Below are 55,243 nucleotides of genomic sequence, written 5' to 3' on the forward strand. Positions count from 1 at the left end.
ACGTGCTGCTCGTCGACGGCGGCGAGGCGACGTACCTCGCCCACTGGCTGGCCGAGTCGGGACTCGCCGACCTGCTGCCCGGGCTCACCGACACCGTGTGGGTCGGCGTGAGCGCCGGCAGCATGGTGCTGACCCCGCGCATCGGCGACCTGTTCGTCGAGTGGCGGCCCGAGGAGGGCGACCGGACGCTCGGCCTCGTGGACTTCTCGATCTTCCCGCACGTCGGCCTGTTCCCGGGCAACACCCTGGCGGTGGCGGAGCAGTGGGCGGCCGGCCTCGGCAACCCGGCGTACGCCCTCGACGAGCAGTCCGCGGTCCTGGTCGACGGCGACCGGGTCGAGGTCGTCTCGGAGGGTGAGTGGAGGCACTACGCCTAGGCGCCGCCGCACGGCAGACTGCTCACATGCCTGTCACGCGAGGGTTCCACCGCCGCCGTCCCGAGCCGGAGCGCGGCCGGCTCCCACCGGGCCAGTACGACACCGGGGCGTCGTGGCCGGTGCTGAGCGCCGAGGCCACCCCGCAGCAGCCCGCGGAGTCGTGGACGTTCAGCGTCGACGGCCTCGTCGAGTCGCCGCACACGTGGTCCTGGCAGCAGCTGCACGCCTTCCCGGGCTCGACCTTCTTCGGTGACATCCACTGCGTCACGACGTGGTCGAAGTTCGACATGACCTTCAGCGGCGTCAGCGTCGACGACCTGCTCGAGGTCGCCCGGCCGACGTCCGAGGCCGCCTTCGTCCTCGCCCACTCGGTCACCGGCTACACGACCAACCTGCCGCTGGCCGACGTCACCGGGGGCAAGGCGTGGGTGGTGTGGAGCGTCGACGGCAAGCCGCTCCCCCGCCAGCACGGCGGGCCGCTGCGCCTGCTGGTGCCGCACCTCTACTTCTGGAAGTCTGCGAAGTGGGTCTCGCGCCTCGAGCTGATGACCGAGGACCGGCCGGGCTTCTGGGAGCAGAACGGCTACCACGACCGCGGCGACCCGTGGCGCGAGCAGCGCTACCAGGGCGACGACTGACGTGGCGCCGGCACCCATGGCGGCCTGGAGCGACGGCCGCATCATCGAGAAGGACCAGCCGACCGCCTCGACCGTGCGGCTGCGGCTGCACGTCGACGACCGGCCCCACCACCTGCCCGGGCAGCACTACATCCTCAGGCTGCGTGCTCCCGACGGCTACACCGCGCAGCGCTCCTACTCCCTGGCCTCCGACAGCGACGACCCGCTCCTCGAGCTGCTCATCGAGCGCCAGCCCGACGGCGAGGTGTCGGAGTTCCTCGCCGACGTCGCCGAGGTGGGCGACGTCCTCGAGCTGCGCGGACCGATCGGCCGCTGGTTCGTCTGGGACACCAGGAGCCGGGTGCTGTGCCTCGTCGGCGGCACCGGGGTCGTGCCCGCGGTGGCCATGGCCCGCACCGCTCGCCGGCTCGGTCGCACCGACCTGTTGCGCGTCGCCGCGATGGGCCGCACCCGCGACGAGCTCGCCTACGCCGCCGAGCTCGAGCGCTACGGCGCGACGTTCGCCTTCACCCGCGACGACGTCGACGGCCGGCCGGCCGGGCCCTTCACCGCCGAGGAGCTCACGCCGCTGCTCGAGGGCGTCGACCTCGGCTACGTCTGCGGCTCGGCCCGCTTCGCGTCGTACGCCGAGGAGCTGCTGCTCGCGTGCGGCCTCGACGCCGGGGCGATCCGGGTCGAGCGCTTCGGGCCCACGGGCGACTGACGCAGAACCGCCCGCCACCAGGTCTCCCCGGTGGCGGGCGGTTCGTGTGCTGGTGGAGCTGAGGGGATTCGAACCCCTGACCTTCTCATTGCGAAGGACCTCAACCGCGCCTGCCTGGTTGATGATGGCGGCGCTGGCGTCCGCCCGGAAACTGCCGTAATTGTTGAGGGTGAACGTGCCAGAAGTCAGTTCCGGGGGCGTGCTCCGTCCTTCTCAATACAGAGTAGGTTGCATCTTCCGCTTCCGAGCGGGCCCCGGCACAGGAACCGGCCGCCCCGACCGGGGCGGCCGGCCCAAGGGCCTCAGTCGTTCGCGATGGTGGCGAAGACGCCGTCCGCCCCGCCGCGCAACGAGTCGGCTGCGACCTGCGGGTTCCAGAAGTCCACGTAGCGGGTGATCTTCCCGTCGATCGTCTCCACAACCGAGATATAGGTCTGGTTGTAGGGCCGGCCAGTGGTCAGGGCGGTGCCGACGCTCGAGAATTCGGCGATGACCAGCGACGGGTCAACGGTCTCGTGGAAGACGAGGTCGGTGAACTGCACCTTGAAGTGCTTCGGGAAGTTCTGCATGTAGTCGAACAGCTCGGCCTTCCCGGCCACCGCCTTCGGGAACCCCTCGGGGCCGTAGGGGAACTCGAGCACGCCGTCGTCGGCGAACAGCTCCACCCACTCGGGGATCCTGCCCGACGACAGGTACTCGAGGTGGTTGCGGAAGGTCTGGCGCGCTGCGTCCCGCACCGGGTCGGTGGTCGTGTCTGTCATGACTGTGTCCTCTCGTTCGCCCGCTTAATGCGAGTCTCTTCGCCTTACGCTGGAACACTAACACGACATCGGCTCCAAACGCGAAACTGTTCGCGATAGCACTAAAAGTGCGGCCGCGCAATCGAGATCTCCTTCGCGTTAGAGTGGGCAGATGACGGATCCGGGGCTGCCTCGAGCCCGGCGCCCGGGCGGCCGTTCCGCCCGCGTTCGCGCCGACGTCCACGCAGCCGTGGAGGCGCTCCAGTCCGAGCACCCGCTGGGCGAGATCACCATGGCGCGGATCGCCGAGCGGTCGGGCGTCCACCTCGGCACCCTCTACCGCAGGTGGGGCAGCCTGGACGGCGTCCTGCTCGACGTCGTGAGTGAACGGCTGACCGCGCGCTCGCCGGTGCCGGACACGGGCGACTACGCGAACGACCTGCGGGAGTACGCGCGCCAGGCCGCTGAGGACCTCGCGGGCCCGGAGGGGGTGCTGCTCCTGCGTACGCTCGTCTCGGTGCAGCTCGACGACGGGCGCTCTCTACCGCCAGCCCTGTCGCGCCGGTTCGACGATCTCCAGGACATGCTCGACCGCGCGGCGCACCGGGGTGAGACGGTGCCCACGTCCGAGGAGGTCTTCGAGCTCGTCATCGCTCCGTTGTGCGCAAGCCTGCTGTTCGGCACCGAGCCACCCGACGTGCACCGACTGGTCGAGAGGGTCGACCTGGTCGCGGCGCACGAGGCCGACACTCGAGGCGAGTGAGCGGGCGCCCACCAGTCCCAGGCCGGACGTCGACGCTCAGCGTTCTGCTCGGACGTCGAAGCGTGCCTGCGCCTGCTCGACCTCGCCGAGATGCTCGTCACTCCACCGGAGGATGGCGTCGATCGGGTCGCGCAGGGTCTTGCCCAGTGGGGTGATGCGGTACTCGATCGCGACCGGCCGGTCACTGATGACGACACGCTCGACGATCCCGTTCCGCTCGAGACGACGGAGCGTGGCGGTCAGCGACTTCTGCGTCACGGGGATAAGGCGCCGCAGCTGGTTGAACCTGCGCGGCCTGTCACACAGCTCCTCGAGGACGAGCACCGACCACTTGTCGAGCACCTGGCCACCGCCGAGTTCTTCGTCGTCGACGTGGCGACGGGTTCGTCCGTGCGAGCGGCGAGAGGCGCAGCCCGGTCAGTTGCGTGGTCGCCAGAGTCGCGGGAATCGACGGGGCGCGGACTGGCGCCGTCCGTCGGACCTGCTCGCCGGGCATCAGTCAGTCAAGAATGCTCGTCGCGGTGAACAGGTTGGTGGCGATCAAGCTGGCCATGCTGACCTGGACCGCCTGACCTGCAGCTGTGGCAGCCCAGGCGGACCGCTGGAGCTTCCTGGCGTTGGCGTGGACGGCACCCGACCACGGGATGTCGGCGTGCATGGACGCGAGCTGTCCGCTGGCGGAGAGCAGTGCAGCGATGGCCGCGGTGTGGGCGTCCGGCTCTGCCCCGTCGTTCAGCACTGCGCGCATCGTTGCCACGAGGTGATTGCGTCGGGTGCCGTTGTTCTCGGCGAGCGTGGGGATCCGGAGAAGACCCCGTCCGGGCTCGCGCCGGAGGTGGCCGCGGGCGACGAGGAGGTCCAGCACGGGCTCGCGCAAGCGCGGGCCCAGGACGAGGACCATCGCGTAGAGGTCCATCGGCTTCCGGTCGATCTCATCCCAGGCGGTGGCGAGCACCTCGAGGTCGGGGCGCGTGCCCCCGACGGTGCGTACCTGGCGCATGCCGTGCCGCTCCTGCTCGAGACTCAGCCGGTCCTGCAGGAGCAGGTCGATCAGCACCGCGCCCGCGAGCACGTGGAAGAACGGCAACCCGTCACCGACCACGGCGCCGTTGCGCGGGTTGAACATCAGGAGTGCCAGGTCCTCGACCACGAGGGCACCTGTGTGGTTCTGGTCAGTCACGTCGTTCCTCTCGGTCATGGCCCGGGGCGATCGGTGCGGGAGGCGCAGAGTCAATCGATGTCATCGGCGTGGTTCCCACTGGAACAGTCGCTGCGCCAGGAAGAGGGCGAGGAAGACCCAGGCAAGGGTGGGTGCGAGCAGGACGAGCGAGTCAACGACGGATGCTCCGCCGTTCCAGGCATCGGTCATGAGCTCGGTCGCGGCGCCACCGGGGAGCAGTCGCTTGACCGTGGCCAGGTTCTCGGTCCCGGTGATCCCGACCCAGACTCCCACGGCGATGGTGCCGAGACTGATCGGGAGGGTGGTCACCTGCGCGTGCTCGGGCGAGTGTGTGAGGCCAGCGGTGGCCAGGCCAAGACCCAGCATCATGGCGATGGTCGCGAGGGTTCCTGCGGCGAAGAGAAGGCTGTTGTCCGGTGACCCGGCAACGGCGGCGAGCACGGCGAGGATGCCGAGAAGCTGGACGCCGGCGATCGCTGTCGCGGGTAGCACCAGGCCCCACAGGATCTCGTGGTCGCGTGCGGCGGTGGATCGAAGTCGCTTGAGGAAGAGGTTCTGGCGTCGCGAGGCCAAGGTGGTGACGACGGTGGAATAGAGACTGAAGGCGGCGATCGTGAGGACGATGGTCGAGGCGAGGTAACCGAGGCTGCCGATGTTCTCGAAGGTCTCGTGTCGCCACACGAGGCTGGCGCTGACGGCGAAGGGGATGACGAGACCGGAGACGAGCACGGCCCGGTTGCGCAGGATCTGGGTCAGTTCATGGCGAGCGATGGTGAGCATGGCGGTCCTTCGTTGGGGTGCGAGGGGCGGCGTGGCTCGGTCGAGCGCAGGGTCTACGCCGACCGCGGGCAGAGCCAGCAGGCCTAGTCGTCGGTGTCGAGGGCTCGGAACACGTCGTCGAGGCGCGTCGGGCCGGCCGACAGTCCCTGGAGATCGATGTGGTGGCCCTCGGCCCACTGCAGCAGCTCCTTGAGGTCGCGAGCGAGGGTGAAGGTCTCGATCACGTAGGTGCCGTCGTCGCGCCGCGATCCCTTCACCGGCGGGTGCGGTGCGGTCGGCGGCAGCGTGAACCGGATGACGCCCGGCAGTTGGCGTGTGAGCTCGGCGACGGTGCCCTCACGGTGCATCGTTCCCCGGTGCATCAGTCCGACGCGATCGGCTCGCTGCTGGGCCTCCTCCAGGTAGTGGGTGGTCAGCACCACCGTCGATCCGTCCTCGCGGAGCTTGTCCACGGCCGTCCAGAGGTCGTCTCGTGAGGAGATGTCCAGTCCGGTGGTGGGCTCGTCCAGGAACACCAGCTCGGGCGATCCCCACGCGGCGGTGGCGAAGTCCAGACGGCGCTTCTCGCCACCGGAGAGCTGCGAGACCAGAGTGGCGGCCTTGCGGTTGAGGTCGACGATGCCGAGCACCCGCTCGACTCGGTCTTCGCGGAGGGTGAGGGCTCCGATCAGCGCCACCGACTCCTTGACGGTGAGGTCGGGGGAGAACCCGCTCTCCTGGAGCATGATGCCGACCTTGGGGCGCACGGCCGAGCGCTTCCGGGGGTCGTGCCCGAAGACACGAGCTGCACCGGAGGAGGGCCGGCGGTGTCCTTCGATGATCTCGAGGGTCGAGGTCTTGCCGGCTCCGTTGGTGCCGAGCAGCGCGTAGAGCTCGCCGCGCTGGACCTGGAACGAGACGTCCTTCACGGCATGGAACCCGCCGTAGGTGAGGTTGAGATCGGCGACGTCGATCACGGGTGAGGTTGACATGACTCCATGTCATCGTCGATCAGGTGGCTGGCCCAGTGAACCCTTGTCACCACTCGTCATGCGGTCGTCATGCCGGACCCATGACACGTGTCACGCCGCTACGTTGTCGTGCGTGCAGCCGAACACCTCGCCCCCGGTCACGGGCTGGTCGTCGCCGCGGAACGGGCTGTCGACCCGCGGCCGGGGCGTTGCTCTGACCTGGCTGGCCACGGCGGCGGTGATCGTGTGCATCGAAGTGGTCGTCCTGGGAATCTGGGCTCCTGTCGCGGTGCCTGCTTCACCGGGGGTGTCCTGGCGTCAGGTGGCCTTCGTCCTGGCCGGGTTGACCTGGCTGTCCTCGTCCGCCTTGTTGCTGTGGAGCTACCGCCGCGCTTCTCGAGGTGAGGAGGAAGTCGAGGAACGGCGCGGTGTTCCGGCCAGGGTGCTGGGGAGGCGTGCCATCCCGGTCCTGGCGTGCATCGCTGCGAGCACGGTGTTCGTGGCGGTGTCGGGAATGCTCCTCATGGGCGGTGCTGTCCTGGCGCAGACGGCTGCCCTCCTCAAAGAGTCGTCCGGCGCGCGGCGGCGCCTGTCTCTCGCCGTCGCGGCCATACTCGGCGTGCTGTGGCTCATCGACTCCGCGCTGGCGACGGGCTCGACCGGAGCGGGGGCAAGCGCCGAGGCCACGACGTACGCCCTTCTCCTGCCGGTGACCTCGGCCTTCTCGCTGTGGTGGTGGGACATCGTCGAACAGCTCGACCATGCCCGGGTCGCGGAGGGCAGGCTCGCAGCGACACAGGAACGTCTGCGCCTCGCCAACGACGTGCACGACCTGCAGGGCCACCACCTGCAGGTGATTGCTCTGCAGCTCGAGCTGGCCGAACGACTCCTGACCCGTGATCCGGACGCCGCACTGCACCAGGTGCGCGCGGCCAGGTCCTCGGTGGACCACGCACGCCAGGGGACCCGCGACCTCGCCACCCGGTTCCGGGGGGTCCCGCTGGCCGACGAGCTCGCCAATGCCGCCGACCTGCTGCGCGCGGCCGGGATCCGCGTGGACCTCAGCGTGGCGCACCAGGCGGGGCAGGCGCCGGTCGACGTCCTGGGCCCGGTCATCAGGGAAACCACCACCAACATGCTCAAGCACAGTGGCGGGGCGTGGGCGACGCTGAGTCTGCGTCGCAGCGGGGACAACTGGACCTACACGGCATGCAACGACGTCGCCCAGCCTCGTCCCAGCGGGTGCCACGAGCGGACCGGGAACGGCCTTCAGGGGATCGGCGAACGCGTTCGCGCTGTGGGTGGCCACGTCGCGGTCGACCGAAGTCCTTCCCAGTTCATGGTGTCCGCCACCGTCCCGCGCACCGACGCCCGGCCGTTCGACCACCAACGCGAAGGAGACCGATGATCAGGGTGCTGCTCGCCGACGACGAAGACATGATCCGAACCGCCCTCGCCTCGCTCCTGGCGCTCGAGGACGACCTCGAGGTCGTCGCCGAGTGCCGCGACGGCGCCGAGGCAGTAGACGAGGCGAATCGCCTGGAGCCCGATGTGTGCGTGCTCGACCTCGAGATGCCGTTCCTGGACGGAGTAGAGGTCGCCGAGCGACTGCGCCACACCGTGGCGACACGCTGCGTCGTGGTCACCCGGCATGCCCGCCCCGGGGTTCTGCGGCGGGCACTGAAGTCAGGAGTACAGGGCTTCGTGCCCAAATCCCGTCCCGCCAGCGACGTGGCGCAGGTGATCCGCGAGGTTGCTGCGGGCAGGAGGTACGTCGACCCCGAGATCGCTGCGGACGCCCTCTCAGCGGAACGAAGTCCGCTCACCGACCGCGAGCTGGACGTCCTGCGGGCGGCAGCCGGTCATGCGACCAGCTCTGACATCGCCAAGGCGCTGCACCTGTCCGAAGGGACGGTCCGCAACCACTTCTCCTCCATCCTGCAGAAACTGAACCGCTCGACCCGCTACCAGGCTGTTGACCTGGCCCGAGAGCGCGGTTGGATCTGAGCCTACGACCACCATCCATGTCGGCACACCGCGCCTTCGACTTCGTCATCGCAGTCACGCTCGCAGCGGCGACCGGCGCTTGCTCGCCATCCGGATGGGAGGCGCGGCAGTCTCCGTCCGAGATGCCGCGTACTCGGTCCCACGTCACTCAACGCCCGCGCCCGGCACCGTGGCGGGGTAGACGAAGTCCTCGTCGGGCAGCAGGTCCTCGACGCCCCGCAAGGCGTCGCCCCACAAAGGTGCCGCGAGGGCGGAGGCCGACGGAACGCCGACCACGGTGCCGCCCACGACGGAACCCTGGAGCAGCGCCGGGGAGCCCTCGGGGCTGACGCCGGCGATCACCGCTGCGGTGGCGAGCGCCGGGGTGTGACCGACGAACCACACGGACAGGCCCTCGTTGTTGCCGGTCTTGCCGGCCGCTGGCTTGTCGATGGCGGCGGCAGACGCGAAGCCACCCGGCTCCACCACGCCGCGCAGCACGTCGTTGACGGCGTCGGCCGTGGTCGGTGCGACGACCTGCTTGCAGCTCGGCCGATGGGTGCTGAGCACGTCACCGTCGGCTCCCCGCACCTCGGTGACCGGGCGCGCGTCGCAGTGGAGGCCGCGGGCTCCGAAGGAGGCGTACGCCTCGGCCATCTCGAGTGGACTCACGTTCGCGACGCCGAGCGGGAAGATCGGCACCCGTCCGACGGAGCCGCGTCGTTGCCCACGGTGAACTCACCGACGTACGGCGGCGCGCCGGCGCAGTTGGCGTAGTCGGCCTGGTCGAACGACATCGTGTTGGGCGTCGCGCCAGCCTGTCGAGCTTCTTCGCATGGTGCGTGCGGGACAAGGTCATCGTGCGGAACCCGGTGACCGGGACGAAGGTCCCCCGGTCCTCGGAGGAGCCCACCGAGATGCGGCCGTGGACCGAGGCGGAGCTCGAGGCCGCCTATGAGCGGTGGCACGAGCACGACCCGCACCTGACGGACGTGCTGCTGGTGCTCGGTTGGACCGGGATGCGGTGGGGCGGGCACGGGCAGTGCTGGTCGAGGACGTGGTCGAGGTGCCGACCGCCGGGCTGCTCGTCCGACGCTCGCAGACCGAGGGTGGGGCGGTGAAGGCGACCAAGGGCCGGCGGGGTCGCCGGGTGCCGGTGGCTGACCGGGTCTTGCCGATCATCCGGCGGCTCATCGTCTCCAAGGAGCCGACCGACCTGCTGCTGACCACCTCGGGTGGTGCCCGGCTGCACCGCACCGCGGTGCTGCGGACCGTGAAGTGGGACCGCACCGGAGGCGGTCGGCGGATCCACGACCTGCGGCACACCGCGGCCTGCCTGTGGCTGGCGGGGGGCGTGGACCCGGGCACGGTGCAGGCGTGGATGGGACACGAGTCGATCGCCACCACAAACCGGTACCTGCACTTCCTGGGCACCTCGGCCGACCAGGTGGGGTTGGAGCGTCTCAACGACCCGAACCGAGGTCCCCGCCGTGGGCCCGAGCGGGCGACGGAGAGGCCGGGGGTACGCGGGGGGCAAGCCGACGGACTGTCCCGGCGAACGTCACCGGTGTCAGTCCCTGGGTGAAGGCACCGGAGAATGCGAGAACCCGCAGGTCAGGTCGACCTCCGGGTTCTTCGTCGTGCTGGTGGAGCTGAGGGGATTCGAACCCCTGACCTTCTCATTGCGAACGAGACGCGCTACCAACTGCGCCACAGCCCCATGCGCCCGAAGACGCGACGCCAAGATACACGAGCGGTTCGGCGCCCACCCAATCGCCCCGGCGGACTCGCGAGGGTCGGCTCAGGCGCCGCTGGCGCGGCGGGTCTCGCCGGCCTCGCGTGCGGCCTTCGCGTCCTTGGCGGACTGCTCGGCCGACCGGGCGAGCGCCGAGTCGCCGTCGTGGTGGCCGCTCGACCAGACGCCGGTGGAGTCGAGGTCGATCGTGGAGACCGTACGCCGATGGGCGGCGGGCTTGCTGACGTAGGTCGGCAGCGTGGTGGGCACCATGTCCCAGCCGCCGACGACCGCGACCTCCCCGGTGACCACGGCCGGCGTGTCGGCGGCGGACGACGCCGCGGGCTCGGACGGCGCGGGCTCGGACGGCGCTGCGGGCACGCGGGGCTGCGGCGGGGTCACGGTGATCTCGCCGGTGAGGTCGGACTCGTCGGCCTCCTCCTCGACGATCGGCGGCAGCCCGATCTCGATCGCCGAGCGGTCGGGGCGCTGCGAGCGAGCCGCACGCTGGCGGCGCTCGGCGCGCACCGACACCCGGCAGGCCACCAGCCACGCGACCAGGACGGCCGCCGGAGCGGCGACCCACGGCCAGGCGACGAGCGACGCCGTGGCGAGGCCGATGACGACGGCGTTGGCGAGGAGGACGAGGGCGAGGACGTTGCGGCGGCGCCTGGCGGCCCGGCGGGCGGAGGCGCGCTCGGCGCCAGGCGACAGCGGGCGCGACGGGGCGGGCTGGGCGGGTCCTGCGGAGACGGTGACCTCGCGGGTCACCTCCGTGGTGACCACGGCGCTGGTGACCGAGGGGGCGACCACCTCGGGCTCGGTGCGGGCCTTGGTCTCGACCGGCGGGCGCAGCGTCGCGCGGATGGGCGAGACGACCAGGCGCGCGTTGCGACGGTCGACGGGCTCGCGCCGGGCGAGGACGCGCATCGTGTGGGAGAACTTCTCGACCGACCGGCTGCGCACGACCTCGTCGTGGTGCTTGAGGGCCTTCGGGATCAGGTAGACGGCCCACGCCACGGCAAGGGCGACGAAGATGAGAGCGCTCAGGTCCACGCTCGAAGCGTAGGAGCGGGGAGCGTGGGTGAGGCGGATGTCAAGAGGTGTGTCGCAGAACTACTGGTGTGACTGGTGTGTCTGGAGCCGGACGAGCACCCCCTCGGGCGCCTCCTCGGCCGTGAGCGCGAAGATCCGGTGGTCGCGCCACGCGCCGTCGATGTGCAGGAAGCGTGGTGCGTAGCCGACCTGCTCGAGGCCGAGCTTCTCCACGACGCGCAGCGAGTTGGTGTTCTCGGGGCGGACGCAGATCTCGACCCGGTGCAACCCGACGGGTCCGAGGCAGTGGTCGATCACCATCCCCACCGCCCGGGGCGCCACCCCGCGGCCGGCGACCGCGACGTCGACCCAGTAGCCGATCGAGCCCCACTGCGCCGAGCCGCGGGCGACGTTGCTCACCGTGACCTGGCCGGCGAAGCGGCCGCCCACCTCGATGACGAAGGGCAGGCACTGGCCCAGCTTGGCCTGGTGGAGCAGCGAGCGCGTGACGACCTTGTACGACGACGGGCGCGGCGCGGCGCCGGGCGGCACGGTGGCGTCCCACGGCCGCAGCCAGTCATGGTTTCGGGCGCGGACGGCCTGCCACTCGTCGGCGTCGGACCTGCGCAGCGCGCGGACGACGACGCCCTCGGACTCCAAGCGCGCCGGCCAGCCTGGAGCCGTGCCCGTGAGGCCGGTCAATGGTCGCTCCCGACGACCTGCTCGACGGCGTGGCGGACGACGGGCTCGAGGACGCCGAGGCCGTCCTTCACCCCGCCGCGCGAGCCGGGGAGGTTGACCACGAGGCAGTCGCCGACGATCCCGGCGAGGCCGCGCGAGAGCATCGCGGTCGGCACCCCCTTGGCCACCCCGGCGGCGCGGATCGCCTCGGCGATGCCGGGCACCTCGCGGTCGAGCAGCGGCGCGGTGGCCTCGGGCGTGCGGTCGGTGGGGGTCAGCCCGGTGCCGCCGGTGGTCAGCACCAGCCGGGCGCCGGCCGCGACGGCCGTCGTGATGGCCTCGCGCACGGGGTCGCCGTCGGGCACGACGGCGGGGTCGCCGCAGTCGAAGCCCTGGTCGCGGAGCCAGGCCGCGATGAGGGGACCGGTCTCGTCGGCGTAGGTGCCCGCCGCGGCGCGGTTGGACGCGACGACGACCGCTGCGGGGAGGTTCATCGCGGCCACCGGGTCACCGCTCCCAGTCCCCGGACCGGCCGCCGCTCTTGCTCTCGACGCGGATGTCGGTGATGGTCGCGGCCTTGTCGACCGCCTTGACCATGTCGACGACGGTGAGCGCGGCGACCGAGACGGCCGTGAGGGCCTCCATCTCGACGCCGGTGCGGTCGGTGGTGCGGACGGTCGCGCTGATGTCGACCGAGACGTCGGTGACCTCGAGGTCGACGGTGACGCCGGAGATGGACAGCGGGTGGCACAAAGGGACGAGCGCGGGCGTCTGCTTGGCGCCCATGATCCCGGCGATCCGGGCCACCGCGAGCGCGTCGCCCTTGGGCACGCCCTCGCCACGCAGGAGCTCGACGACGGCCGGGCTGACGAGCACGCGGCCGGTGGCGGACGCCGTACGGGCCGTGACGGGCTTGTCGCCGACGTCGACCATGCGGGCGGCGCCGTGCTCGTCCACGTGGGTGAGCCGCTCGCCGTCAGGGGCGCCCATCAGAACTCCTCGTCGAGCTTGCGGATGGCGACCATCTCGCCGGCGGGGATCGCGGTCGTGCCGGCGGGCACCTCGATGAGGCAGTTGGAGGTCGCGAGGTCGCCGATGAGGTGCGAGCCGTGGCCGCCGACGGGCGAGACGAAGGTGCCGCCGCGGTCGGTCTCGTAGTGGCCGCGCACGAGCTGCACCTTGCCCTCCGGCGACGACAACCCGTGGGTGAGCCGGGCGCGTCCGGCGGGTCGTACGTAGGGCAGCTTGCCCATCATCCGGCGGATCGCGGGCAGCACGAACATCTCGAACGACACGTAGGACGACACCGGGTTGCCGGGCAGCGTGAAGACGGGGGTGTCGTCCTCGCCGACCGTGCCGAAGCCCTGCGGCTTCCCGGGCTGCATGCCGACGCCGCCGAACCACATCGAGCCGTGGTGCGACAGCGACTCCTTCACGACGTCGAAGTCGCCCTCGCTCACGCCCCCGCTGGTGACCACGAGGTCGGCGCGGACGAGCTGGTCGCTCAGCGCCTCGGTGAAGGCGTGCGTCTCGTCGGGCACGATGCCGACCCGATAGGCGATCGCGCCGGCCGCGCGGGCGGCTGCGGCGAGGAGGTAGGAGTTGCCGTCGTAGATCGAGTCGCGCCCCAGCGGCGTGCCGGGGTCGCGGAGCTCGGAGCCGGTGGAGATGACGACGACGCGCGGCCGCGGTCGGGTGCGCACGGTGGCGCGGCCCACGGCGGCGAGCAGGCCGAGGTGGCGCGGCCCGAGGACGGTGCCCTCCTCGAGCAGCATGTCGCCCTCGGAGATGTCGTCGCCGGTGGGCCGGATGTGCTGGCCCGGCGTGGCCGCGCGGCTGATCCGGACGCTGGCGACCCCGCGGTCGGTCCACTCGTAGGGCACCACCGTCGTCGCACCGGCGGGCACCGGCGCGCCGGTCATGATCTTGACGGCGCTGCCCGGCGAGATCGCGAGGATCGACGACTGGCCGGCGCCGATCTCACCCACGACGGGGAGGGTGACGGGCGAGTCCTCCGACGCCTCGGCGACGTCCTCGGCGACCACGGCGTAGCCGTCCATCGCGGAGTTGTCGAAGCTCGGCAGCGAGATCGGGGCGACGACGTCCTCGGCCAGGGCCAGCCCGAGCGCCTCCATCAGGGGCTGCGGGAAGGCCGGCAGCGGGGAGACGGTGGCGAGGATGCGGTCGACGTAGTCGGCAACGGGCAGCAGGTCAGCCATCGGTGTCCTGGGCCGGGTCCTGCTGGCCGAGCACGGCACCGGCCTCGACGCGCTGGGCGGCCGAGGCCTCCAGGGCGACGTCGCCGACCACCCGGACGCCCCGCCCGAAGGTCCAGTCGCCCTCGACGGTGAACGACTCGGCCTCGCGCAGCGACGGCGCGCCCTCGGGGAAGCGCTTGTCGAAGTCGCCGACCAGCTTGTAGAAGCTGCCGTCGAGGGACACGAACGGCACCTCGTCGCCCGCCTGGTCGAGCACGAAGTCGCGGCCCAGGTCGTAGACGTCGGACCGCAACACGAGCAGGTCGTCGGTCGTCTTGACCGGGACGAAGCGGTCGCGTCCGACCTCGATGGTCCGGGCGCCCTCGAAGACCTCGATCGCGGCGCCCATCGCGGTCTCGATCTGGATGACCTCCGGGGTCGAGCTGTCGGCCGGGTCGAGGTGCTTGACGTTCTTGATGAGCGGCAGGCCGAGGATGCCGCCGCGGGCGTCGAGCGCGTCGACCATCGCCCGCAGGTCGAACCACAGGTTGTTGGTCGAGCAGTACTTGTGGCGGCTGAGGTCGGCCAGCGCCTCCTTGTCGGCGTCGAGCGTCTGGGCCGACTCGCGCAGCACGATGCGGCCGTCGGCCTTGCGGCGCGCGAAGTGGCCGCCCTTGCGGTCCGACGGCGTACGACGCACGGCCTCGATCGCGAACGGCGCGCCGCTCTGGGCGAACCAGCCGGCCACCCGCGCGTCGGGCACCGCGCCGAGGTTGTCGGAGTTGGAGACGAAGACGTAGCGGTAGCCGGCGTCGAGCAGCTGCGTGAGCAGGCCGGTGCCGCGCAGCGCGGTGTAGATGTCGCCGTGGCCGGGCGGGCACCACTCGAGGTCGGGGTCCTTGGGGTAGGCCGCGGGCATGAGGTCGGCGGCGAGGAGCTTGGGCTCCTTGTTCTGCAGGAACTCCAGCGGCAGGCCCTCCACCGGCAGCTCGTCGTAGCGGGCGAGCGCGGCCATGGTGTCGGCCGAGGTGCGGAAGGAGTTCATGAACAGCAGCGGCAGCGTGGCGTCGTACTGCTTGCGCAGGTGGAGCACCTGCCGCGCGATGATGTCGAGGAAGCTCAGCCCGCGGCGCACGCACAGCAGCGACTTCGCGCGCTCCATGCCCATCGAGGTGCCGAGGCCGCCGTTGAGCTTGATCACCGCCGTCTTGCGGATCGCCTCCGCGGCGGTCTCGTCGGGGACGTCGATGTCGGCGAGCGACTCCATGTCGAGCGGCTCGATCGAGTCCTCGGCGATCATGCCGGTCTCCCCGTGCTCGAGGAGCCGGTAGTAGTGCGCGAACGTCTCGATCGCGACGTCGTCGACGCCTGCCCGGCGCATCTTCTCGCGCGCGAGCTCGAGGCCTTGCGGATTGCCCTTGCCTGCCATGGTTCGATCGTAGGCTGCCGATGTGGGAGCGGAACACTCGGCGGCCAAGACCGCGCTGCGCGACCAGGTGCTGGCGGCTCGCCGACGGCGCCCGCTCGGGGCGGCGGCCGACTTCTCGGCCGACGTGGTCGACGTCGCGCTGGCGTGGCGGGCGGTGCGCGCGGCGGCCACCGTGGCGGCGTACGTCTCGGTGGGCAGCGAGCCCGGCACCGGCCTCCTCCTCGACGCGCTGCTGGCAGCCGGCAAGCGGGTCGTGCTGCCGGTGCTGCGGCCCGACAACGACCTCGACTGGGCGGCGTACGCCGGACCGGGCAGCATCACGCAGGCGGCTCGGGGGCTCTACGAGCCAGTCGGGGCACGGCTCGGCGTCGACGGCATCCGTGCCGCCGACCTGGTGCTCGTGCCCGGCCTCGCGGTCTCGTCCGCCGGCGACCGGCTCGGCCGCGGCGGCGGGTCCTACGACCGCGCGCTGGCCCGGGTGCCGGCCGGGACGCCCGTCGCCGTGGTGCTGTACGACGACGAGGTCGGGCTCGACGTGCCGACCGACGCCCACGACGTGCCGGTCGGCTTCGCGCTGACCTCGCGCGGGGTGGTCGCCCTCGGCCCTCCGGAGTCACCGCATATCCGGTGACCGCCCCACTTACAGGTAGAGATCTCTACCTGTAAGTACGTGATTCGACAGATATCCGGTGACTCCAGGGACGCGTGGGACGAACTCGCGCCCGACCCGCTAAGGGGCGGGCGTCAGGACCAGCCGGTCCTCGCCGGCCGCCTCGACGGCGTCGCGCGACCAGGCCCACGGCAGGGTCTCGCCGTCGACGTAGAGCTCGGTCTGGTCGGAGTAGTTCCCCGACATCGGGTGCCCGGAGACGCCGGTGAGGTTGATCCACCGCGACTCGTCCCAGTCGCCGAGCGACACCACCATCCGCATCGACGGCGCGGCCGTGACCCCGAAGCCCTCGACGGCGTTCCACGACGTCGCGTCGACGATGGAGGAGCCGCCGCCCACCTCCCAGCCCGTGCGGTTGAAGAGGCGCTCGACCGGCGCGATGCCCGACTCGCCGAGCGTGGAGCTGCGCAGGTCCATGCGGTGCAGCCGGCCCCAGGTCCACAGCCGGGGGTCGCGGGACTGGCGGCGGGTCATCTCGTCGCGCGCGTCGATGAGCGAGGCCCGCAGGACGTCGTCGCGGGTCTCCACCACGTCGTCGGTGCGGGCGTCGTCCCACCAGGGACCGGCGGGCTCGGAGAGCATCCGCTCGACCACGCGGAACCACCGGTCACCGCCATCGGGCCAGGTGCGCTGGCGCAGGTCGTCGTGGAAGGTCTTCTCCAGGATCGTGCGCCACACGACGTTGAAGTAGGCCGCGGCTGCGCTGTCGGCGGGTGAGGAGAAGTCCCAGTCGCGCAGCAGGTTGAGGGCGTTGCGGTAGTAGGGCGACGGCAGCGCCTCGACGTCGAGGAGGTAGGGCACGAGCCTCTCCGCCATCGGGTTGGTCGAGTCGAGCTGGAGCGCGGCCATCTCCGCGACGGACAGCTCCCCCTCGTCCTCGAGCACCTCGCGGATCCGCGTCGAGCGGTAGCCGTAGTCCCAGTCCTCGGTGAGCAGGTAGGGGTAGCGCCCGTCGATGACGGCCTGGTTGGCCGTCACGATGAAGCCCTCGTCCGGGTCGAGCACGCTCGGCAGGCCGTCGAAGGGGATGTACTCGCCGGTCCAGTCGTTGGCGCTCACCCACCCCTCCACCGGCATCGTGCCGTCGTTGCCGCCCCGACGGATCGGGATCCGGCCGGGCGACTGGTAGCCGATGTGGCCCTCGCGGTCGGCGTACACCATGTTCTGCGCGGGGACGGAGAAGTCGGCCGCCGCCGCCCGGAACTCGTCCCAGTCGGAGGCGCGGTTGAGGGCGAGGATCGCGTCGGCGGTGGGCGCCGGCTCGAGGGCGGTCCACGCCAGCGCGACGGCGTAGCCGCTCCCCCGCTCGCCCGGCTCGTCGACCGGTGCGTTGGCGCCGACGGTCGCGAACTCCGACGAGACATCGCTGATCAACGGCCCGTGCACGGTCTCGCGCACGCGCAGCTCGACGTCGTCCTCGCCGCGCACCTCGATCGTCTCGGTGCGCACCTCCATCGCCTCGGTCGCGCCGTCACGCACGTAGCGGTCGTCGCCCTCGGTCTGCTCGAGGAACAGGTCGGTCACGTCGGGGCCGAGGTTGGTGAAGCCCCAGGCGATGTCGGCGTTGTGGCCGATGACCACGCCCGGCACGCCGGAGAAGGTGAAGCCCGAGGTGTCGAGCGTGCAGTCGGGCGTCTGCTCACGGCAGTGCAGCCCCATCTGCATCCAGATGCCCGGCTGGCTGGTGCCGAGGTGCGGGTCGTTGGCCAGGATCGGCGCTCCGGTCGCGCTGTGCTCGCCGTCGACGACCCATGAGTTGCTGCCGATGCCGCGTCCCTTGCCGAGCAGCGCGGGCATCGCGTCGAGCCGGTCGCGGACCTGCTCGAGTGCCGCGACGACGCCCGGTGCGTACGCCGGCCGGCGGGGGTTGCGGGTCGCGTTGCCGCTCGCGTTCTGCTCGAAGACACCGTCGACGACGCCGCCGCCGCCGACGATCGGCTCGTGCTCGTCGAAGGGGTAGTCCGGCCACAGCGACGCGATCTCGTCCTCGGTGTGGTCGAGGGAGAGCAGGACCCGGTCGACCTCGGCGTCCATGTTGCCGCGCAGGTCCCACGCCATGGCCTTGAGCCAGGCGAGCGAGTCGACGGGCCCCCACTCCTCCGGGGAGTAGTCGAGACCGGTGAGCCCGAGCACGCTGTACTCCGCGGCCAGCTGCGAGGGGCTGCGGTCGGCGATGTAGGCGTTGACGCCCGCGGCGTAGGACGTCAGCGCGTCGCGCGTCGCCGGCTCGAGGAGCGCCAGCTCGCGCTCGGCGACCCGCCGCCAGCCCATGGTCCGGATGAAGCGGTCGGTCTCGAGGGTGTCGGGTCCGAAGATCTCCGAGAGCCGGCCGGCCGTCACGTGGCGGCGTACGTCCATCTCGAAGAAGCGGTCCTGCGCGTGCACGAAGCCCTGCGCGAACATCAGGTCAGCATCGGTGTCGGCGTAGACCTGCGCGATGCCGTGCTCGTCGCGCACCACCTCGACCGAGGCGGCGAGGCCGGGGACCTCGATATCGCCGTCGGTCTGCGGGAGCGGACGGCGCAGCACGACCACGACCGTCACGGCCAGCACCAGGAGCAGCACGACGAGGCCGAGCGCGATCCACGCGGTCCACCGCACCGCCCGCGGCGCGCGCCTGAACGCGCGCCATCTCGAGCCGCGCTCCGAGCCGTGCGCCGGGTCGGTGGTCGGCCCGGTGGTCGGCCCGGTGGTCGGCGCAGCGGGCCGGGCGGGGTCAGTGGCGGTCGGGCTGGCGTCGGGTCTGGCGTCGGGCTCGGTCATCGCCCCACCATTGTGCCGTACCATTGGCAGTCGAAGGGCTCGAGTGCCAGCGCGTCGCGTCGGCCCGGCCGATCCCGTCACCACCGTCGCCGCCCCGTCGCTCCCAGAGGACCCACATGCCGACCTACCAGTACGCCTGCACCGAGTGCGGCCACTCCTTCGAGCAGTTCCAGAGCTTCAGCGAGGACGCGCTGACCGTCTGCCCGGAGTGCGACGGCCGGCTGCGCAAGCTGTTCAACGCCGTGGGCGTGGTGTTCAAGGGCTCGGGCTTCTACCGCACCGACAGCCGCAAGGACTCGTCGTCCTCGACCCCCGCCGCGGCCTCCACCTCGACCTCCTCGACCTCCTCCTCGCCCGACAGCGGCTCGTCGTCCAGCAGCTCCTCGTCGTCGAGCTCGTCGACCTCAAGCTCCTCCGACTGACCTCTCCCCCGCTGGTCGAGGAGGTCGCCCCGCGACCGTCACGGGACCCCGCCACGAGACCCCTGTGGACGAGCCGAGCACGCCCGGGCCGTCCCGGCCTAGCGTCGGTGCATGTTCCCGGGACTCCCGCCGACACGCCGCCGGCTGCGCGCCGTACGCCACCAGCTCAGGCGCCGCCGTCGGCTGATCGCCGCCACGCTCACCGCCGTCGCCGCCCTCGCCGCGCTGCGCACGCTGGCCCCGCCGCCGGCCGAGACGGCCGAGGTGCTGGTCGCCGCGCGCGACCTGCCCTCGGGTGCGCTCCTGGCCGACGACGACCTCGTGGCGCGCGAGTGGCCCACCGACCTCGTGCCGGCCGACGCCTCGGCCGTCGCAGCCGGCCGGGTCCTGGCGGCGCCACTCGGCCGCGGCGAGGTGGTGACCGACGTACGCCTCGTCGGGCCGGGGCTGGCGCTCGCCCACCCCGGCGAGACGATCGTGCCGGTCCGGCTCCCCGACGCCGGCATGGCCGCGCTGCTGCGCGCGGGCGACGTGGTCGACCTCATGGCGACCGACCCGGGCACCGGCGACGCGGCCCTGGTCGCCCGCGACGTCACGGTGCTGGCGACCCCGACGGGCGTCCCCGAGGGACCGGCCGGCGGGAAGGGAGGCGCGCTCGTCGTGGTGGGGGCAAGCGCGGACGAGGCGGTCACCCTCGCGGGCGCGGCGCTGACACAGTTCCTGACGGTGTCGTGGAACCATTAGCGTGGACAACAGTCACCCGCGGCCCTCTCGGGCCCCACCGGACGGAGAACCACCATGAGCGGCTTCAAGGCCTTCATCCTCAAGGGCAACCTGGTCGAGATCGCGACCGGACTGATCATGGCGCTCGCGTTCGCGGCGGTCGTCACGACGTTCACGGAGTGGCTGACCGGCCTGCTCCCCAACACCGACGACCTCTTCAGCGACGAGACCGGCAGCTTCGGCGCCTTCCTCAACGCCCTGATCGCGTTCCTCGTCATGGGCGCGGTCGTCTACTTCTTCATCGTGGTGCCCTACACCAAGGCCCGCGAGCGGTTCTTCCCCGCCGAGGAGGCCGGTGCGGCGCCCGACGTCGCCCTGCTCGAGGAGATCCGCGACCTGCTCAAGACGCGCGGCGGCGCCGTCTGAGCGACCCCGTCGTACGTCGCAGCCCGCACCGCCGGGCGGTGCGCGAGGAGGATTCCTGCCCGCCGGAAGCCGCTTGGGGCACCGCCGACCAGAGCGCGGCGTAGCCCGCACCCGGGAGCGGTGCGCGAGGAGGATTCCTGACCGCCGGAAGCCGCCTGGGGCACCGCTCACCTGCGCGTCGTACGCCGCCACACTGCCGAGCGGTGCGCGAGGAGGATTCCTGACCGCCGGAAGCCGCCTGGGGCACCGCTCACCTGCGCGTCGTACGCCGCCACACTGCCGGGCGGTGCGCGAGGAGGATTCCTGATCGCCGGAAGCCGCCTGGGGCACCGCCGACCAGAGCGCGGCGGCGCGTCGCGCGTCAGCCGTGGTGGGGCGGCACCTGGTCGCGGTACCAGTCGTCGCCCTTGCCCGAGCGGTCCTCGCGCGGGTCGCGGTCGTCGCTCGTCTGGTCGGGCGTGCCCTCGCCGAACACGGCCGCCAGTCGGCGACGCCGCTTCCACTCCGGCTCGCGCTCGTCGGGCCTGGCGTCCGGCTCGTCGTCGGGCGTCACGGTCGTGGGGCGCTCACGCGCAGACGCCGGGGACGGGCTCCGGCTCCGTGGTGGCCGGGGCGTCGGGCGTGGCCGTCTCGCTCGGCGAGGCCGTCTCGGACGGCGTTTCCGAGGGGGTCTCGGACGGGGTCTCCGACGGCGTCTCGCTCGGGGTGTCCGAGGGCGAGGGCGACGGCGACTGCGCCTCGGCGGAGGTCTTGGGGGGCTCGGCGGTGACGGCGTTGCCCGAGAGCAGCTCCGCCGGGAGCTCCTTGTCCTGGTTGATCAGCTTCCAGATCCGGTCGGCCTCCGGGGTCCAGAAGACCCGGCCGCTGAACTCCGAGTCCGTCGGGTAGTACTCCGTCGGCAGCGTCACGAACTGGATCTTGTCGAGGCCGACGCTCTGCAGCTGCATGGCGATCCGGCCCATGCGCGTCACCGAGTCGAGCTCGTCGTCGGTGGTGAGCGAGCGCGTCGCGGCGTCGAGGAAGCTGATGACCTTGTCCGGTCGCGTGAGCGTGCCGGCCGACTTGACCTCGCGCACCAGGGCGGCGATGAAGGTCTGCTGGCGGCGGATGCGCGAGATGTCGTTGCGCTGGGCCAGCTCGCCGACCGACCGCGCTCGGACGTAGTCGAGCGCCTCGTCGCCGGTGAGCACCGACGGGTCGCCGGCCGGGACGAAGATGCCGTGCTCGCGGTCCACGAGGTCCTCGGGCACGCAGACGGGCACGCCACCGACGGCGTCGACCATGTCGCCGAAGCCGTTGAAGTCGATCACGATGAAGTGGTCGACCGGCAGCTCGGCGTTCTCCTGCAGCTGGGCGACCGTGCACACCGGACCGCCGACGGTGTAGGCGGCGTTCCACATCACGTCGGTCTCCGCGGGTGAGTCGCACCCCACCTCGGGACGGTCCACGATGGAGTCACGCGGGATCGAGACGGCGTACGCCCGGCTGCGGTCGGCGGAGATGTGCACGAGGATGGTCGTGTCGGACCCGCCGCCACCCGACTCGCCGTCGATGCGGTTGCCCTCGCCCGAGCGCGTGTCGTCGCCCATCACCAGGATGTTGAGCGGCTCGCCGTTGCCCTTGTAGAGCTTGGCCGGGCGCTCGTCGCCGAGCTCGTCGAGCGAGATCCCCTCGATGTTGCCGTTGAGGTGGCGGATGAAGTAGACCGTGCCGAGCCCGGTGATGAGTGCCAGCACGACCGCGCTGATCAGGATGACGCGGCCGACCGTGTGCTTGCGCGCCGCCTTGCCCTTGCGCTTGGGCGCGCCCGTGGCAGCCTCGGGACGCGACTCTTCCGACACGGGGTCACCTTCACTGGAGTGGGATACGGACCGGGACGGAATCTACTTCACTCCGGCAAGTATGCCCTGCTCCGCAGCGCCGGTGCCGGCGCTCGCGATCCGGTCAGGCACGTCGCCTTGCCGCGAGCAGCCCGATGAACTCGTCGGCCATCTCGAGCTGACGGGCGAGCCGCTTCCGCCGCTCTGCCGCCTCCTCCGACACGGCCGCGAGGCGACCGCGAGCGACCTGCGTGGCCGCTTCGTCGGACGACGGGTCGTCGAGCACCTCGAGATCGCCCATCACGGCCTTCATCTCGTCGATGCTGAACCCGAGCGGCTTCATGCGCCGGATGACGAGGATCTTGTCGACGTCGGACTCGGTGTAGAGCCGGAACCCCCCGTCCGTGCGACCCGAGGGCGTGAGGAGGCCGACCTCCTCCCAGTGACGCAGGCTCCGCAACGACAGCTCGGTGCGCGCGGCCACCTCGCCGATGTGCATGACGGCTCCTCCGACGGCCTGCTCGCCCACGACCGCAGCCTCCTGCCCTTGGACTACAACTCTACCCTTACGTGAGGGTAGGTTTCTTGCTCGTGCCTGCCACCGCCGACCCTATGGCCCCCTCCGCGTCCGAGCCCACCGTGCGATCGGCGCTGCGGTCTCCCAAGGTGCTCCGCACGGAGGTGCTGGCCGGCCTGGTCGTTGCGCTGGCCCTGATCCCCGAGGCCATCTCCTTCTCCATCATCGCCGGGGTCGACCCACGCATCGGGCTCTTCGCGTCGTTCACGATGGCGGTCTCGATCGCCTTCCTCGGCGGCCGCCCGGCGATGATCTCGGCCGCGACCGGGGCGATCGCGCTGGTGGTCGCACCGGTGATGCGCGACCACGGCTACGACCACCTCATCGCCACCGTGCTGCTCGGCGGCGTCATCCAGGTCGTGCTCGGCCTGGTGGGCATCGCCCGGCTGATGCGCTTCATCCCGCGCCAGGTCATGGTCGGCTTCGTCAACGCCCTGGCCATCTTGATCTTCCTCGCCCAGGTGCCCCACCTCGTCGACGTCCCGTGGCTGGTCCACCCGATGGTCGCCGTCGGCATCGCGATCATCGTGGGCTTCCCGCGACTCAACAAGGTGATCCCGTCGCCGCTCGTCGCGATCGTTGCGCTGACCGGCTTCGCCCTGCTGGCCGGCCTGTCGCTGCCCGACGTCGGCGACGAGGGCGAGCTGCCCGACAGCCTGCCGGCCCTGTTCCTCCCCGACGTGCCGTGGACGCTCGAGACGCTGCGCATCGTCGGCCCGTACGCCGTCGCGATGGCGCTCGTCGGCCTCCTCGAGTCGCTGCTCACCGCGAAGCTCGTCGACGACATCACCGACACCCACTCCGACAAGACGCGTGAGGCGTGGGGTCAGGGAGCAGCCAACGTGGTCACCGGCTTCTTCGGCGGCATGGGCGGCTGCGCGATGATCGGACAGACGATGATCAACGTGAAGGCGTCCGGCGCCCGAACCCGGATCTCCACGTTCCTCGCCGGCGTCTTCCTGCTCGTCCTGGTCGTCGGCTTCGGCGACGTCGTCGCGCTCATCCCGATGGCCGCACTGGTGGCCGTCATGGTCATGGTCTCGGTCGGCACGTTCGACTGGCACTCGATCCGGCCGTCGACGCTCCGTCGGATGCCGAGGTCGGAGACCACCGTCATGCTGGCCACCGTCGTCGTCACCGTGGTGACGCACAACCTCGCCATCGGCGTCGGGGTCGGAGTGCTGGTCGCCATGACCCTCTTCGCCCGGCGCGTCGCCCACCTCACCGAGACTCACCGCGACCTGGTCGCGAACCGGGACGGCACGACCAGCGCGGTCTACCGCGTGACCGGGGCGCTCTTCTTCGCCTCGAGCAACGACCTCTACACCCAGTTCGACTACGCCGCCGACCCCGACCACGTCGTCATCGACCTGTCGCAGTCCCACGTCTGGGACGCCTCCACCGTCGCCGCACTCGACGCCATCACGACGAAGTACGCCCGCAGGGGCACGTCGGTGGAGATCGTCGGCCTCAACCCGGCGAGCGCCGAACGCCACGAGCGGCTGTCCGGCTCGCTGCCGTCCCACTGACCGACGTGCTGATGCCCGACGGCGTACGACGTCGTGGCAGGATGCTTCCCGCCGCATCGCCACCGGTGACGTGGCACCCGCCCCAGTAGCTCAGTGGATAGAGCAGCCGCCTCCTAAGCGAAAGGTCGCAAGTTCGACTCTTGCCTGGGGCACCACGACCGACCTGCAGGTCAGCGCCCCGGCCGGACGCCGGTGCGGGCCGCACGGGTCGCCGGCCGGCTCACCAGAGCGAGCCGCCGAGACAGGGAAGCCCTCCGGGTCTCTGTCCCGGAGGGCTCTCTTCCCCTGCTGCTCGTCGACCCCCATCGACGAGCGGGTCACCAACGCCCGTGCAGGAAGTAGGGCGCCTTGTAGTCGTCCTCCCAGAACGGCGTGTAGCCGAAGTAGCTGTAGACCGGCCGGTAGTCGACCGGTCCCGGAGGGGCCGGGTCGTAGTCGAAGCCCGAGTCCACGTGCAGGTCGCTGCGCTCGAGCTGGATGTGGCCCCGCACCTGCGAGATCGCGTCCACCGGTACGAGGCGGTGGCTCCCGCCCAGGCCGAGGATCCCACCGGAGGCCACGACGAGCAGGCGTGCACGTCGTTCCTGGGGATCCACGAGGATGTCCTCGACCTCGCCCACACGGTGCTGACGCACGTCCATGACGGGCATCCCGCGCACGTCGTCGTGCTCGTCAGCCAGCATCAGGTCGCCGTCGCTCAGAGGCACGAGCTCGTGCGTGTCGTCCATGGTCCCCCCTCGCAGATGCGCGTCGATCGACGTACCGAGAGCCTGCCGCGCGCACATGACGACGCCCTGATCGGTGCATTGCAGTTGCATGACAATGGACGGCGCGCTTCCGCAGCCGCGGCGTGGTCGGACACGATGGCCGGATGGACGGCATGACGCGGGTGCTCCTGCTCGAGGACGACCTCGGTCTCCGTATGTCGTTGCGGCTGGTGCTGGAGGACGACGGCTACGACGTGGCCGAGGCCGCGGATGCCGAGTCCGCGCTCGCGATCGTCGACGGGACGAGAGTCGACATCATGCTGGTCGACCTGATGCTGGGCGGCGTCGACGGCTTTACCTTCATCCGGCGCGCACGCCCGGTCAGCCAGGCGCCGATCGTCGTTGTCAGCGCCAGGGACGGCGTGCAGGACATCGTGGCTGCGCTCGAAGCCGGTGCCGACGACTACGTGACCAAGCCGTTCGACGTCGCCGAGGTGCAGGCACGGCTCCGTGCCATGCTCCGGCGTCCGGCCCTGGCGCCCGCCGCGGCCACCGGGGACACCACGGACGTCCTTGCCACCGCGGAGGTGGTCGTCCTCGACGCCGTCGAAGGGCCACTCGTCTTCGACCGGGCGGCCGCGCACCTGCGTCGAGGCGACCGGGAGATCCACCTGACGATGACCGAGTACAAGCTGCTGACCGTGCTGTCGGACAACCTCGGCCGCGTGCTGAGTCGCACCGCTCTGCTCGACCACGTGTGGGACCGCGGCTTCTTCGGGGACGAGCGCATCGTCGACGTGCACGTGCGTCGTCTGCGCAAGAAGCTCGAGATCGACCCGGGCGAGCCTCGCACCCTGGTGACCGTGCGGGGCCTCGGCTACCGCCTCGACGCACGGTGAGGAGGACGCGAGCCCGCCCGGGACTCCGGTCGTCGGTCACGGCGGCCTTCGCGCTCGGTGCCCTGCTGGTCTCGGTGGCGCTCTCCGTGGGGACCTACGTGACCGCCCGACACCAGCTGCTCGAGCAACGCGAGCGGACGGCGTTGCGCCAGGCGTACGCCGACGCAGCCCTCGTGCGCGACGGCCTGTCCACCTCCGGGACCGAGGTGAGCGAGGCGCTGGGCGCAGTCACGCCGCTGTCCGGGTCGTCGATGTACGTGCAGCGAGACGGCCAGTGGTACTCCTCGAGCCTCGACCAGTCGGGCGAGACGCTCACCTCCGTGGTCCGTCCCATCGTCGCGGGCGGCGCGGTCGGTCTCGGGTGGACCGACCGCACCGACCCCCATGCCGTGGTGGTGGGCATCCCGCTGCCGGCCGTGGACGCGACGTACTACGAGGTCGCGGTCGCGCAGGAGCTCGACGCCACGCTGCACACCCTGGCCCTGGCTCTGGCTGTCGGTGCAGCGGTCACCACGCTCGCGGGTGCCGCCCTCGGCCGCGTGGCCAGCCGCCGGGTGCTGTCGCCGTTGCGCGACGTCACCGCAGCTGCGACGGACATCGCTGCCGGAGACCTCGATCGGCGGTTGAGCGAGACCGACGACCCGGACCTCTCGGTCCTGGTCCGCTCCTTCAACCACATGGTCGCCGCGCTGCACGAGCGCATCGAACGCGACGCGCGGTTCGCCTCGGACGTGAGCCACGAGCTGCGCACGCCTCTGACCACCCTCACCACCAGCCTCGCCCTCCTCGAGCGCGCACGCGACCTCAATCCGCAAGCCCAGCGCGCGGTCGCGCTGATGGCCGACGAGCTCGCTCGCTTCCGGCAGGCCCTCGAGGACCTGCTCGCCCTCGGCAGGCTCGAGGCCGGCATCGACGAGGCGGCACTCGTCCCCACGGACCTCGGCGAGCTGGTCCGGCACGCTCTCGTCCGTAGCGGGTGCTCCGACCAGGTGCTGGCCGGCGACAGCACCTATCGCCGCCAGGTGCTCGTCGACCGGTCGCAGATGGTGCGTGCCCTCGTCAACCTGGTCCGCAACGCTGAGATCCACGGCGGCGGCCTGGCGGAGGTCCGGCTCGATGCGACCGACACACACGTCGACATCACCATCAGCGACCGGGGTCCGGGGGTCCCGCCGGACGAACGCCAACGGATCTTCGAGAGGTTCGCCCGGGCCGGTGGCACCAAGACCGGCACCGGCAGCGGCCTCGGTCTCAGCATCGTGGCGGAGACTGTGGGCAGGCACGGCGGCCAGGTGTGGTGCGACGGCAGGCCCGGCGGTGGCGCGGAGTTCGTGGTCCGCCTGCCCCTGTGGCGCGGCGAGGTCGTCTCGTGAACCGCCGGTCGGGCGCAGGCGTGCCTCCAGCCCCGTCGTACGCCCGACGACTCGCGGCGGCGAGCGTCGTCGTCCTGGCTGCGGTCCTCGCAGCCTGCGGCCTGCCTGACGAGCAGCGCACAGAGATCGTGGACGACTCCTCCGTGCCGTACGACCTCCTCGACCCGGGCACCCCGACGCCCGACGACGCGGACGCCGGATCGGCCACACCACGGCAGACACCGGTCGTGTTCTGGCTCAGCCGGCACGACCTCCTCACTCCGTCGGACGTCGGTCTCACCTGCGACGAGACGCCCACCGCCGTCGTGGACGCCGCGCTGTCGGCACTGGTCGCAGCTCCCAGCTCCTCGGAGCGCGACGCGGGACTGTCGTCTGCGATCCCGTCCAACGCCAGGTTGACCCTCCTGGACATCACCGGCGGCGTCGCCGAGGTCGACCTCGACCCGGTCACCATCGCCGACGCCGAACGGTTGCCGTTGGCCGTCGGTCAGGTCGTCCTGTCCGTGACCTCCGCCCCCGGGGTGGACGCGGTCAGGCTGGTCACGTCGGGGCAGCCTGTGGACCTCCCCTTGCCGAGCGGCGCGCTCGCGACGAGGGACGTCACGCCCGAGGACTACGCCGCACTGCTCCCCGAACGTCTGGCGGACGGCGACGTCGTACGCACGATCGGGTGCTCCAGCCCGTCGGAGATGACAGACCGATGACGACGGGAGGTCCGCCACGTGACCGTCCGCGTCCAGGTCCGTCGAATTCCTTGCTCCGCTCGACCACGCCTGTCGTGATGGGAAGGCCAGCAGCACCACGCTGCCACGCCGAGAGCGACAGGAGGACATATGATCACCATGACCAGCAAGGCTCACCAGGTCGTCCGCCAGGTCACGTCCCATCCGCGGGTCGGACGTCTCTCCGGGCTCCGCATCGCCTCCCGGGGCAACGACACCGACACGCTGAGCGTCAAGACCGTCGCTGAACCGCACCCGGGCGATCGCGTCCTCGAGAGCGACGGCGCTCGGGTCTACCTCGACGAGGTGGCCGAGCCCCGCGTCGACGGACACGTCCTCGACGCCGTCACGGAGGACACCGGCCGGGTGCACTTCGTGGTGAGGCGATGACGGCGTCGAGCGCGCGGGGTCAGACCGGCCCGGCGTCCTCGACGTAGCGCGGCCGGCAGGCGAACCACCCGGCGACCACGCCGGGGACGGCGGTGGCGGCGAGGACCACGAGCGGTGTCGTCCACGACCCGGTCGCCTCGCGCAGCAGGCCCAGCCCGACGGGTCCGACACACGCCAGCCCGTAGCCGATGCCCTGGACGAAGCCCGAGACGGTCGAGGCGACCTGCGGGCTCCGCGTCCGGTGGTTGATGAGCGTCATGCAGAGCGGGAAGGTGCTGACCCCGACACCGAGGGCGCACACCCACAGCACGGTGCCGTCGAGCGGCGCGACCGCCAGCCCCAGGTAGCCCGCGACCAGCACCACCGAGCAGGCGACGACGACCACGAACGGGTTGGCCAGGCGGGTGGCCACGTGCGGGACCACCAGCGCCGCGAGCACGCCCCACACCGAGTAGAGCCCGACCATCGATCCACCGAGCGAGGCGCTGGCGCCTGCGTCGGTGAGCACGGCCGGCACCCACGTGATGATGCTGTAGTTGGAGAGCGACATCATCGCGAACAACCCCACCAGCCCCCAGACGGTCGACGACCGGGCGATCCGCGGCCGGGCCACGGGCGACCCGGACGGGACGGGCGCGTGGTGGTCGGCCGGCAGCCGGACCGCGAGCGCCAGCCAGACCGCGGCGGCCACCGCCGCCGGCACCGCCCAGATCCCCACCGACCACCGCCAGGACGCGGCCTCGGCGACGGGCACCGCCAGGAGCGGCGCGACGAACTGGCCCGTCTGCATCAGCAGGAGGTACGACGACGTCCACAGCGCGATGCGGTCGGCGAACCACACCTTGACCAGGGGCACGATCACGACGTTGGCGGCGCCGATGCCGGCCAGCGCCAGCACGGTCGAGGCCACGAGCACGGCGGGCGTCGGGGAGAAGGCGCGCAGCACGATCGCGAGCGCCGAGAGGAAGAGCGCGACCGTCGCGGTGCGCTCGAGGCCGAAGCGCCTCGTCACGACGGGGGCGAGGAAGCCGAAGACGGCGAACGTCGCTGCCGGGACGGTGCCCAGCAGGCCCGCCACCGCCAGCCCGAACCCGAGGTCGTCGCCGATGATCTCGAGCAGCGGGGTGAAGCCGGTGACGGCCGTGCGCAGGTTGACCGCGGTCAGCGCCACGGCGAGTCCGGCCCACACGAGCAGGCGACGACGGTCCACCGGGACACTGGACGGCAGCAGGGTGGTCACACGGGCTCCACGGGATCGACGAATGATGGGATCATGGGATGAATGACCGGCAGTCTGGCACACCGGGTCCGGTGCGTCGAGTGGGTCTGATCGACCAGGTCGCGGCGCGCTTCCAGGAGGAGATCACCTCCGGGCGCTGGCCCGTCGGCGAGCGGATCCCGATCGAGGGCGAGCTGGCGACGTCGTTCGGGGTGGGCCGCAACACCGTCCGCGAGGCGCTGCAGTCGCTCGTCCACGCGGGCCTGCTCAGCCGCGAGCAGGGCCGCGGCACCTTCGTCATCTCCCGCTCCGAGCTGAGCGGGTCGCTGTCCCGGCAGCTGGCCGGAGGCAGCCGTCAGCACTACCTCGAGCTGCGCCTGGCGCTCGACAGCACCGCCGCCTCGCTGGCCGCGCTACGTCGTACGGACGCCGACGTCGACGATTTGCGCCGACTGTGCGACGAGCGAGAGGCGAGCTGGGACACCGACGACCCCGACGCGCGGGCGGGCGCGGACCTCGCGCTGCACCGCGCGATCGTGGCCGCGACGCACAACCCGCTCTACGTGCACCTCTACTCCAGCATGACCGACGTCTTCGCCAGCCACATGCGCGACGAGGTGTCAGGTGACGACGACGCCGTGCACCGCCACCACCGCGACCTGGTCGAGGCCATCGCCGAGGGCGACGCGGGTCGGGCGTCCGGGCTCGTGACGTCCATCTTCGAGCCCTTCATGTCCTGACCCGCGTCGCGGGACAGGCCGGGGCGGGCCTGGCCGGGACGTGCCCTCAGAGGGTCTCGAAGCCCATCCCGGCCTTCTGCAGGCGGGTCAGCAGCGCGTCGCCCATGGCCTGGGCCGGGGTGACCTGCCCGGCGGTGGCGGGGTTGTCGTCGAGGGCGAGGCAGAGGGCGGCCTCGGAGAGCATCTTGGCGGTCTCGGTGTAGCCCGGGTCGCCGCCGGAGACGCGGGTGTGCACGGTCTGCCCGCCGGCCTCCCCCACGAAGTCGACGGTGAACCACGACGTGCGCCGCTTCGCCTCGTCGGGCCCCGATCCCTGCGGCACCTTCGACGTGATGAGGTCGCGCAGCGGCTTCACCTGCGCGGCGAGCGTCAGCGCGCCGACGCCGGCCGCACCACCCGCGGCGTAGCGCAGCGTCTTGGTCCCCGCCCAGTGGGAGTAGCGGAACCTCGGGCCGTACGACGCCAGCGCGGCGCCGCTGCGCGCCACGATGATCGGGTCGATCGTGGGCAGCGGCAGCAGCCAGTAGCCGAGCACCGGGTCGCGGTGGGGCGTGCCCCGGACGGCGCGCGACGACCGGCCCTCCGGCCGCGGCTCCGCGCGTCGGCGGGCGGCGTACATCGCACGCATCTGGCTGGCCCGCCCGAACTGCTCCATCGCCGAGCGGAAGGTGCCGCCGGAGAACATGCCGCCGGACCGGACGACGCCGCGCAGCGTGATCGGCTCGTCGGACGGCAGCTGCTGCACGGTGTAGTAGGCGCCCAGGTCGTGCGGGATCGAGTCGAAGCCGCACGCGTGCACGAGACGGGCGCCGGTGCGGACGGCGGTCTGGTGGTGCTCGAGGAACATCCGGTCCACGAACTCCGGCTCGCCGGTGAGGTCGAGGTAGTCGGTGCCGGCCTCGGCGCACGCGGCCACGAGCGGGCCGCCGTGCTCGAGGTAGGGCCCGATCGTGGTGGCGACCACGCGGGTGCGACTCGCGATGTCGGACAGGGCGGCAGCGTCGGTGGAGTCGGCGACCAGCACCTCGACGTCGCTCGCGCCGGCCTCGTCGAGGCGTTGCCGCACGGCCTCCAGCTTGTCGGCGTTGCGGCCGGCGATCGCCCACCGCAGCCCGGCCGGCGCCTCCGCGGCGAGGTAGTCGGCGGTGAGCCCGCCGGTGAACCCCGTGGCACCGAAGAGGACGAGGTCGAGGTCGCGGTCGGCGCGGCGGTCGCTCATCGCGCCATCGTGCCACGCGGAACCACGTCCGCCACGGCTGCGTCCCACCGCCATGGCCACCGCCCCGCCCACCCGCACCCGCCTCCGCACCCTCGTCACCGGTGCCACGGTCGTCACCAGCCTCGCCGCCGCGGTCGGCGTCGGCTACGCCCTGGGCAACGACCCCGGCCCCGGCGACGGCGGCCGCCCGCCCGCCTCGCCGATCGCGCTCGCCAACGCCGACCTCACGGTCGCCGCCGGGTGCGAGGAGCTCCTCGACTCCTACGTCGACCGGGCGCTCGAGGCGGTCGGGCCCTACGGCTGGGGCGGCCCGGTCGTCTACGACGTGATGTCCGGGGCCGGCGCCGCCGCCTCGGAGGCGACCTCGTCGGACGCGGCCCGGTCGACGGCGAGCACCTCGCGCAGCACCAGCAACGAGTCGGGCACCAACGTGCAGGAGGTCGGCGTCGACGAGGCCGACGTCGTGAAGGTCGCCGGCAGCCTCCTGCTGCGGCTCCGCGACGGCGAGCTGCTGGCCTACGACGTCGCCGGCGAGGAGCCGCGACTGCTGTCCTCGACCCCGCTGGACGACGCGCGCGGCAGCGACGGGTGGGTCGGCGACCCCGGCGGCGAGATGGTCCTCGTCGGCGGGCGCGCGGTGGTCCTCGGCACCTCGCCGGACGGGCGGACGACGACCATCACCACCGTCGACCTCGCCGACCCCAACTCCCCCGCCGTGGTCGACGCGACCACCGTCGCGGGTCGTGCGTCGGCGGTGCGGCTGCACGGCGACGTCGTACGCGTCGTGCTGCAGAACGGCCTGCCCGAGCTCGACTTCTCCGTCCCCGACGGGGCCCTCGGCCAGCTCCGGGCGCGGCTGCGCAACCGGGCGCTCGTGCGCGCCACCACCCTGGCCGACTGGCTGCCCACGGTCGACGGCACGCCGCTCGTCGACTGCGAGGACGTGGCGATCCCCGAGGACGACGTCGCACTGGGCACCACCACCCTGCTGGCCTTCGACCCGGCCGATCCCACCGCGCGCACCACGACCGCCGTCGCCACCGACTCCGCGCTCTCCTACTTCTCGACCGACCGCTTCTACCTCGCCGCGAGCGCACCGCAGTGGGGCTGGGTGGACTGCCTGGGCTGCCGTCCGACCGGGTTCACGGACGTCGACGGCACCACGCCGCTGTTCGCGTTCGCGCTCGACGGGACGGACGCGACGTACGTCGCCTCGGGCGAGGTGGAGGGCACGATCGCCGACCGCTGGTCGATGGACGCCGTGGGCGGCTCCCTCCGCGTCGCGGTCGGCCCGAGCAGCGAGACGGGCGCCTTCAACTCGGTGCTGACCCTGCGCGAGGACGGCTCGGAGCTCGTCGAGGAGGGCCGTGTCGACCAGCTCGGCGTCGGCGAGGAGATCAAGTCGGTGCGGTGGTTCGACGACCTCGCGATCGTGGTGACCTTCCGCCAGACCGACCCGCTCTACGCGATCGACCTCACCGACCCGGCCGCGCCGCGGCTGCTCGGCGACCTCAAGATCCCGGGCTTCTCGGAGTACCTCCACCCGCTCGGTGAGCAGCGCCTCCTCGGGATGGGCCAGGACGCCTCGCTGGAGGGCGTCACCCGCGGGGCGCAGGCGGCGCTCTTCGACGTCACCGACCTCACCGACCCGCGCCGGCTCGACGTCGTCCGCTACGCCGAGGGCACCCAGGCCGCGGCGGCCACGGACCCGCGCCAGCTCACCTGGCTGCCCGAGCGGCGCACCGTCCTGACCGTCGTGAGCCAGGGCTGGACCGGCACCACCGGCTGGGTCTCCGTCCTCTCGCTCGCCGACGGGTCGATGAGCAACCGGATGGTCGAGGTCGAGCACGGCACCGACGTCGCCGACGTCCGCCTCGTGCCCCTGGCGTCCGGCAAGGTCGCCCTGGTGACCGGTGAGGACGTGTCGTTCTTCGACCTGTGAGGCGGGTCGCGGTCGTCGTACGCTCGTGGCATGTGCCGCAACATCCGACCGCTCAACAACTTCGAGCCGCCCGCGACGCGCGACGAGGTCACGGCGGCCGCCCTGCAGTACGTGCGCAAGGTGGCCGGCACGACGAAGCCGTCGCAGGCCAACGAGGAGGTCTTCTACGCAGCGGTGAAGGAGATCGCCCACATCACCGAGCACCTGCTCGACGACCTCGTCACCACGGCGCCGCCGAAGAACCGCGAGGTCGAGGCTGCCAAGGCCCGCGCCCGCGCCCAGGCGCGCTACGCGTGAGCCTCGCCCCTTCCGCCCCGTGCGAGGACGAGGCCCTCGACCTGCTCGCCTCGCGGCCGCTGGTCGTGCTGACCGGCGCCGGGCTGTCGACCGACTCCGGCATCCCCGACTACCGCGGCCCGGGGTCGCCCTCCCGTGCCCCGATGACCTACCAGGAGTTCGTCGCCACCCCGCAGGCGCAGCAGCGCTACTGGGCCCGCAGCCACCTCGGCTGGCAGCGGATGGGCCGCGCCGTCCCCAACGCCGGCCACCGCGCGCTGGCGGCGCTCGACCCCGACCTGCTGATCACCCAGAACGTCGACGGCCTACACGAGTCCGCCGGGTCGCGGCGCCTCGTCGCCCTCCACGGCCGGGTCGCCGACGTCGTCTGCCTGACCTGTCGTACGACGTCCTCGCGCGCGGCGCTCGAGACCGAGCTCGACCTCCTCAACCCCGGGTGGCTGGAGCGGCACGGCTGGGTGGCGTCGCGGCCCGACGGCGACGTCGACCTCGACGACACCCACGACTTCGTGGTGCCGCGCTGCCCGTGCGGCGGGTCGCTCAAGCCCGACGTGGTCTTCTTCGGGGAGAACGTGCCGCCCGACCGCGTCGCCCGCTGCTACGCCGCCGTCGAGGCGCTCGGCCACGACGGCGCCCTGCTGGTGGCCGGGTCGTCGCTGACGGTGATGAGCGGGCTGCGCTTCGTGAAGCGGGCGGCCCAGGGAGGCACGCCGATCGTCATCGTCAACCGCGGGCTGACCCGCGGCGACGCGCTGGCGACGTACAAGCTCGAGGTGGGGTGCAGCGAGTTCCTGGGCGAACTGTGCACCCGAGTCTCACGCTTCTAGGCCCAGATCTCGGCCGTGAAGTGGGGCGGTCCCCGGATATCCGGTGACCACCCCCTCCCGGCCAGCCGGCCCCCGGATCCGCACCCGCCGAACCCCGGGTGGCCTAGCGGCGCACGAAGATGTGCTCGGCCGCCTCGACGACGAGCTCGGCGGTCTCGCCGCCCGACCCGATGAGGATGCCCTCGTCGGTGCGGGCGATGGTCACGGTCTTGCCGGGGAGCGCCCCGACGCGGCGGAGCAGGCCCATCAGCTCCTCGTCCTTCTGCATCTCCTCGGAGATCCGCTTGACGTGGACGCGCTGGTCCTCCGCGACGGCGGCGCCCGAGAGCGGCTCGACGTTGTCCATGAAGTGCTCGCCGGCGACGTCGCCGAGCTCGTCGAGGCCGGGGATGGGGTTGCCGTAGGGCGACTCGGTCGGGTGGTCGAGCAGCTCGAGCAGCCGGCGCTCGACGGTCTCCGACATCACGTGCTCCCACCGGCACGCCTCGGCGTGCACGAGCTCCCAGTCGAGGCCGATGACGTCGGTCAGCAGCCGCTCGGCCAGCCGGTGCTTGCGCATGACGCGCGTGGCGAGAAGCTGGCCCTCCTCGGTGAGCTCGAGGTGGCGGTCGCCCTGCACGGTGAGCAGCCCGTCACGCTCCATCCGGGCCACGGTCTGCGACACCGTCGGTCCGGACTGGTGCAGCCGCTCGGCGATGCGGGCACGCAGCGGCACGATGCCCTCCTCCACGAGCTCGTAGATCGTGCGGAGGTACATCTCGGTGGTGTCGATCAGGTCACTCACGGTCGTCATTGTGTCCCATGCGGCAACTGCGACCCGCATGCGAGGCGTGGCACAGTGAGCCGGTGACCGAGCTCATCGTGCCCCGACGCTTCTGCGGACCTCCCGACTCCGGCAACGGTGGCTGGACCGCCGGGGCCCTGGCGGCCCTCGACGAGGCCGACGCGCCCGAGGACCGCCGCGGCAGCTGGCCGGCCATCGAGGTGTCGCTGCGCCAGCCACCGCCACTGGACACGCCGCTCGCCGTCACGGCCGAGGGCGGCGTCACAACCGCGTCCTTCGGCGGGGCGCCGGTCGCGACGGCGCAGCGCGTCGAGCGCGAGATCGCCGACGTCGACCCGGTCGCCCCGGGGGCCGCCGCGGCAGCCACCTCGTCGTACCCCGGCCACACCTTCCACCCCTTCCCCACGTGCTTCGCCTGTGGCACGGCGCGCGAGGAGGGCGACGGGCTGCGGATCTTCCCCGGCCCGGTCGGCGAGGGCCCGGGCGGTCACCGGGTGGCGGCACCGTGGACGCCGCACCCGAGCCTCCACGAGGACTGGCACACCTACGTCGACGAGCACCCCCGCGCCTCGGTCGCCGCCACCTGGGCCGCGCTCGACTGCATCGGGGGCTGGGCCGGCGACCTGACCGAGCGGCTCATGGTGCTCGGCCGGATGACCGCGCGCGTCGACGACCTGCCGGTCGTCGGCGAGCCGCACGTCGTCGTCGGGGAGGGGCGCGGCCGGGACGGACGCAAGACCTTCACCGCCTCGACGCTCTACGACGCCGACGGCCGCGTCGTGGCCACCGCCGAGCACACCTGGGTCGCCGTCGACCCGGCCCTGTTCGGTGGCCGGACCCCCACGTCGGATTGACCGCGCCCGCCTCTCATTTGAGAGGATGGCGCCATGGCTGATTTGAACGATCCAAAGACCTACTGGTGGCGCAACGCCGTCGTCTACCAGGTCTACGTGCGCAGCTTCGCCGACAGCGACGGTGACGGCGTGGGTGACCTGCCCGGCATCACCTCGCGCCTGCCGCACCTCGCCGACCTCGGCGTGGACGCGCTGTGGATCACGCCGTTCTACACCTCCCCGCAGCACGACCACGGCTACGACGTCGCCGACTACCGCGACGTCGACCCGCTCTTCGGCACGCTGTCCGACGCCGACGACCTGGTCGCGCGCGCCCACGAGCTCGGCCTGCGCGTCGTGGTGGACCTCGTGCCCAACCACACCTCCGACCAGCACGAGTGGTTCCAGGCGGCCCTCGCCGCCGGGCCCGGCAGCCCGGAGCGCGCGCGCTACCTGTTCCGCGACAGCGAGGACGGCAACCCGCCCAACAACTGGGGCTCCGTCTTCGGCGGCCCGGCGTGGACCCAGGTCGACGACGGCCAGTGGTACCTCCACCTCTTCGACTCCACCCAGCCCGACCTCGACTGGCGCAACCCCGAGGTGCCGGCGATGTTCGAGGACGTCCTGCGCTTCTGGCTCGACCGCGGCGTCGACGGGTTCCGCGTCGACGTGGCGCACGGGCTCTTCAAGGAGGCCAGCCTGCGCGACCAGGTCGTCGAGGAGGGCGAGCGCGCCTCCTCCGGCCAGGTCAACACCGACCACTCGATGGTGTCCCTGGAGCTCAAGGACGAGCCGATGTGGGACCAGCCCGAGGTGCACGACGTCTACCGGGCGTGGCACCGCGTGCTCGACGAGGCCGGACCGGACCGGATGGCCGTCGCCGAGGCCTGGACGCAGACGCCCGAGTCGATGGCGGCCTTCGTGCGGCCCGACGAGCTCGACCAGGCGTTCAACTTCGCGTGGCTCCTCGCCGACTGGTCGGCCGAGGCCTTCGCGACCGTCATCACCGACACCCTCGCCGCGGTCGAGCCCGTGGGCGCCTCGCCGACATGGGTGCTCAGCAACCACGACGTCGTACGCCACGTGACCCGCTACGGCGGCGGCGCGCAGGGCCTGGCCCGCGGCCGTGCGGCGACGCTGGCCATGCTCGCCCTGCCCGGCTCGAGCTACCTCTACCAGGGCGAGGAGCTCGGCCTCGAGCAGGTCGACGTCGCCCCGGAGGACCGGCAGGACCCGTCCTACCTGCGCACCGGCGAGGCGGGCCGCGACGGCTGCCGCGTCCCGATCCCGTGGGGCGGCAGCGAGGCGCCGTACGCCTTCGGGCCCGGCGCCGGCCAGCCGTGGATCCCGCAGCCCGCCGAGTGGGCGTCGCTCACCGTCGAGGCCCAGACCGGCGTCGAGGGCTCGACGCTCGAGTTCTACCGCGCGGCGCTCGCCGCCCGGCGCGAGTTCGCCTGGACCGCGGGCGAGGAGGTCGAGCTGCTCGACCTCGGCACGGACGTCCTGGCATTCCGCCGCGGTCCGATCACCGTCGTGCTCAACTGCGGCGAGGCCGCGGTGGAGCTGCCGAAGGGCGAGCTGCTGCTGGCCAGCGGACCGGTCGACGACGGCAAGCTGCCGGGCGACACCGCGGTCTGGCTGCGCTGACCCGACATCTGAGGACGTCCCGGTCGTCGATCTGCCCGATCCACGTCCGGGACGTCCTCAGACATCCGGAGAGGGGCGGCTCAGTCGTCGCTGAGCGCGCGGTTGTACGCCGCCAGCTGGGCGCTGAAGCCGGCGAGCTCCTCGTCGCTCCAGTCCGCCAGCCGCCGGTCGAAGCGGTCGCTGCGACTGCGGGTCATGCGCTCGAGCCGCCGGCGTCCCTCGTCGGTGGCGTCGAGCAGGATCGCGCGACGGTCCTCGGCGGCCGGCCGGCGCTCGACCAGGCCGAGGTCGACGAGGGTCTGCACCTGCCGGCTCACCCCGCCCTTGTCCATGCCGAAGGCGTCGGACAGGTCGGCGGCGCGGAGGGGTCCGTGCTGCGCCAGGTGGGTGAGGATGAAGTACGTCATCGGGTGCAGGTCGGGGTGGACCTCGCGGGCGCGCTCGCCCATCACCCGCTTCACCCGCCGGATCAGCGTCCCGACCTCCGCCTCGATGCGGCGCAGGTCGTCGTACCTCTGGGTCGTCACGGACGTGATCATGCCTGCGGGGCCTCCGCAGCCAGCTCGTCCTCCCGCTTCACGGACGTGCGCAGGGGCACCTCCTTGATGAAGAGCACCGCGATGAGCGCGCCGACCGCGAACGGCAGGGCGACCAGGAAGATGTGCCCGGTCGCGTCGCCGAAGGCGCTCTCGAAGATGACGCGCACCGGCGCCGGCAGGTCGGAGACGTCCGGGATGCTGCCGGTGTCGTGGGAGACGGCCGAGGCGTACTCCGGGTGGGTGGCGAGCAGCCGGGTCAGGCCGGACTGCACCGCGTCGGCGACCTGGTGGGCGAGGACGGCGCCGAGCGCGGCGATGCCGATCGAGCCGCCGAGGGAGCGGAAGAAGGCGACGACCGAGGAGCCGGCACCCATGTCGGAGAGCGCGATGGTGTTCTGCACGGCGAGGACGAGGTTCTGCATCGTCGCGCCGAGGCCCAGGCCGAGGACGGCCATGAAGAGGCCGGTGCGCCACAGCGGGGTGGAGGCGTCGATCGTGGCGAGCAGGCCGATGCCGGCGATCACGGCGACCATGCCGCCGACGAGCCAGCGCTTCCACACGCCCGTCTCGGAGATGATCCGGCCACTGACGATGCTGGAGACGAGCAGGCCGCCGACCATGCAGATCGACATCAGGCCGGCCTCGGTGGGGCTCATGTCCTTGGCGCGCTGGAAGTAGAGGCTCAGGTAGACCGTCGAGCCGAACATCGCGACACCGATCAGGACCGACGCGATGGTCGCGAGGGTGAGGGTGCGCTCGCGGAACAGGCTCAGCGGGATCACCGGGTCGACCGCGACGTTGGCCTCGACGTGGATGGCCAGGGCGATGACGACGACGGAGGCGACGACGAGCAGGCCGCTGGTCCAGGAGATCCAGTCGAAGTTGTTGCCGCCGAGGGACATCCAGATCAGCAGGATCGAGACGCCGCCGACGAGCAGGAAGGCGCCGAGGTAGTCGATCGAGACGTCGTCCCGCCTGACCACGGGGAGGTGCAGCGTGCGCTGCAGGACGACGAAAGCGAGAGCGGCGACCGGGAGGCCGGCGAAGAAGCACCAGCGCCACCCGACGGTGTCCACCAGGACGCCGCCGACCAGCGGGCCGCTCACGGTGGCGAGGGCGAAGACCGCGCCGATGTAGCCGCTGTAGCGACCGCGCTCGCGCGGGGAGACCATCGTGGCGATGACGACCTGGACCAGCGCGGTGAGGCCGCCGACGCCGAGGCCCTGGACGACGCGGGCGCCGATGAGCACCTCCATCGACGGCGCGAAGCCGGCGATCAGGGAGCCGATCGAGAAGATCACCAGCGCGCTCTGCACGAGGGTCTTCTTGTTGAACATGTCGGCGAACTTGCCCCAGATCGGCGTGGTCGCCGTCATCGCGAGCATCGTCGCGACGACGACCCAGGTGTAGCCGGTCTGACTGCCCTCGAGGTCGTCGACGATGGTCGGCAGCGCGTTGCTGACGATCGTGCTGGAGAGCATCGCGACGAACATCGCGAGGAGGAGGCCGCTGAGGGCCTCGAGCACCTCGCGGTGGGTCATCTCGCCGGTCTGCTCGACGGTCACGGGGGGAGCCTGGGTCACTGCAGTCCTTCGATCGGTTGTCTTTCGCGATAGTTGCTCACCACAACCATAGGGGCGCACCGGTTGTTCCGCCATGCGAGGCGACGAGACCTGGGACACAGCACGGACGACGTCGGCGGCCGGGGCGTACGCATGCGCGCCGGTCGGCACGACGCGGGCCGAAGGGCCCCGGAAATGCAGCGACCCGCAGGCCTGCTGCCCCTCGGAGAGGGGCCCCGGCGGATGACACCGGGAGCCTGCGGGTCGGGTGGCTGCAGTGGATTCGCCGGCAGCTGTCGGCGGACCGGGCTGCCTTAGCGGGCAGCCACCTCACTCATCCGAAAAGAACTCATTCCTCGGATCACCTCCCTTCTGTGTGCGACCACCGTACGTCGATGGGTGGAGCCGCTCAACGGATTAAGCACCCTCACCCGCGAGGTGGCGGCACATCGCAGGTCAGAACGTCTGGCGCGTGCGATGTGCCGCCACCCTCCAAGCACCTCGTCCGCGGGGTGGCGGCACATCGCACCGCGAGGCGCCGCCCGGCTGCAACCTGCCGCCACCCGGTCGGGCCTCGGCGAGCGGGACCGGCGCGTACGCCGACCTCAGCCAGCGACGACGTCCTCGACGGCCGCCTCGAACTGCGAGCGGTAGAGCCGGGCGTAGGCACCGTCGGCGGCGAGCAGCTGCTCGTGCGAGCCCTGCTCGACGATCGAGCCGTCCTCCATGACCAGGATCAGGTCGGCGTCGCGGATCGTCGAGAGCCGGTGGGCGATCACGAACGACGTACGGTCCGAGCGCAGCGCCGCCATCGCCTGCTGCAGCAGCAGCTCGGTGCGGGTGTCGACCGAGGAGGTGGCCTCGTCGAGGATCAGCAGCGCCGGGTCGGACAGGAAGGCCCGCGCGATGGTGACCAGCTGCCGCTCGCCCGCCGACAGGTTGGAGCCGTCCTCGTCGATGACCGTGTCGTAGCCGTCGGGCAGCGAGTGCACGAAGCGGTCGACGAAGGTCGCGCGGGCCGCCTCGAGGATCTCGTCCTCGGTCGCGTCGGGCCGGCCGTAGGCGATGTTGTCGCGGATGGTGCCGGCGAAGAGCCAGGTGTCCTGCAGCACCATCCCGATCCTGCCGCGCAGCATGCAGCGCGGGATCGAGGTGATGTCGACGCCGTCGATGAGGATACGCCCGGACTGCGGGTCGTAGAAGCGCATCACCAGGTTGACCATCGTGGTCTTGCCGGCACCCGTCGGCCCGACGATCGCGACGGTGTGGCCCGGCTCGGCGACGAGCGAGAGGTGCTCGATGAGCGGCCGCTCGGGGTCGTAGGAGAACGACACGTCCTCGAACCGCACCTCGCCCCGCGCGTGTGCCGGATCGGCCGGGCTCCCGGTCGCCTCCTGCGACTCCTCCTCGGCGTCGAGCAGCTCGAAGACCCGCTCCGCCGACGCGACGCCCGACTGGAGCAGGTTGAGCATCGAGGCGACCTGCGTCAGCGGCTGGGTGAACTGGCGGGAGTACTGGATGAACGCCTGCACGTCGCCGAGCGACATGGTGCCGCTCGCGACCCGCAGTCCGCCGAGGACGGCGATGACGACGTAGTTGAGGTTGCCGACGAACATCATGATCGGCATGATCAGCCCGCTCACGAACTGGGCGCCGTACGACGCCTCGTAGAGCTCGTCGTTCTGCTCGGCGAACACCCGCTCGGCCTCGCCCTGCCGGCCGAAGACCTTGACGATGGCGTGGCCGGAGAAGGTCTCCTCGATGTGCGCGTTGAGCGTGCCGGTGCGGCGCCACTGCTGGATGAACAGGCCCTGCGAGCGCTTCATCACCGCGCCGGCGACGAGCATCGAGATCGGCACCGAGACCAGCGCGACCATCGCGAGCAGCGGCGAGATCCAGAACATCATCGTCAGCACCGCGACGACGGTGAGCAGCGAGGTGAGCATCTGGCTCATCGTCTGCTGGAGCGTCTGGCTGATGTTGTCGATGTCGTTGGTGACGCGGCTCAGCAGCTCACCGCGCGGCTGCTTGTCGAAGTAGCCCAGCGGCAGCCGGTGCACCTTGTCCTCGACCTCGGAGCGCATCCGCAGGACCGTGCCCTGCACGACGTCGTTGAGCAGGTAGCCGCCCAGCCACGCCAGCAGCGACGCGGCGACGTAGACCGCGAGGACGACGAGCAGCACGTCCGCGACGGCCGAGAAGTCCACGCCGTCGGTCAGGTCCATCGACGCGAGCATGTCGGCCCGGTCGTCCTCACCCTGCGCGCGCAGGGCCTCGACCGCCTGCTCCTGCGTCGCCCCGGAGGCGAGCACGTCCTTGCCGATCAGCCCGGCGAAGACGAGGTCGGTCGCGCGGCCGAGGATCCAGGGGCCGACCGCCGTCGCGATGACGCTGAGCACGGTCAGCGCCAGGACGGCGTACGCCTTGTGGCGCTCGGGGTGCAGCCGGGCGAGCAACCGCTTGAGCGAGGGCCAGAACGTGTCGGCCTTCTGGCCGATCATGCCGCCGCCCATCGGGCCGCGCCCCGGGCCGGGGCCGGACTGGACCCGCTCGGTCTCCTTCAGCTGCCCGGCCTTGGCGGGTGATGTCTGCGTGGTCATGCGTCAGGCCACCTCCTCGGCGGTGAGCTGGGACTCGACGATCTCCCGGTAGGTCGTGCACGTCTCGAGGAGCTCGTCGTGGGTGCCGCTGCCGACGACGGCGCCGTCCTCCATCACCACGATCCGGTCGGCGTGGCGGATGGTCGCGACGCGCTGGGCCACGATCACCACCGTCGAGTCACGGGTCACGGGCCTGAGCGCCGCGCGCAGGCGGGCGTCGGTGGTGAGGTCGAGGGCCGAGAACGAGTCGTCGAACAGGTAGATCTCGGGCCGGCGGACGACGGCGCGCGCGATCGCCATCCGCTGGCGCTGGCCGCCGCTGAGGCTGCTGCCGCCCTGGGCCACCTCGGACTGCAGACCGTCGGGCATCGCCTCGACGAAGTCACGCGCCTGGGCGATCTCGAGCGCCGCCCACATCTCCTCCTCGGTGGCGTCGGGCTTGCCGTAGCGCAGGTTGTCGGCGATGGTCCCGCGGAAGAGGAACGCCTTCTGCGGCACCAGCCCGAGCCGCGACCAGAGCGCCTCCGGGGCGAGGTGGCGTACGTCGATCCCGCCCACGCGCACCGCTCCCCCGGTCGCGTCGAACAGGCGCGGCACCAGGTTGACCAGCGTCGACTTGCCGGCACCGGTCGACCCGACGATCGCCACCGTCTCCCCCGGCCGGGCGGTCATGGTGACCTCGCGAAGCACGGGCTCGTCGGCACCGGGGTAGGCGAAGGTCACGGCGTCCAGCTCGAGGGTGAGCCGCTCGGGCAGCGTGGTGACCGGGTCGGCCGGCGGCACCACGGACGACTCGGTGTCGAGGACCTCGGTGATCCGGTCGGCGCACACGGCCGCGCGCGGCACCATCATCAGCATGAACATCGCCATCATCACCGACATGACGATCTGCATCAGGTAGGAGATGTAGGCGGTGAGGGCGCCGACCTCCATGTGGCCGTCCTCGACGCGGTGCCCGCCGAACCACAGCACCCCGACGGTCGCGACGTTGGCCACGATCATCACGGTCGGGAACATCGCGGCCTGCCAGCGGCCGGCGCGGATCGCGACGTCGGTGAGCTGGGCGTTGGCGTCGGCGAACCGGGCGGTCTCGTGCTCCTCGCGCACGAACGCGCGCACCACGCGTACGCCGGTGATCTGCTCGCGCAGGAGCCGGTTGACCTCGTCGATGCGCTCCTGCATCAGCCGGAAGCTGGGCACCATCTGGCGCACGATGAGGCCGATCGAGACGCCGAGGACCGGGACGACCGCGAGCACCAGCCAGGACAGGCCGACGTCCTCGCGGGCGGCCATGATGATGCCGCCGACCATCATGATCGGGGCCGCGACCATGAGCGTGCCGCCCATCAGCACGAGCATCTGCACCTGCTGCACGTCGTTGGTCTCGCGGGTGATCAGCGACGGGGCGCCGAAGTGCTGGACCTCGCGCGCCGAGAAGGACCCGACCCGCCGGAAGATCGCGGCCCGGAGGTCACGGCCGAAGCCCATCGCGTTGCGCGCGGAGAACCACACGGCCGCGATCGAGCAGACGACCTGCACGAGCGAGACGGCGAGCATCAGCCCGCCGTGGCGCACGATGTAGCCGGTGTCGCCGGTGACCACGCCCTTGTCGATGATGTCGGCGTTGAGGCTCGGCAGGTAGAGCGCGGCCATCGTGCCGACGAACTGCAGCGCGACGACGGCGGCCAGCGGGGCGGCGTACGGCCGGAGGTAGGTGCGGACGAGCCGGAGGAGCATCAGGAATCCTTCCTCAGCACGCCGTGGAGCAGCGTGTCGACGATCTGGTCGGGCGTGAGCAGGTGCCCGTCGCTGATGTGGGGGTGGGTCCCGGAGAAGGTCAGCATCCGGAGCATGTGCACAAGCTGGTCCGGGGTGCAGGTCAGGCGGTCGGCGTCGGGCTCGACCACGGCGACCATGATCTTCTCCGCGCGCCGGCGGCCGTCCTCCATGTGGCGGTGGGACTTCGGCGGACCGACCATCCCCATCGCGGTCATCAGCGAGAAGATGCCGCGGAAGCGCTCCTGCAGTCGGGAGCAGACGTCCACGAGCCGCTCGCGGAGCGGCAGGTCGGGGTCGACCGCCTCCAGGTCGAGGAGGAACGGCTCCATGTCGAGCGCCTTCTCGAGCGCCGCGGTGACGAGGTCGTCCTTGGAGTCGAACACCCGGAAGATCGTGCCCTCCGCGACCCCGGCGGCATCGGCGATCAGCTTGGTCGTGACGCTGCGCCCGTGCTCGTGCAGCAGCGGGATCGTGGCGTCGACCAGCGCCTCGCGCCGGTCGTCCGGAGTCATGGGGCGGGCACGAGGGGTCACCGCGCCAGCCTAAATGAGTGAGCACTCACTCACAAGCGATCGGGCACTTCCTCGCGCTGCAAGGCCCCGACCGGGCACTTCCTCGCGCTACAAGGCCTCGACCGGGCACTTCCTCGCGCATCCATCGCGAGGAAGTGCCCGGTCGGCCTGCCCTACCGCGAGGAAGTGCCCGGTCGGCCTGCCCTACCGCGAGGAAGTGCCCGGTCGGCCTGCCCTATCGCGAGGAAGTGCCCGGTCGGCCTGCCCTATCGCGAGGAAGTGCCCGGTCGCGTCAAGCCGGGTGGGTGGCCCGCCAGTCGGCCCAGGGCGTCGGCGAAGCGCCCCCGGTGGTCTGCCCCAGCACCTCGTGGGTCATCCAGGCCCGCAGGGCGCGCAGGTCCTGCGGCGACGACAGGGTCAGCAGCCGACCCTCCTCGCACAGCCGGTCGGCGCGGGTCACTGCCCACTCCAGCTGCTCGACGAGCACGCCGAACTCACGCGGCATGGCCATCTCCACGTCGACGACGTCGAGGCCCTCCGCGCGAGCCTGCTCCGCGGCCCGCCGGCCGGTGAGCCGGGCGTGCGTCGGGGAGACGAGGAGGCCCTGGATCTCCTCGGCGATGGCGGCCGACTCGCGGTTGCCCTCGTCCAGGCCGAGCAGCTGCAGCTCGCGGACCAGCTCGTCGAGGTGGCGGTCCTGCTGCAGGCTCAGCGCGACCGGGCACCCCACGAGGCGCACGAGCGCCCAGCCGGGCGGCAGGTCACCGGCGGGTGGTCCCGCGGCCGGCTCGGCCCGCTCCGGGGCGAACGCCCCGTGGACCGCGTCGGGCTCGACCAGGTCGGCCCACACCCGCTTGCCGCGCGTCGTCGCGTCGACGCCCCAGCGTCCGGCCAGCATGGCGACGATCGTCAGCCCGCGTCCGGTCGCGTCGAGGTCGTCCCACTCCAGGTCGCCCCCGCCCGAGATCCGGGGCAGGACGGCCTCGACGCCGACGGGCCCGTCGTCCTCGACTGCGACGCGTACGCCCGGGTCCGGGTGCGAGGGCCGCTCGAGCGTCACGTGCATGAACTCCGCCATCGCGTGCAGCGCCGCGTTGCTCGACAGCTCGCTGGCCACCAGCTCGCCCGCGTCGACGAGCCCACGCTCTCCCCAGGACGTCAGGCCGTCGGCCACGAACCGGCGCGCGGCAGGCACGCTGGCCGCGTCAGCGGCCAGCCGCACCTGCAACCTGGTCGGCGCGTGCTGCATGGTCCACGAGGCTAGACCCCCCGTGCGCCCCCTGCCCGCGAGAATCCCGCCATTTCCGGCAGGATTTGTCGACGAGCCGCACCGCCCGGCGTACGTCGCGGCTCAGGGAGCGAGGCGCTCGGTGGTCCACCCGCCGCCGGCGCGGCGGTAGACCAGCCGGTCGTGCATCCGGCTCGGGCGCCCCTGCCAGAACTCCACGACCTGCGGACCGACCCGGTAGCCGCCCCACTCCGGCGGCACGGGGACCGGCCCGTCGTCGCCGAACCGCTCCTGCACCCGGGCGTACGACGCCGCCAGCGCGGAGCGCGACGCCACCGGCCGCGACTGGTCGGAGGCCCACGCCCCGAGCTGGGCGCCGCGTGGACGGGACCCGAAGTAGGCCGCGACCTCGTCGTCGGGGAGCACCGAGGCCACGCCCTCGACGCGCACCTGCCGCTCGAGCGGGTGCCAGGGGAAGAGCAGCGCGCACCGCGCGTCGGCGGCGAGGTCCGCGCCCTTGCGCGAGGCGCGGTTGGTGAAGAAGACGAAGCCGTCGGGCCCGAGCCCCTTGAGCAGCACCATCCGGCTCGACGGCCCACGCTCCGGCGAGGCCGTGGACAGCACCATCGCGTTGGGCTCGTGCACCCCGGCGTCGACGGCCTGCTGGAGCCACCGCCCGAACATCTCGATCGGGTCGGCGGCCAGGTCGGGCAGGTCCAACCCGCCGCGGCCGTACTCCTCGCGCAGTCCGCTCAGGTCCATGGAGGGACAGTAGCGGCGAGGTGCACAATGAGCCGTCCCGCGCAGTCCACGGGACGTCCGATCCCGCAGGACCACGGAGGAGTGGCATGACCGAGATCCAGCACGGCCTCGAAGGTGTCGTCGCGTTCGAGACGCAGATCGCCGAGCCCGACAAGGAGGGGTCCGCCCTCCGTTACCGCGGCGTCGACATCGAGGAGCTGGTCGGCCGCGTCCCCTTCGAGAACGTCTGGGGCCTCCTCGTCGACGGGTCCTACTCACCCGGCCTGCCGCCCGCCGAGCCCTACAACATCTCGATCCACACCGGCGACGTCCGCGCCGACGTGCAGGCCGCGGTCGCGATGCTCGCCCCCATGCTCGGCATGGGCCAGACCTACGACATCTCCGACGAGCAGGCACGCCTCGACCTGTCCCGCGTCGCGGTGATGGTGCTGTCCTACGCCGCCCAGTCGGCGCGCGGCCTCGGCAAGCCGATCGTCACCCAGGCCGACGTGGACCAGGGCCGGACCCTCGCCGAGCGGTTCCTCATCCGGTGGCGTGGCGAGGCCGACCCCAAGCACGCCCACGCCATCGACGCCTACTGGTCGTCGGCGGCCGAGCACGGCATGAACGCCTCGACCTTCACCGCTCGCGTCATCACCTCCACCGGCGCCGACGTGGCCGCCGCCTTCTCCGGCGCCATCGGCGCGATGTCGGGTCCGCTCCACGGCGGTGCGCCGTCGCGGGTGCTCGGGATGATCGAGGAGGTCGAGAAGCGCGACGGCGACGCGTCGTCGTACGTCAAGGAGCTGCTCGACAAGGGCGAGCGGCTGATGGGCTTCGGGCACCGCGTCTACCGCGCCGAGGACCCACGGGCCCGCGTGCTGCGCCGCACCGCCAAGGAGCTCGACGCCCCGCGCTACGAGGTGGCCGAGGCATTGGAGAAGGCCGCGCTGGAGGAGCTGCGCGCGCGTCGTCCCGACCGCGTGCTGGAGACCAACGTGGAGTTCTGGGCGGCCATCGTCCTCGACTTCGCCGAGGTGCCGGCCCACATGTTCACCTCGATGTTCACCTGCGCCCGCACCGGCGGGTGGTCGGCGCACATCCTCGAGCAGAAGACGACCGGTCGGCTGATCCGGCCCTCGGCGGTCTACGCAGGACCGAGCTCGCGCGCGGCCGGCGAGGTCGAGGGCTGGGACGCCGCCTGGGCGTAGTACCAGGACGTCATGCCCTTCGTGCCCTTGCGCGTCAGCGAGACGTGCAGGTGGTCGCGGTGGCGCAGCGTCGGGGAGCAGGTGCGTCGGGTACGGCAGCCCGAGCTGAGGTAGCGCTTGGCCACGAAGCCGTCGTAGGAGGCGTACATCGTGTCGTCCCAGATGATGTACATGATCCCCATGCGGCGGGCGAGGGCGTGCGGCTGACCGGTGTCGTCGGGAGCGAAGACCTCGTCGAGCAGGGCGGCGGCGAGCGCGGCGTCCGTCGGGTCGGTCGCGTCGAGGAGCCAGTCGAAGGCGCGCGACTCCTTGTGCTCGCTGCGGCTCGAGCCGGAGCACGAGCGGCTGATCGGGCCGTAGCCGCCGCCGCGGGCGACGAGCCAGTCGGCCAGCATCAGCACGCCCGGCTTGGGCGTGCGCTGGCAGGAGGTCTGCGGCTGGTAGCCGGCGTACGGCTCCATCGGCATGAGGTAGGGCGCCGAGGACGTCACGGTCCCGCGACGGTGCTCGACCTCGTCGGCCGAGGCCGCGGTGGGCCCGCTCGTGAGCAGGCCGAGGAGCAGGACGCAGGTCGCTGCGACCGTTCCGGCAGCGCGAGATGACGCTCGCATCGAGTGTCCCACCTTCCCCTGTGATCACACGTGGCACACGGACCGTAAGCGGCCCCACGAGCAACCGTCAGGGGATCGTCAGAACATCAATGCTGTAGTTCGCACGACGGCGTCCCGCCGGGCAGACGGTGCCGGTTGGCGGCCACCCAGGCGTAGGTGCGCCGGGCGACCGGATCCACCGGACGGGACTCGATCAGCCGCCCGACGAGCCGCCACGGCAGGGGCCCGGTGCGCAGGATCGAGGCGAAGGCCCGGTGGCCGTAGTCCACCCGGCCGTCGGGGTGGACGTACGGCATCTCGACGACCGCGCGCACCGGGTCGACTCCGAGCGCGTCGAGGTCGGCGGCCTGGACCGTCGAGCTGTCGATGTCGACCCCGAGCCGGGGCACGAGACGGGCGGTGCGCATGCAGAAGCCGCAGTCGGCGTCGTTGAGCATGAGTCCGCGATCCATGCCGTCGAGGGTACCGGCGCGCCCCACCGGCCCCGGGAGCACTTGCCACTACGGAAACCTTCCGGATAAGGTTTCCGTCATGGAAAGCGCAGAGGCCCGCCGACTGTTCCGCGAGATCGAGCGCGGCGAGGCGGCGAGCTGGCTGCACTTCGCCCGACGCCGCCGATGGCAACCGCTCGTCTTCGGGGTCTGGGCAGGGATGTTCGTGCTGTCGACTGCGCTGGACGGTGCCGCGCGCAGCCTCGCGGCGCTCGCGCTCATCGCCGCACCGCTGGCATACGTCGCCCGGGACCGGCAGCGTCGTGAGGTCTATCCGCAGGGCCGGATGCCGCGGGAGCTCAGGCGCTCGACGTGGGCGCTGGTCGTCCTGTCCCCGGCGGTCGCGCTCCTCGCCTTCGTCGTCCACGTCACGGCCGGGACGTGGCTCGCCGCCGCCGCGACGGCGGTGGCGACCGTCGTCGCGGCGGAGGTCTACGGCCGCCTCTACTCCGCCGACGCGGAGCAGGTCCGCCGGCGGCTCGCATGAGCGCGCCGGCCGACGGGTCGGCGCTCGCCGGGCTCGACCCCCTCCTCAACGCCCCCAAGCGGCTGGCCATCATGGCCGTCCTGGCGGGATCGCAGTCCGCCGAGTTCGGCTTCCTGCGCGAGCACCTCGCGGTGAGCGACTCGGACCTGTCCAAGCAGGCGGCCGCGCTGGACGCGGCCGGCTACCTGACCGTCAGCAAGTCCGGTCGCGGCCGAGGCGGGTCGACGTCCTACCGGGCCACCGCCGCCGGCATGGAGGCCTACCGACGGCACCGGGAGGCGCTCCGGCTCCTGTTGGGCTGACGTCGCGGGGATCAGATCCGGCGGGCGAAGCAGCGGCTGAGCTCGGAGCCGCAGTAGTAGCCGAAGCCGGGGATCGGCTCGTAGCCCGAGGACAGGTAGAGCTCGATCGCCTCGGGCTGCTTCATCCCGGTCTCCAGGACGAGCGCCTCGATCCCGGCGGTCGCGGCCGTGGCCTCGAGGTGGGCCAGCATGCGGCGGGCCAGGCCGCGACGCTGCGCCGCGGGCACGACGTACATCCGCTTGACCTCGGCCGTGACCTCCGCGCCCAGCGCCGTCACCGACGACCGCCGCCAGGCGCCCGTCGCGACCGGGGCGTCGTCGAGGTAGCCGACGAAGAACTGCCCGAGCGGGTCCTCGAAGTCGTGCGGGTCGACCGGCGACTCGTCACGGCCGCCGTAGCGGGCGACGTACTCCTCCTGCACGGCCTCGACCAGCAGCTGGGCGTCCGGGTGCGTGATCGCCAGCCGCTCGATGCGCAGCGCGGTGACGGACGGACTGTGAGTCACGCGTGGAATCCCCCGATGTGAGATGAGGTCGAGCAGGTGACAGGATAGGACCCTCTGACAGCGTCGTCAGGACCGCCGTTCCGCATCCCACGTGAGGCCATTCGATGACCGACGCCCAGACCCACCACACGCTGAAGATCCCCGCTGATCTCCTTCCCGCCGACGGCCGCTTCGGCGCGGGTCCGTCGAAGATCCAGACCAGCCACCTCGACGCGCTCGCCGCGACCGGGTCGACGCTGATGGGCACCTCGCACCGCCAGGCTCCCGTGAAGAAGACCGTCGGCCGGGTCCGCGAGGGCCTCGCGGCGCTCTTCGACCTGCCCGAGGGCTACGAGGTCGTGCTGGGCAACGGCGGCGCGACCGCGTTCTGGGACATCGCGTGCTTCGGCCTGATCCGGGAGAAGAGCCAGCACCTGTCGTTCGGTGAGTTCTCCTCCAAGTTCGCCACCTCGGCCAAGAAGGCGCCGTGGCTCGCGGACCCGTCGGTCATCGCCAGCGAGCCGGGCTCGCGGCCCGACGCCGTCGCCGAGGAGGGCGTCGACGCCTACGCGTGGGCGCACAACGAGACGTCGACCGCGGTCATGGCCCCGGTGCTGCGCCCCGCGGGTGTGGCCGACGACGCGCTGGTGCTGGTCGACGCCACCTCCGGCGCCGGCGGCCTGCCCGTCGACCTCGACCAGGTCGACACCTACTACTTCGCGCCGCAGAAGTGCTTCGCCTCCGACGGCGGCCTCTGGATCGCCCTCATGTCGCCCCGGGCGCTGGCGCGCGCCGAGGAGATCGCGGCGAGCGACCGCTACATCCCGCCCTTCTTCGACCTGCCGACCGCGATCGACAACTCCTCGAAGAACCAGACCTACAACACCCCGTCGGTGGCCACGCTCTTCCTGATGGCCGAGCAGCTCGACTGGATGAACAGCCAGGGCGGACTGAAGGGCATGGTCGAGCGGACCACGGCGTCGTCGGACGCGCTCTACGGCTGGGCGGAGCGCACCTCCTACACCACGCCGTACGTCGCCGAGCCGGCCGACCGGTCGCTCGTGATCGGCACGATCGACTTCGACGACTCCATCGACGCCGCCGCGATCGCCGCGACCCTGCGGGCCAACGGCATCGTCGACACCGAGCCCTACCGCAAGCTCGGCCGCAACCAGCTGCGCATCGCGATGTACCCCGCGATCGACCCGTCGGACGTGGAGAAGCTCACCACGGCGATCGACTACGTGGTCGACAACCTGTGAGTGCCGCCGACCGGGCACACCTCAGCGCGAGGAAGTGCCCGGTCGGCGCACCTCAGCGCGAGGAAGTGCCCGGTCGGCGCACCTCAGCGCGAGGAAGTGCCCGGTCAGGCCGCCAGCAGCTTGAGCACGGCGCGCTCGAGCGCGGCCTGCCGCGCGTCGTCGGTGTCGTAGGAGCCGCGGACCTTGATCGTGCGGCCCCGCTCGTAGGCCTCGACGACGCGCGGGTCGACGTAGGACGTGCGCGCCAGGGTCGGGGTGTTGCCGAGGAACTCCGAGACCTCCTTCATGGCGGCCGAGACCGCGCGCTTGCGCGAGGCCTTCGTCTTCCCCGGCTCGTCGGTCTCCGCGAGCGCCGACGCGGCGATCACCGTGGCGTGCCAGGTGCGGAAGTCCTTGGCCGTCGCCTCGATGCCGAAGCACCCGCGGATGTAGTCGTTGACCTCGGCGGAGGACAGGTCGCGCCAGGTGCGGCCGTCCTTCCAGGCGAGCAGCCGGTCGCTGCCGGCCCGGCGGCGACGCATCACGTCGAGGGCGCCGATCGCGGCCGGGTCGTCGATGTCGATGCAGTGGTCGACGCCCGACTTGCCGACGAAGCAGAACCGCAGCCCGCCCTGGTGGCGCGAGACGTGCTCCTTGAGCATCGTGGTGAGGCCGAAGGACCCGTTGGTGTCGGTGTAGACGTCGTTGCCGATGCGGAAGTAGCCGAGGTCGAGCAGACGTACGGCGACCGCGCACGCGCGCTCCTGCGACATGCCCTCGGCGCCGATGTCGGCCAGCACGCGCTCCCGAGCCTTCGACAGCGCCTTGCCGAAGTCGAGGATCCGGTCGAACTTCGCGGCGTCGCGGCTGGTGCGCCAGTGCGGGTGGTAGAGGTACTGCCGACGGCCGGCGTCGTCGGTGCCGACGGCCTGCAGGTGCCCGTTGGCGTGGGGCGTGATCCACACGTCCGTCCACGCCGGAGGGATGACGAGGTCCTTGCAGCGCTGCACCTGGTCGGGGTCGAGGCGGTTGCCCTGCTCGTCGAGGTAGGCGAAGCCCTTGCCGGCCCGGCGGCGGGTCCAGCCGGGCTGGTCGGGGAAGGTGCGCCTCAGTCGCGGCATGCGGTGAACCTAGCGAACGCCCCCGCGTCCGCCGACACCCCGAGGGAGGTCCGCCGGGCTCAGGCCGGCCCGCCCGAGGTGGGTCCGGAGCTCAGGATCCGCTGCGCCAGCTCGGCCTGGCTGGCCGTCATCAGGTGCTCGGGCACGCGCACCGGCTCGAGGTCGTCGACGATGAACGTGTAGACGAACATGTCCGGTCGCGGCGGCGCGTCGGTGGTCGCGGAGGCGAGCACGGCCTCCGACACCAGCTGCCCGAGATCGGGGTCGTCGGCCCGGCCGAGGTCGACCTCGGCCGTCTCGGTGCGCCCGGCGAAGCCGCCGCTGCGCTCGACGCGCAGGCGACCGCCCGCCGGCGGCTGGGGCGGCTGCGGGGCGGCGTCGTCGGCCGTGCCGGCGTCGACCTCTGCGTCGACCCCGACCTGCGCCCACGCCTGCCGCACGGCGTCGGCGTGCTCGCCGGCAGCCGCGACGGTCGCCGCCGCGAAGGTGGTGAAGGTCGCGTCCGAGGGCACGTCGCCGCCCACGAGGGCGTCGTACCAGATCCGGCCGGCACCCGCGATCGACGTGCCACCGATCGCCACCGCCGCGAGCTGGAACGCCTTGTTGGGGATGCCGGAGTTGAGGTGGACGCCGCCGTTGTCGGAGGTGGTGTCGACGTAGTCGTCCATGTGGCCGACCTGGGGGTCGGCGCCCACCGCTGGGTCGTCGTAGGCGGTGCCGGGGGCCGCCATGTCGCGCAGCGCGCGGGCCTGGACGGACGGCTTGAAGATCCCCTGGCCGATGAGCCAGTCGCCCTCGCCGGCGTCCTGGCCGAGGAGGCGCTGCTTGAGGCACGACGCGAACACGTCGGCGACCGACTCGTTGAGCGCGCCGGACTGGCCCTGGTAGGTGAGGTCGGCGGTGTGCTCGATGACGGCGTGGGAGAACTCGTGGGCCAGGACGTCGACGGGCTTGGTGAACCGCTCGAACACCCGGCCGTCGCCGTCGCCGAAGACTAGCTGGGTGCCGTCCCAGAAGGCGTTGTTGTAACGCGAGCCGTAGTGGACGGTCAGGCTGACCGGCGCCCCGGCACCGTCGTGGGAGTCACGGGAGAGGTCCTCCAGGAACATCTCGAGGGTCGCCTCGATGCCGGCGGCGGCCTCGTCCACCGCGACGTCACCGGTCGCGGGCTCCCCCGCCCTCCGGGCGGGCGTGCCGGGCAGGGTGGTGCTCGACCCCGCGTCGTGCACGGTCCAGGCGGGCCCCGCGACCACACCGGGCGTCTCCGCCGTGCGCAGGGCGCGCGCCCGGGCGGCACGCTCGCGACGCAGGTCGTCGTCGCTCGCCGCTTGCTCGGGCCCGTCCACCCGCTCCGCGAGCCACGGCGGGATGAAGGTGCAACGGGGTCCCCGAGATGTCGTCATGCCACCTGTCTACTCCGCAGCACCGACAGCGACCAGTGCCGAGGTGGCGGCAGATGACAGAGCGTGCCCGACGTCCCTTGCGATGTGCCGCCACCACCGACTCGGCGCCCTCAGGGGTGGCGGGCACATCACAACCCGTACCCGCCTTCACGAACGATGTGCCGCCACCACCGACTCGGCGCCCTCAGGGGTGGCGGCACATCACAACCCGTACCCGCCTTCACGAACGATGTGCCGCCACCACCGACTCGGCGCCCTCAGAGGTGGCGGCACATCACAACCCGTACCCGCCTTCACGAACGATGTGCCGCCACCTCCGACCTGGCGCCCACAGGGGTGGCGGCAGATGACAGCTTGTCGGTCAGGCGCAGGACGACGCGGTGAAGGTGAGGTCAGTGAGGAAGATCCCCTGCAGGCCGTTCGCGGTCAGCTCACCGGGCTGGTCGTTCCAGTAGGTCAGGACGTACGCCATGCTCGCGGGCTTGCCGGCATAGCTGACGGTCACGTTGCCACTGGAGCCGGAGACCGGGTCGTGCTCGACGTCGGTGCTGGTGCTGCGCCAGGGGTCCACCGACGTTCCGGAGCCGGCGACCATGCCGGCCTTGGTTCCCGCCGGACCGCCGCTGAGCGACACGCGGTCCTGGTACTGACCGCGCTTGATCTCTCGCCACTTCCACTCCCGCCCCTCGCGGTAACGCTCCCAGCGCGACTCCTCTTCGTTGGCGTCGATGTCGCTGAGCTGGAACCGGAGGTCGCGGACCGGTCGGTTGAAGGTCAGGGTGATCTCCTGCCGGTGGGCGTTCCGCGGGGTCGAGAACTCCTCGACGGTTGCCCGCTGCATGATCGTCAAGCCGCGGCGGCCCGTACCACCCACGTTGCCCGGCGACAGTGCCAGGTTGGCGTAGCCGCCGGTACTTCCTGCGGCCATGTCGCCGACAAAGCGGCTCGACACGAACATCGTGAGGGGCGCGTTGCCCATCGTCCCCTGCCCTGCGGCACTCACGAGGCGAGCGGTCGCCGTTCGCGTCTGGGCGTTGTAGTGCGACGCCCACCGGATCTCGTAGCTGGCATCGGCGCACGCCACCGGCCCTGAGGCAGCGGCGTACGCCGGGACCGCCACGGCGACCGAGACCGCGGGCGCGGTCCAGGCGGCGGCGCGGAGCACGGTGCGCCGGCTCGGGACGTACGAGGTGGGTGTGGCAGGCC

The 55,243-nt window shown here is 71.8% G+C and carries 59 protein-coding genes and 2 tRNA genes (2 of these 61 cut by a window edge); 27 read left to right on the forward strand and 34 right to left on the reverse strand.

The features are described 5' to 3' along the window. The 3 genes in view from NCI01_RS15635 to NCI01_RS15645 are tightly spaced (at most 26 nt apart) and all read left to right on the forward strand, a layout consistent with a single transcriptional unit that may run on beyond the window. Window positions 1-377: the 3' portion of a Type 1 glutamine amidotransferase-like domain-containing protein gene (locus NCI01_RS15635; RefSeq protein ID WP_254182428.1), read on the forward strand. The gene continues 280 nt to the left of window position 1, outside the view; only the last 377 of its 657 coding nucleotides appear in the window; its start codon lies beyond the left edge, outside the window; it ends in the stop codon at window positions 375-377. Window positions 378-403: 26 nt separating this feature from the next. Next, a complete protein-coding gene (locus NCI01_RS15640) occupies window positions 404-1,015 on the forward strand; it encodes a sulfite oxidase-like oxidoreductase (RefSeq protein ID WP_254182429.1) in 612 nt (203 codons plus the stop codon). A gap of 1 nt (window position 1,016) precedes the next feature. Further along, the gene (locus NCI01_RS15645) at window positions 1,017-1,718 is read left to right on the forward strand and encodes an FAD-binding oxidoreductase (RefSeq protein WP_254182430.1); all 702 of its coding nucleotides are present in this window, start codon (window positions 1,017-1,019) and stop codon (window positions 1,716-1,718) included. Between the two features lie 302 nt (window positions 1,719-2,020). Here NCI01_RS15645 and NCI01_RS15650 read toward each other — a convergent pair whose 3' ends face one another. Further along, window positions 2,021-2,479 carry a nuclear transport factor 2 family protein gene (locus tag NCI01_RS15650; protein ID WP_254182431.1) on the reverse strand — a complete coding sequence of 153 codons (459 nt, stop codon included), beginning with the start codon at window positions 2,477-2,479 and terminating at the stop codon, window positions 2,021-2,023. A 151-nt stretch (window positions 2,480-2,630) separates the two neighbouring features. On the opposite strand from NCI01_RS15650, the gene NCI01_RS15655 reads away from it, so the two are divergent. Next, window positions 2,631-3,221 carry a TetR/AcrR family transcriptional regulator gene (locus NCI01_RS15655; RefSeq protein WP_254182432.1) on the forward strand — a complete coding sequence of 197 codons (591 nt, stop codon included), beginning with the start codon at window positions 2,631-2,633 and terminating at the stop codon, window positions 3,219-3,221. Between the two features lie 36 nt (window positions 3,222-3,257). On the opposite strand, the gene NCI01_RS15660 is transcribed toward NCI01_RS15655, so the two are convergent. The 4 genes from NCI01_RS15660 to NCI01_RS15675 form a co-directional block, all read right to left on the reverse strand. Beyond that, window positions 3,258-3,563, reverse strand: a complete 306-nt coding sequence (locus NCI01_RS15660; protein ID WP_254182433.1) for a winged helix-turn-helix transcriptional regulator — start codon at window positions 3,561-3,563, stop codon at window positions 3,258-3,260. Between the two features lie 157 nt (window positions 3,564-3,720). Next, window positions 3,721-4,401, reverse strand: coding sequence for a GOLPH3/VPS74 family protein (locus tag NCI01_RS15665; protein ID WP_254182434.1), 681 nt, complete (start codon window positions 4,399-4,401; stop codon window positions 3,721-3,723). Window positions 4,402-4,461: 60 nt separating this feature from the next. Then, a complete protein-coding gene (locus tag NCI01_RS15670) occupies window positions 4,462-5,181 on the reverse strand; it encodes an ABC transporter permease (protein WP_254182435.1) in 720 nt (239 codons plus the stop codon). An 83-nt stretch (window positions 5,182-5,264) separates the two neighbouring features. Further along, entirely contained in the window at window positions 5,265-6,152 is an 888-nt protein-coding gene (locus tag NCI01_RS15675; protein ID WP_254182436.1) for an ABC transporter ATP-binding protein, read from the reverse strand. A gap of 112 nt (window positions 6,153-6,264) precedes the next feature. Here NCI01_RS15675 and NCI01_RS15680 point away from each other — a divergent pair, with 112 nt between their 5' ends. Next, complete coding sequence (locus NCI01_RS15680; protein WP_254182437.1) at window positions 6,265-7,539, forward strand: sensor histidine kinase; 1,275 nt, start codon at window positions 6,265-6,267, stop codon at window positions 7,537-7,539. After that, on the forward strand, window positions 7,536-8,138 hold the full coding sequence (locus NCI01_RS15685) for a response regulator transcription factor (RefSeq protein WP_254182438.1): 603 nt from the start codon (window positions 7,536-7,538) through the stop codon (window positions 8,136-8,138). Before NCI01_RS15680 ends, NCI01_RS15685 begins: the two co-directional genes overlap by 4 nt. Window positions 8,139-8,282: 144 nt before the next feature. Here NCI01_RS15685 and NCI01_RS15690 read toward each other — a convergent pair whose 3' ends face one another. Continuing rightward, window positions 8,283-8,819: a penicillin-binding transpeptidase domain-containing protein gene (locus tag NCI01_RS15690; protein ID WP_308213227.1), complete on the reverse strand. Its 537-nt coding sequence runs from the start codon at window positions 8,817-8,819 to the stop codon at window positions 8,283-8,285. A gap of 415 nt (window positions 8,820-9,234) precedes the next feature. Here NCI01_RS15690 and NCI01_RS15695 point away from each other — a divergent pair, with 415 nt between their 5' ends. Further along, window positions 9,235-9,702, forward strand: coding sequence for a tyrosine-type recombinase/integrase (locus NCI01_RS15695; protein ID WP_254182440.1), 468 nt, complete (start codon window positions 9,235-9,237; stop codon window positions 9,700-9,702). Window positions 9,703-9,761: 59 nt separating this feature from the next. On the opposite strand, the gene NCI01_RS15700 is transcribed toward NCI01_RS15695, so the two are convergent. The 7 genes from NCI01_RS15700 to NCI01_RS15730 all read right to left on the reverse strand — a co-directional run bounded on the left by NCI01_RS15700 (window position 9,762) and on the right by NCI01_RS15730 (window position 15,195). Beyond that, a tRNA-Ala gene (locus NCI01_RS15700) sits at window positions 9,762-9,837 on the reverse strand. An 81-nt stretch (window positions 9,838-9,918) separates the two neighbouring features. Beyond that, window positions 9,919-10,908 carry a divisome protein SepX/GlpR gene (sepX, locus tag NCI01_RS15705; RefSeq protein ID WP_254182441.1) on the reverse strand — a complete coding sequence of 330 codons (990 nt, stop codon included), beginning with the start codon at window positions 10,906-10,908 and terminating at the stop codon, window positions 9,919-9,921. 60 nt (window positions 10,909-10,968) lie between these two features. After that, entirely contained in the window at window positions 10,969-11,547 is a 579-nt protein-coding gene (locus tag NCI01_RS15710) for a GNAT family N-acetyltransferase (RefSeq protein ID WP_254182442.1), read from the reverse strand. A 38-nt stretch (window positions 11,548-11,585) separates the two neighbouring features. Beyond that, window positions 11,586-12,062, reverse strand: coding sequence for a MogA/MoaB family molybdenum cofactor biosynthesis protein (locus tag NCI01_RS15715; RefSeq protein WP_254182443.1), 477 nt, complete (start codon window positions 12,060-12,062; stop codon window positions 11,586-11,588). A 13-nt stretch (window positions 12,063-12,075) separates the two neighbouring features. Next, a complete protein-coding gene (gene moaC, locus NCI01_RS15720) occupies window positions 12,076-12,558 on the reverse strand; it encodes a cyclic pyranopterin monophosphate synthase MoaC (RefSeq protein WP_254182444.1) in 483 nt (160 codons plus the stop codon). Next, a complete protein-coding gene (glp, locus tag NCI01_RS15725; RefSeq protein ID WP_254182445.1) occupies window positions 12,558-13,787 on the reverse strand; it encodes a molybdotransferase-like divisome protein Glp in 1,230 nt (409 codons plus the stop codon). The genes moaC and glp overlap by 1 nt, the downstream gene beginning before the upstream one ends. Beyond that, window positions 13,780-15,195 (reverse strand): UTP--glucose-1-phosphate uridylyltransferase, encoded by a 1,416-nt coding sequence (locus tag NCI01_RS15730; RefSeq protein WP_254182446.1) that lies wholly within the window; start codon window positions 15,193-15,195, stop codon window positions 13,780-13,782. The genes glp and NCI01_RS15730 overlap by 8 nt, the downstream gene beginning before the upstream one ends. Before the next feature lie 22 nt (window positions 15,196-15,217). On the opposite strand from NCI01_RS15730, the gene NCI01_RS15735 reads away from it, so the two are divergent. After that, a complete protein-coding gene (locus tag NCI01_RS15735) occupies window positions 15,218-15,826 on the forward strand; it encodes a 5-formyltetrahydrofolate cyclo-ligase (protein ID WP_254182447.1) in 609 nt (202 codons plus the stop codon). 99 nt (window positions 15,827-15,925) lie between these two features. Here the strand turns inward: NCI01_RS15735 and NCI01_RS15740 are convergent, their stop codons facing one another. Continuing rightward, window positions 15,926-18,628: a penicillin acylase family protein gene (locus NCI01_RS15740; RefSeq protein WP_254182448.1), complete on the reverse strand. Its 2,703-nt coding sequence runs from the start codon at window positions 18,626-18,628 to the stop codon at window positions 15,926-15,928. Between the two features lie 116 nt (window positions 18,629-18,744). On the opposite strand from NCI01_RS15740, the gene NCI01_RS15745 reads away from it, so the two are divergent. The 3 genes from NCI01_RS15745 (at window position 18,745) to NCI01_RS15755 (ending at window position 20,199) form a co-directional block, all read left to right on the forward strand. Continuing rightward, window positions 18,745-19,050, forward strand: coding sequence for an FmdB family zinc ribbon protein (locus NCI01_RS15745; RefSeq protein WP_254182449.1), 306 nt, complete (start codon window positions 18,745-18,747; stop codon window positions 19,048-19,050). A gap of 111 nt (window positions 19,051-19,161) precedes the next feature. After that, window positions 19,162-19,794, forward strand: a complete 633-nt coding sequence (locus NCI01_RS15750; protein WP_254182450.1) for an SAF domain-containing protein — start codon at window positions 19,162-19,164, stop codon at window positions 19,792-19,794. A gap of 54 nt (window positions 19,795-19,848) precedes the next feature. Further along, window positions 19,849-20,199, forward strand: a complete 351-nt coding sequence (locus NCI01_RS15755) for an MscL family protein (RefSeq protein WP_254182451.1) — start codon at window positions 19,849-19,851, stop codon at window positions 20,197-20,199. 361 nt (window positions 20,200-20,560) lie between these two features. Here NCI01_RS15755 and NCI01_RS15760 read toward each other — a convergent pair whose 3' ends face one another. From NCI01_RS15760 to NCI01_RS15770, 3 genes are all read right to left on the reverse strand, one after another. Next, window positions 20,561-20,752 (reverse strand): hypothetical protein, encoded by a 192-nt coding sequence (locus NCI01_RS15760; protein WP_254182452.1) that lies wholly within the window; start codon window positions 20,750-20,752, stop codon window positions 20,561-20,563. A gap of 13 nt (window positions 20,753-20,765) precedes the next feature. Beyond that, complete coding sequence (locus NCI01_RS15765; protein ID WP_254182453.1) at window positions 20,766-22,040, reverse strand: LCP family glycopolymer transferase; 1,275 nt, start codon at window positions 22,038-22,040, stop codon at window positions 20,766-20,768. 103 nt (window positions 22,041-22,143) lie between these two features. Next, entirely contained in the window at window positions 22,144-22,548 is a 405-nt protein-coding gene (locus NCI01_RS15770; protein WP_254182454.1) for a MerR family transcriptional regulator, read from the reverse strand. 83 nt (window positions 22,549-22,631) lie between these two features. On the opposite strand from NCI01_RS15770, the gene NCI01_RS15775 reads away from it, so the two are divergent. Continuing rightward, window positions 22,632-24,125, forward strand: a complete 1,494-nt coding sequence (locus NCI01_RS15775) for a SulP family inorganic anion transporter (protein ID WP_254182455.1) — start codon at window positions 22,632-22,634, stop codon at window positions 24,123-24,125. Window positions 24,126-24,204: 79 nt separating this feature from the next. Next, window positions 24,205-24,280, forward strand: a tRNA-Arg gene (locus NCI01_RS15780). A 162-nt stretch (window positions 24,281-24,442) separates the two neighbouring features. Here NCI01_RS15780 and NCI01_RS15785 read toward each other — a convergent pair. Continuing rightward, window positions 24,443-24,853: a PRC-barrel domain containing protein gene (locus NCI01_RS15785; protein ID WP_254182456.1), complete on the reverse strand. Its 411-nt coding sequence runs from the start codon at window positions 24,851-24,853 to the stop codon at window positions 24,443-24,445. 143 nt (window positions 24,854-24,996) lie between these two features. Here NCI01_RS15785 and NCI01_RS15790 point away from each other — a divergent pair, with 143 nt between their 5' ends. From NCI01_RS15790 to NCI01_RS15805, 4 genes are all read left to right on the forward strand, one after another. After that, a complete protein-coding gene (locus NCI01_RS15790) occupies window positions 24,997-25,731 on the forward strand; it encodes a response regulator transcription factor (protein ID WP_254182457.1) in 735 nt (244 codons plus the stop codon). After that, entirely contained in the window at window positions 25,728-27,104 is a 1,377-nt protein-coding gene (locus NCI01_RS15795) for an ATP-binding protein (RefSeq protein ID WP_254182458.1), read from the forward strand. The genes NCI01_RS15790 and NCI01_RS15795 overlap by 4 nt, the downstream gene beginning before the upstream one ends. A gap of 20 nt (window positions 27,105-27,124) precedes the next feature. Next, window positions 27,125-27,808, forward strand: coding sequence for a GerMN domain-containing protein (locus NCI01_RS15800; RefSeq protein ID WP_254182459.1), 684 nt, complete (start codon window positions 27,125-27,127; stop codon window positions 27,806-27,808). 138 nt (window positions 27,809-27,946) lie between these two features. Then, on the forward strand, window positions 27,947-28,216 hold the full coding sequence (locus NCI01_RS15805; protein ID WP_254182460.1) for an iron-sulfur cluster assembly accessory protein: 270 nt from the start codon (window positions 27,947-27,949) through the stop codon (window positions 28,214-28,216). Between the two features lie 19 nt (window positions 28,217-28,235). Here NCI01_RS15805 and NCI01_RS15810 read toward each other — a convergent pair whose 3' ends face one another. Beyond that, on the reverse strand, window positions 28,236-29,426 hold the full coding sequence (locus NCI01_RS15810; RefSeq protein ID WP_254182461.1) for an MFS transporter: 1,191 nt from the start codon (window positions 29,424-29,426) through the stop codon (window positions 28,236-28,238). Between the two features lie 101 nt (window positions 29,427-29,527). Here NCI01_RS15810 and NCI01_RS15815 point away from each other — a divergent pair, with 101 nt between their 5' ends. After that, on the forward strand, window positions 29,528-30,175 hold the full coding sequence (locus NCI01_RS15815; RefSeq protein WP_254182462.1) for a FadR/GntR family transcriptional regulator: 648 nt from the start codon (window positions 29,528-29,530) through the stop codon (window positions 30,173-30,175). 46 nt (window positions 30,176-30,221) lie between these two features. Here the strand turns inward: NCI01_RS15815 and NCI01_RS15820 are convergent, their stop codons facing one another. After that, on the reverse strand, window positions 30,222-31,394 hold the full coding sequence (locus tag NCI01_RS15820) for a saccharopine dehydrogenase family protein (RefSeq protein WP_254182463.1): 1,173 nt from the start codon (window positions 31,392-31,394) through the stop codon (window positions 30,222-30,224). A gap of 52 nt (window positions 31,395-31,446) precedes the next feature. Here NCI01_RS15820 and NCI01_RS15825 point away from each other — a divergent pair, with 52 nt between their 5' ends. From NCI01_RS15825 to NCI01_RS15835, 3 genes are read left to right on the forward strand one after another with little or no spacing between them, the layout of a single operon-like run. Next, the gene (locus NCI01_RS15825; RefSeq protein ID WP_254182464.1) at window positions 31,447-33,336 is read left to right on the forward strand and encodes a beta-propeller domain-containing protein; all 1,890 of its coding nucleotides are present in this window, start codon (window positions 31,447-31,449) and stop codon (window positions 33,334-33,336) included. Window positions 33,337-33,366: 30 nt separating this feature from the next. Next, window positions 33,367-33,633, forward strand: a complete 267-nt coding sequence (locus NCI01_RS15830; RefSeq protein ID WP_254182465.1) for a DUF2277 domain-containing protein — start codon at window positions 33,367-33,369, stop codon at window positions 33,631-33,633. Further along, window positions 33,630-34,460, forward strand: a complete 831-nt coding sequence (locus tag NCI01_RS15835) for a Sir2 family NAD-dependent protein deacetylase (RefSeq protein ID WP_254182466.1) — start codon at window positions 33,630-33,632, stop codon at window positions 34,458-34,460. The genes NCI01_RS15830 and NCI01_RS15835 overlap by 4 nt, the downstream gene beginning before the upstream one ends. Window positions 34,461-34,563: 103 nt before the next feature. On the opposite strand, the gene NCI01_RS15840 is transcribed toward NCI01_RS15835, so the two are convergent. Then, window positions 34,564-35,244, reverse strand: coding sequence for an iron-dependent transcriptional repressor DtxR (locus NCI01_RS15840; RefSeq protein ID WP_254182467.1), 681 nt, complete (start codon window positions 35,242-35,244; stop codon window positions 34,564-34,566). Between the two features lie 62 nt (window positions 35,245-35,306). Between NCI01_RS15840 and NCI01_RS15845 the strand changes: the two genes are divergently transcribed. Then, a complete protein-coding gene (locus NCI01_RS15845; RefSeq protein ID WP_254182468.1) occupies window positions 35,307-36,098 on the forward strand; it encodes a hotdog family protein in 792 nt (263 codons plus the stop codon). Window positions 36,099-36,131: 33 nt separating this feature from the next. Continuing rightward, complete coding sequence (locus NCI01_RS15850; protein WP_254182469.1) at window positions 36,132-37,724, forward strand: glycoside hydrolase family 13 protein; 1,593 nt, start codon at window positions 36,132-36,134, stop codon at window positions 37,722-37,724. An 80-nt stretch (window positions 37,725-37,804) separates the two neighbouring features. Here the strand turns inward: NCI01_RS15850 and NCI01_RS15855 are convergent, their stop codons facing one another. The 7 genes from NCI01_RS15855 to pdxH form a co-directional block, all read right to left on the reverse strand. Further along, window positions 37,805-38,251, reverse strand: coding sequence for a MarR family winged helix-turn-helix transcriptional regulator (locus tag NCI01_RS15855; protein ID WP_254182470.1), 447 nt, complete (start codon window positions 38,249-38,251; stop codon window positions 37,805-37,807). An 8-nt stretch (window positions 38,252-38,259) separates the two neighbouring features. Beyond that, complete coding sequence (locus NCI01_RS15860; RefSeq protein ID WP_308213228.1) at window positions 38,260-39,828, reverse strand: MDR family MFS transporter; 1,569 nt, start codon at window positions 39,826-39,828, stop codon at window positions 38,260-38,262. A gap of 602 nt (window positions 39,829-40,430) precedes the next feature. Next, complete coding sequence (locus NCI01_RS15865; protein ID WP_372495180.1) at window positions 40,431-42,425, reverse strand: ABC transporter ATP-binding protein; 1,995 nt, start codon at window positions 42,423-42,425, stop codon at window positions 40,431-40,433. A gap of 3 nt (window positions 42,426-42,428) precedes the next feature. Further along, on the reverse strand, window positions 42,429-44,162 hold the full coding sequence (locus NCI01_RS15870) for an ABC transporter ATP-binding protein (protein WP_254182471.1): 1,734 nt from the start codon (window positions 44,160-44,162) through the stop codon (window positions 42,429-42,431). Further along, the gene (locus tag NCI01_RS15875) at window positions 44,162-44,737 is read right to left on the reverse strand and encodes a TetR/AcrR family transcriptional regulator (RefSeq protein ID WP_254182472.1); all 576 of its coding nucleotides are present in this window, start codon (window positions 44,735-44,737) and stop codon (window positions 44,162-44,164) included. Before NCI01_RS15875 ends, NCI01_RS15870 begins: the two co-directional genes overlap by 1 nt. Window positions 44,738-45,008: 271 nt before the next feature. Continuing rightward, complete coding sequence (locus NCI01_RS15880) at window positions 45,009-45,965, reverse strand: ATP-binding protein (protein WP_254182473.1); 957 nt, start codon at window positions 45,963-45,965, stop codon at window positions 45,009-45,011. A gap of 102 nt (window positions 45,966-46,067) precedes the next feature. Continuing rightward, on the reverse strand, window positions 46,068-46,706 hold the full coding sequence (gene pdxH / locus NCI01_RS15885; protein WP_254182474.1) for a pyridoxamine 5'-phosphate oxidase: 639 nt from the start codon (window positions 46,704-46,706) through the stop codon (window positions 46,068-46,070). A gap of 86 nt (window positions 46,707-46,792) precedes the next feature. Between pdxH and NCI01_RS15890 the strand changes: the two genes are divergently transcribed. Next, complete coding sequence (locus NCI01_RS15890; RefSeq protein ID WP_254182475.1) at window positions 46,793-47,896, forward strand: citrate synthase 2; 1,104 nt, start codon at window positions 46,793-46,795, stop codon at window positions 47,894-47,896. Here the strand turns inward: NCI01_RS15890 and NCI01_RS15895 are convergent. Together NCI01_RS15895 and NCI01_RS15900 are read right to left on the reverse strand one after the other, a co-directional pair. Continuing rightward, on the reverse strand, window positions 47,833-48,507 hold the full coding sequence (locus NCI01_RS15895; RefSeq protein WP_254182476.1) for a VldE C-terminal domain-containing protein: 675 nt from the start codon (window positions 48,505-48,507) through the stop codon (window positions 47,833-47,835). The two genes, NCI01_RS15890 and NCI01_RS15895, sit on opposite strands and share 64 nt — an antisense overlap. A gap of 86 nt (window positions 48,508-48,593) precedes the next feature. After that, window positions 48,594-48,959, reverse strand: coding sequence for a thiol-disulfide oxidoreductase DCC family protein (locus tag NCI01_RS15900; RefSeq protein WP_254182477.1), 366 nt, complete (start codon window positions 48,957-48,959; stop codon window positions 48,594-48,596). A gap of 79 nt (window positions 48,960-49,038) precedes the next feature. On the opposite strand from NCI01_RS15900, the gene NCI01_RS15905 reads away from it, so the two are divergent. After that, window positions 49,039-49,485 (forward strand): hypothetical protein, encoded by a 447-nt coding sequence (locus tag NCI01_RS15905; RefSeq protein WP_254182478.1) that lies wholly within the window; start codon window positions 49,039-49,041, stop codon window positions 49,483-49,485. Continuing rightward, window positions 49,482-49,787: a transcriptional regulator gene (locus NCI01_RS15910; protein WP_254182479.1), complete on the forward strand. Its 306-nt coding sequence runs from the start codon at window positions 49,482-49,484 to the stop codon at window positions 49,785-49,787. The genes NCI01_RS15905 and NCI01_RS15910 overlap by 4 nt, the downstream gene beginning before the upstream one ends. 11 nt (window positions 49,788-49,798) lie before the next feature. Here the strand turns inward: NCI01_RS15910 and NCI01_RS15915 are convergent, their stop codons facing one another. Next, window positions 49,799-50,293: a GNAT family N-acetyltransferase gene (locus NCI01_RS15915; RefSeq protein WP_254182480.1), complete on the reverse strand. Its 495-nt coding sequence runs from the start codon at window positions 50,291-50,293 to the stop codon at window positions 49,799-49,801. Window positions 50,294-50,397: 104 nt separating this feature from the next. On the opposite strand from NCI01_RS15915, the gene serC reads away from it, so the two are divergent. Beyond that, window positions 50,398-51,534 (forward strand): phosphoserine transaminase, encoded by a 1,137-nt coding sequence (serC, locus tag NCI01_RS15920; RefSeq protein ID WP_254182481.1) that lies wholly within the window; start codon window positions 50,398-50,400, stop codon window positions 51,532-51,534. Between the two features lie 104 nt (window positions 51,535-51,638). Here the strand turns inward: serC and NCI01_RS15925 are convergent, their stop codons facing one another. The 3 genes from NCI01_RS15925 to NCI01_RS15935 all read right to left on the reverse strand — a co-directional run. Continuing rightward, the gene (locus NCI01_RS15925; RefSeq protein ID WP_254182482.1) at window positions 51,639-52,634 is read right to left on the reverse strand and encodes a DNA topoisomerase IB; all 996 of its coding nucleotides are present in this window, start codon (window positions 52,632-52,634) and stop codon (window positions 51,639-51,641) included. Window positions 52,635-52,693: 59 nt separating this feature from the next. Beyond that, complete coding sequence (locus tag NCI01_RS15930; RefSeq protein WP_254182483.1) at window positions 52,694-54,037, reverse strand: protealysin inhibitor emfourin; 1,344 nt, start codon at window positions 54,035-54,037, stop codon at window positions 52,694-52,696. Between the two features lie 361 nt (window positions 54,038-54,398). Beyond that, window positions 54,399-55,243 carry the 3' portion of a hypothetical protein gene (locus NCI01_RS15935; protein ID WP_254182484.1) on the reverse strand. The gene runs 19 nt beyond the window's last position, so only the last 845 of its 864 coding nucleotides appear in the window; the start codon falls outside the window, past its right edge; its stop codon occupies window positions 54,399-54,401.

It is taken from the genome of Nocardioides pinisoli (genome assembly GCF_024199985.1).
Classification (GTDB): domain Bacteria; phylum Actinomycetota; class Actinomycetes; order Propionibacteriales; family Nocardioidaceae; genus Nocardioides; species Nocardioides pinisoli.

Excerpts from the sequence above, each read along its gene's own strand:
- NCI01_RS15895 (WP_254182476.1), bottom strand. The coding sequence starts at position 48,507 with ATGCGAGCGTCATCTCGCGCTGCCGGAACGGTCGCAGCGACCTGCGTC.
- NCI01_RS15650 (WP_254182431.1), bottom strand. The coding sequence starts at position 2,479 with ATGACAGACACGACCACCGACCCGGTGCGGGACGCAGCGCGCCAGACC.
- NCI01_RS15675 (WP_254182436.1), bottom strand. The coding sequence starts at position 6,152 with ATGTCAACCTCACCCGTGATCGACGTCGCCGATCTCAACCTCACCTAC.
- NCI01_RS15830 (WP_254182465.1), top strand. The coding sequence starts at position 33,367 with ATGTGCCGCAACATCCGACCGCTCAACAACTTCGAGCCGCCCGCGACG.
- NCI01_RS15670 (WP_254182435.1), bottom strand. The coding sequence starts at position 5,181 with ATGCTCACCATCGCTCGCCATGAACTGACCCAGATCCTGCGCAACCGG.
- NCI01_RS15790 (WP_254182457.1), top strand. The coding sequence starts at position 24,997 with ATGGACGGCATGACGCGGGTGCTCCTGCTCGAGGACGACCTCGGTCTC.
- NCI01_RS15890 (WP_254182475.1), top strand. The coding sequence starts at position 46,793 with ATGACCGAGATCCAGCACGGCCTCGAAGGTGTCGTCGCGTTCGAGACG.
- NCI01_RS15750 (WP_254182450.1), top strand. The coding sequence starts at position 19,162 with ATGTTCCCGGGACTCCCGCCGACACGCCGCCGGCTGCGCGCCGTACGC.
- NCI01_RS15730 (WP_254182446.1), bottom strand. The coding sequence starts at position 15,195 with ATGGCAGGCAAGGGCAATCCGCAAGGCCTCGAGCTCGCGCGCGAGAAG.
- NCI01_RS15755 (WP_254182451.1), top strand. The coding sequence starts at position 19,849 with ATGAGCGGCTTCAAGGCCTTCATCCTCAAGGGCAACCTGGTCGAGATC.
- NCI01_RS15905 (WP_254182478.1), top strand. The coding sequence starts at position 49,039 with ATGGAAAGCGCAGAGGCCCGCCGACTGTTCCGCGAGATCGAGCGCGGC.
- serC (WP_254182481.1), top strand. The coding sequence starts at position 50,398 with ATGACCGACGCCCAGACCCACCACACGCTGAAGATCCCCGCTGATCTC.
- NCI01_RS15870 (WP_254182471.1), bottom strand. The coding sequence starts at position 44,162 with ATGCTCCTCCGGCTCGTCCGCACCTACCTCCGGCCGTACGCCGCCCCG.
- NCI01_RS15805 (WP_254182460.1), top strand. The coding sequence starts at position 27,947 with ATGACCAGCAAGGCTCACCAGGTCGTCCGCCAGGTCACGTCCCATCCG.
- NCI01_RS15640 (WP_254182429.1), top strand. The coding sequence starts at position 404 with ATGCCTGTCACGCGAGGGTTCCACCGCCGCCGTCCCGAGCCGGAGCGC.
- NCI01_RS15910 (WP_254182479.1), top strand. The coding sequence starts at position 49,482 with ATGAGCGCGCCGGCCGACGGGTCGGCGCTCGCCGGGCTCGACCCCCTC.
- NCI01_RS15925 (WP_254182482.1), bottom strand. The coding sequence starts at position 52,634 with ATGCCGCGACTGAGGCGCACCTTCCCCGACCAGCCCGGCTGGACCCGC.
- NCI01_RS15740 (WP_254182448.1), bottom strand. The coding sequence starts at position 18,628 with ATGACCGAGCCCGACGCCAGACCCGACGCCAGCCCGACCGCCACTGAC.
- glp (WP_254182445.1), bottom strand. The coding sequence starts at position 13,787 with ATGGCTGACCTGCTGCCCGTTGCCGACTACGTCGACCGCATCCTCGCC.
- NCI01_RS15715 (WP_254182443.1), bottom strand. The coding sequence starts at position 12,062 with ATGAACCTCCCCGCAGCGGTCGTCGTCGCGTCCAACCGCGCCGCGGCG.
- moaC (WP_254182444.1), bottom strand. The coding sequence starts at position 12,558 with ATGGGCGCCCCTGACGGCGAGCGGCTCACCCACGTGGACGAGCACGGC.
- NCI01_RS15825 (WP_254182464.1), top strand. The coding sequence starts at position 31,447 with ATGGCCACCGCCCCGCCCACCCGCACCCGCCTCCGCACCCTCGTCACC.
- NCI01_RS15820 (WP_254182463.1), bottom strand. The coding sequence starts at position 31,394 with ATGAGCGACCGCCGCGCCGACCGCGACCTCGACCTCGTCCTCTTCGGT.
- NCI01_RS15850 (WP_254182469.1), top strand. The coding sequence starts at position 36,132 with ATGGCTGATTTGAACGATCCAAAGACCTACTGGTGGCGCAACGCCGTC.
- NCI01_RS15785 (WP_254182456.1), bottom strand. The coding sequence starts at position 24,853 with ATGGACGACACGCACGAGCTCGTGCCTCTGAGCGACGGCGACCTGATG.
- NCI01_RS15865 (WP_372495180.1), bottom strand. The coding sequence starts at position 42,425 with ATGACCACGCAGACATCACCCGCCAAGGCCGGGCAGCTGAAGGAGACC.
- NCI01_RS15745 (WP_254182449.1), top strand. The coding sequence starts at position 18,745 with ATGCCGACCTACCAGTACGCCTGCACCGAGTGCGGCCACTCCTTCGAG.
- NCI01_RS15900 (WP_254182477.1), bottom strand. The coding sequence starts at position 48,959 with ATGGATCGCGGACTCATGCTCAACGACGCCGACTGCGGCTTCTGCATG.
- NCI01_RS15880 (WP_254182473.1), bottom strand. The coding sequence starts at position 45,965 with ATGCAGCACGCGCCGACCAGGTTGCAGGTGCGGCTGGCCGCTGACGCG.
- NCI01_RS15775 (WP_254182455.1), top strand. The coding sequence starts at position 22,632 with ATGGCCCCCTCCGCGTCCGAGCCCACCGTGCGATCGGCGCTGCGGTCT.
- pdxH (WP_254182474.1), bottom strand. The coding sequence starts at position 46,706 with ATGGACCTGAGCGGACTGCGCGAGGAGTACGGCCGCGGCGGGTTGGAC.
- NCI01_RS15685 (WP_254182438.1), top strand. The coding sequence starts at position 7,536 with ATGATCAGGGTGCTGCTCGCCGACGACGAAGACATGATCCGAACCGCC.
- NCI01_RS15655 (WP_254182432.1), top strand. The coding sequence starts at position 2,631 with ATGACGGATCCGGGGCTGCCTCGAGCCCGGCGCCCGGGCGGCCGTTCC.
- NCI01_RS15930 (WP_254182483.1), bottom strand. The coding sequence starts at position 54,037 with ATGACGACATCTCGGGGACCCCGTTGCACCTTCATCCCGCCGTGGCTC.